53 protein-coding genes and 2 tRNA genes (1 of these 55 only partly in view) are annotated in these 56,781 nt (G+C 60.7%); 25 read left to right on the top strand and 30 right to left on the bottom strand.

Annotated elements, in window-relative coordinates:
* From rfbB to cooS, 7 genes are all read right to left on the bottom strand, one after another.
* On the bottom strand, window positions 1-876 hold the 5' portion of the coding sequence (gene rfbB, locus Q8O35_RS10780; RefSeq protein WP_305573120.1) for a dTDP-glucose 4,6-dehydratase. It extends 144 nt beyond the left edge of the window; only the first 876 of its 1,020 coding nucleotides appear in the window; the start codon lies at window positions 874-876; the stop codon falls past the left edge of the window.
* Window positions 877-952: 76 nt separating this feature from the next.
* Window positions 953-1,420 carry a tRNA (cytidine(34)-2'-O)-methyltransferase gene (locus tag Q8O35_RS10775; protein ID WP_305573118.1) on the bottom strand — a complete coding sequence of 156 codons (468 nt, stop codon included), beginning with the start codon at window positions 1,418-1,420 and terminating at the stop codon, window positions 953-955.
* Window positions 1,421-1,488: 68 nt separating this feature from the next.
* A tRNA-Val gene (locus Q8O35_RS10770) sits at window positions 1,489-1,564 on the bottom strand.
* Between the two features lie 120 nt (window positions 1,565-1,684).
* A tRNA-Sec gene (locus tag Q8O35_RS10765) sits at window positions 1,685-1,778 on the bottom strand.
* A gap of 75 nt (window positions 1,779-1,853) precedes the next feature.
* Window positions 1,854-2,492: a Crp/Fnr family transcriptional regulator gene (locus tag Q8O35_RS10760; RefSeq protein ID WP_305573115.1), complete on the bottom strand. Its 639-nt coding sequence runs from the start codon at window positions 2,490-2,492 to the stop codon at window positions 1,854-1,856.
* Window positions 2,493-2,526: 34 nt separating this feature from the next.
* A complete protein-coding gene (locus Q8O35_RS10755) occupies window positions 2,527-3,366 on the bottom strand; it encodes an ArsA-related P-loop ATPase (RefSeq protein ID WP_305573113.1) in 840 nt (279 codons plus the stop codon).
* Between the two features lie 101 nt (window positions 3,367-3,467).
* A complete protein-coding gene (cooS, locus tag Q8O35_RS10750) occupies window positions 3,468-5,363 on the bottom strand; it encodes an anaerobic carbon-monoxide dehydrogenase catalytic subunit (RefSeq protein WP_305573110.1) in 1,896 nt (631 codons plus the stop codon).
* Between the two features lie 376 nt (window positions 5,364-5,739).
* Between cooS and ftsH the strand changes: the two genes are divergently transcribed.
* From ftsH to Q8O35_RS10705, 9 genes are read left to right on the top strand one after another with little or no spacing between them, the layout of a single operon-like run.
* Window positions 5,740-7,761 carry an ATP-dependent zinc metalloprotease FtsH gene (ftsH, locus tag Q8O35_RS10745; protein WP_305573108.1) on the top strand — a complete coding sequence of 674 codons (2,022 nt, stop codon included), beginning with the start codon at window positions 5,740-5,742 and terminating at the stop codon, window positions 7,759-7,761.
* A gap of 26 nt (window positions 7,762-7,787) precedes the next feature.
* Window positions 7,788-8,633 carry a dihydropteroate synthase gene (gene folP, locus Q8O35_RS10740; protein ID WP_305573198.1) on the top strand — a complete coding sequence of 282 codons (846 nt, stop codon included), beginning with the start codon at window positions 7,788-7,790 and terminating at the stop codon, window positions 8,631-8,633.
* Window positions 8,634-8,642: 9 nt separating this feature from the next.
* Window positions 8,643-9,392: a diadenylate cyclase CdaA gene (gene cdaA / locus Q8O35_RS10735; protein WP_305573106.1), complete on the top strand. Its 750-nt coding sequence runs from the start codon at window positions 8,643-8,645 to the stop codon at window positions 9,390-9,392.
* 2 nt (window positions 9,393-9,394) lie between these two features.
* Complete coding sequence (locus tag Q8O35_RS10730) at window positions 9,395-10,303, top strand: CdaR family protein (protein ID WP_305573104.1); 909 nt, start codon at window positions 9,395-9,397, stop codon at window positions 10,301-10,303.
* 30 nt (window positions 10,304-10,333) lie between these two features.
* Complete coding sequence (gene glmM, locus Q8O35_RS10725; RefSeq protein WP_305573102.1) at window positions 10,334-11,689, top strand: phosphoglucosamine mutase; 1,356 nt, start codon at window positions 10,334-10,336, stop codon at window positions 11,687-11,689.
* A gap of 30 nt (window positions 11,690-11,719) precedes the next feature.
* A complete protein-coding gene (galU, locus tag Q8O35_RS10720; RefSeq protein ID WP_305573100.1) occupies window positions 11,720-12,595 on the top strand; it encodes a UTP--glucose-1-phosphate uridylyltransferase GalU in 876 nt (291 codons plus the stop codon).
* 17 nt (window positions 12,596-12,612) lie between these two features.
* Window positions 12,613-15,003 carry a primosomal protein N' gene (gene priA, locus Q8O35_RS10715; protein WP_305573098.1) on the top strand — a complete coding sequence of 797 codons (2,391 nt, stop codon included), beginning with the start codon at window positions 12,613-12,615 and terminating at the stop codon, window positions 15,001-15,003.
* A gap of 44 nt (window positions 15,004-15,047) precedes the next feature.
* On the top strand, window positions 15,048-15,575 hold the full coding sequence (locus tag Q8O35_RS10710; protein WP_305573096.1) for an OmpH family outer membrane protein: 528 nt from the start codon (window positions 15,048-15,050) through the stop codon (window positions 15,573-15,575).
* Between the two features lie 28 nt (window positions 15,576-15,603).
* Window positions 15,604-16,749, top strand: coding sequence for an SH3 domain-containing protein (locus Q8O35_RS10705; protein ID WP_305573094.1), 1,146 nt, complete (start codon window positions 15,604-15,606; stop codon window positions 16,747-16,749).
* 84 nt (window positions 16,750-16,833) lie between these two features.
* Here Q8O35_RS10705 and Q8O35_RS10700 read toward each other — a convergent pair whose 3' ends face one another.
* From Q8O35_RS10700 to Q8O35_RS10670, 7 genes are all read right to left on the bottom strand, one after another.
* Window positions 16,834-17,262 carry a hypothetical protein gene (locus Q8O35_RS10700; protein ID WP_305573092.1) on the bottom strand — a complete coding sequence of 143 codons (429 nt, stop codon included), beginning with the start codon at window positions 17,260-17,262 and terminating at the stop codon, window positions 16,834-16,836.
* 198 nt (window positions 17,263-17,460) lie between these two features.
* A complete protein-coding gene (locus Q8O35_RS10695) occupies window positions 17,461-18,327 on the bottom strand; it encodes a M48 family metalloprotease (RefSeq protein WP_305573090.1) in 867 nt (288 codons plus the stop codon).
* A gap of 9 nt (window positions 18,328-18,336) precedes the next feature.
* Complete coding sequence (locus Q8O35_RS10690) at window positions 18,337-18,855, bottom strand: SH3 domain-containing protein (RefSeq protein WP_305573088.1); 519 nt, start codon at window positions 18,853-18,855, stop codon at window positions 18,337-18,339.
* 98 nt (window positions 18,856-18,953) lie between these two features.
* A complete protein-coding gene (locus tag Q8O35_RS10685; protein WP_305573086.1) occupies window positions 18,954-19,508 on the bottom strand; it encodes an HD domain-containing protein in 555 nt (184 codons plus the stop codon).
* 23 nt (window positions 19,509-19,531) lie between these two features.
* Window positions 19,532-20,140 carry an NAD(P)H-dependent oxidoreductase gene (locus Q8O35_RS10680; RefSeq protein WP_305573084.1) on the bottom strand — a complete coding sequence of 203 codons (609 nt, stop codon included), beginning with the start codon at window positions 20,138-20,140 and terminating at the stop codon, window positions 19,532-19,534.
* A 9-nt stretch (window positions 20,141-20,149) separates the two neighbouring features.
* Window positions 20,150-21,133, bottom strand: a complete 984-nt coding sequence (locus Q8O35_RS10675; protein ID WP_305573082.1) for an ABC transporter ATP-binding protein — start codon at window positions 21,131-21,133, stop codon at window positions 20,150-20,152.
* The gene (locus Q8O35_RS10670; protein WP_305573079.1) at window positions 21,130-22,155 is read right to left on the bottom strand and encodes an ABC transporter ATP-binding protein; all 1,026 of its coding nucleotides are present in this window, start codon (window positions 22,153-22,155) and stop codon (window positions 21,130-21,132) included. The genes Q8O35_RS10675 and Q8O35_RS10670 overlap by 4 nt, the downstream gene beginning before the upstream one ends.
* 70 nt (window positions 22,156-22,225) lie before the next feature.
* Between Q8O35_RS10670 and trmFO the strand changes: the two genes are divergently transcribed.
* Window positions 22,226-23,590: a methylenetetrahydrofolate--tRNA-(uracil(54)-C(5))-methyltransferase (FADH(2)-oxidizing) TrmFO gene (trmFO, locus tag Q8O35_RS10665; protein WP_305573077.1), complete on the top strand. Its 1,365-nt coding sequence runs from the start codon at window positions 22,226-22,228 to the stop codon at window positions 23,588-23,590.
* Between the two features lie 231 nt (window positions 23,591-23,821).
* Window positions 23,822-24,091, top strand: coding sequence for an RNA-binding protein (locus tag Q8O35_RS10660; RefSeq protein ID WP_305573075.1), 270 nt, complete (start codon window positions 23,822-23,824; stop codon window positions 24,089-24,091).
* A 129-nt stretch (window positions 24,092-24,220) separates the two neighbouring features.
* Here the strand turns inward: Q8O35_RS10660 and Q8O35_RS10655 are convergent, their stop codons facing one another.
* From Q8O35_RS10655 to Q8O35_RS10620, 8 genes are all read right to left on the bottom strand, one after another.
* A complete protein-coding gene (locus tag Q8O35_RS10655) occupies window positions 24,221-25,243 on the bottom strand; it encodes a hypothetical protein (protein WP_305573073.1) in 1,023 nt (340 codons plus the stop codon).
* On the bottom strand, window positions 25,240-25,572 hold the full coding sequence (locus Q8O35_RS10650) for a ferredoxin-thioredoxin reductase catalytic domain-containing protein (protein ID WP_305573071.1): 333 nt from the start codon (window positions 25,570-25,572) through the stop codon (window positions 25,240-25,242). The genes Q8O35_RS10655 and Q8O35_RS10650 overlap by 4 nt, the downstream gene beginning before the upstream one ends.
* The gene (locus Q8O35_RS10645) at window positions 25,569-25,820 is read right to left on the bottom strand and encodes a glutaredoxin family protein (RefSeq protein ID WP_305573069.1); all 252 of its coding nucleotides are present in this window, start codon (window positions 25,818-25,820) and stop codon (window positions 25,569-25,571) included. Before Q8O35_RS10645 ends, Q8O35_RS10650 begins: the two co-directional genes overlap by 4 nt.
* A 123-nt stretch (window positions 25,821-25,943) precedes the next feature.
* Window positions 25,944-26,879 carry an amino acid ABC transporter permease gene (locus Q8O35_RS10640; protein ID WP_305573067.1) on the bottom strand — a complete coding sequence of 312 codons (936 nt, stop codon included), beginning with the start codon at window positions 26,877-26,879 and terminating at the stop codon, window positions 25,944-25,946.
* A 9-nt stretch (window positions 26,880-26,888) separates the two neighbouring features.
* Complete coding sequence (locus tag Q8O35_RS10635; protein WP_305573065.1) at window positions 26,889-27,719, bottom strand: transporter substrate-binding domain-containing protein; 831 nt, start codon at window positions 27,717-27,719, stop codon at window positions 26,889-26,891.
* 18 nt (window positions 27,720-27,737) lie between these two features.
* Window positions 27,738-28,538, bottom strand: coding sequence for an amino acid ABC transporter permease (locus Q8O35_RS10630; protein ID WP_305573063.1), 801 nt, complete (start codon window positions 28,536-28,538; stop codon window positions 27,738-27,740).
* Window positions 28,531-29,181 (bottom strand): dTMP kinase, encoded by a 651-nt coding sequence (tmk, locus tag Q8O35_RS10625; RefSeq protein WP_305573061.1) that lies wholly within the window; start codon window positions 29,179-29,181, stop codon window positions 28,531-28,533. The genes Q8O35_RS10630 and tmk overlap by 8 nt, the downstream gene beginning before the upstream one ends.
* A 3-nt stretch (window positions 29,182-29,184) precedes the next feature.
* Complete coding sequence (locus tag Q8O35_RS10620) at window positions 29,185-30,267, bottom strand: 3'-5' exoribonuclease YhaM family protein (RefSeq protein WP_305573060.1); 1,083 nt, start codon at window positions 30,265-30,267, stop codon at window positions 29,185-29,187.
* 190 nt (window positions 30,268-30,457) lie between these two features.
* Between Q8O35_RS10620 and surE the strand changes: the two genes are divergently transcribed.
* From surE to pgk, 6 genes are all read left to right on the top strand, one after another.
* Window positions 30,458-31,222 carry a 5'/3'-nucleotidase SurE gene (gene surE, locus Q8O35_RS10615; RefSeq protein WP_305573058.1) on the top strand — a complete coding sequence of 255 codons (765 nt, stop codon included), beginning with the start codon at window positions 30,458-30,460 and terminating at the stop codon, window positions 31,220-31,222.
* A gap of 82 nt (window positions 31,223-31,304) precedes the next feature.
* Entirely contained in the window at window positions 31,305-32,228 is a 924-nt protein-coding gene (gene fba / locus Q8O35_RS10610) for a class II fructose-1,6-bisphosphate aldolase (protein WP_305573056.1), read from the top strand.
* A 33-nt stretch (window positions 32,229-32,261) separates the two neighbouring features.
* Window positions 32,262-33,245 carry a type I glyceraldehyde-3-phosphate dehydrogenase gene (gene gap / locus Q8O35_RS10605; protein ID WP_305573054.1) on the top strand — a complete coding sequence of 328 codons (984 nt, stop codon included), beginning with the start codon at window positions 32,262-32,264 and terminating at the stop codon, window positions 33,243-33,245.
* Between the two features lie 172 nt (window positions 33,246-33,417).
* On the top strand, window positions 33,418-33,990 hold the full coding sequence (locus Q8O35_RS10600) for a GAF domain-containing protein (protein WP_305573052.1): 573 nt from the start codon (window positions 33,418-33,420) through the stop codon (window positions 33,988-33,990).
* Between the two features lie 12 nt (window positions 33,991-34,002).
* Entirely contained in the window at window positions 34,003-35,016 is a 1,014-nt protein-coding gene (gene gap, locus Q8O35_RS10595) for a type I glyceraldehyde-3-phosphate dehydrogenase (RefSeq protein ID WP_305573050.1), read from the top strand.
* A gap of 9 nt (window positions 35,017-35,025) precedes the next feature.
* Window positions 35,026-36,225, top strand: coding sequence for a phosphoglycerate kinase (pgk, locus tag Q8O35_RS10590; protein ID WP_305573048.1), 1,200 nt, complete (start codon window positions 35,026-35,028; stop codon window positions 36,223-36,225).
* A gap of 79 nt (window positions 36,226-36,304) precedes the next feature.
* Here pgk and Q8O35_RS10585 read toward each other — a convergent pair whose 3' ends face one another.
* From Q8O35_RS10585 to Q8O35_RS10565, 5 genes are all read right to left on the bottom strand, one after another.
* On the bottom strand, window positions 36,305-37,105 hold the full coding sequence (locus Q8O35_RS10585; protein WP_305573046.1) for an amidohydrolase family protein: 801 nt from the start codon (window positions 37,103-37,105) through the stop codon (window positions 36,305-36,307).
* 82 nt (window positions 37,106-37,187) lie between these two features.
* Window positions 37,188-37,649 carry a thioesterase family protein gene (locus Q8O35_RS10580; RefSeq protein ID WP_305573044.1) on the bottom strand — a complete coding sequence of 154 codons (462 nt, stop codon included), beginning with the start codon at window positions 37,647-37,649 and terminating at the stop codon, window positions 37,188-37,190.
* A gap of 9 nt (window positions 37,650-37,658) precedes the next feature.
* Window positions 37,659-38,846, bottom strand: coding sequence for a cofactor-independent phosphoglycerate mutase (locus tag Q8O35_RS10575; RefSeq protein ID WP_305573042.1), 1,188 nt, complete (start codon window positions 38,844-38,846; stop codon window positions 37,659-37,661).
* 11 nt (window positions 38,847-38,857) lie between these two features.
* Window positions 38,858-40,153, bottom strand: a complete 1,296-nt coding sequence (locus tag Q8O35_RS10570) for a homoserine dehydrogenase (RefSeq protein ID WP_305573040.1) — start codon at window positions 40,151-40,153, stop codon at window positions 38,858-38,860.
* 8 nt (window positions 40,154-40,161) lie between these two features.
* Window positions 40,162-41,334 carry an aminotransferase class I/II-fold pyridoxal phosphate-dependent enzyme gene (locus tag Q8O35_RS10565; protein ID WP_305573038.1) on the bottom strand — a complete coding sequence of 391 codons (1,173 nt, stop codon included), beginning with the start codon at window positions 41,332-41,334 and terminating at the stop codon, window positions 40,162-40,164.
* 177 nt (window positions 41,335-41,511) lie between these two features.
* On the opposite strand from Q8O35_RS10565, the gene Q8O35_RS10560 reads away from it, so the two are divergent.
* From Q8O35_RS10560 to Q8O35_RS10550, 3 genes are all read left to right on the top strand, one after another.
* The gene (locus Q8O35_RS10560; protein WP_305573036.1) at window positions 41,512-41,964 is read left to right on the top strand and encodes a nucleoside deaminase; all 453 of its coding nucleotides are present in this window, start codon (window positions 41,512-41,514) and stop codon (window positions 41,962-41,964) included.
* Between the two features lie 124 nt (window positions 41,965-42,088).
* Window positions 42,089-46,534 carry a PAS domain S-box protein gene (locus Q8O35_RS10555; protein ID WP_305573196.1) on the top strand — a complete coding sequence of 1,482 codons (4,446 nt, stop codon included), beginning with the start codon at window positions 42,089-42,091 and terminating at the stop codon, window positions 46,532-46,534.
* Window positions 46,527-46,913, top strand: coding sequence for a response regulator (locus Q8O35_RS10550; protein ID WP_305573034.1), 387 nt, complete (start codon window positions 46,527-46,529; stop codon window positions 46,911-46,913). Before Q8O35_RS10555 ends, Q8O35_RS10550 begins: the two co-directional genes overlap by 8 nt.
* 521 nt (window positions 46,914-47,434) lie before the next feature.
* On the opposite strand, the gene rsgA is transcribed toward Q8O35_RS10550, so the two are convergent.
* The 3 genes from rsgA to Q8O35_RS10535 all read right to left on the bottom strand — a co-directional run bounded on the left by rsgA (window position 47,435) and on the right by Q8O35_RS10535 (window position 51,037).
* Window positions 47,435-48,490: a ribosome small subunit-dependent GTPase A gene (gene rsgA, locus Q8O35_RS10545; protein ID WP_305573032.1), complete on the bottom strand. Its 1,056-nt coding sequence runs from the start codon at window positions 48,488-48,490 to the stop codon at window positions 47,435-47,437.
* Between the two features lie 111 nt (window positions 48,491-48,601).
* On the bottom strand, window positions 48,602-49,108 hold the full coding sequence (locus Q8O35_RS10540) for a GNAT family N-acetyltransferase (RefSeq protein WP_305573030.1): 507 nt from the start codon (window positions 49,106-49,108) through the stop codon (window positions 48,602-48,604).
* A 495-nt stretch (window positions 49,109-49,603) separates the two neighbouring features.
* Window positions 49,604-51,037 carry a hypothetical protein gene (locus Q8O35_RS10535; protein ID WP_305573028.1) on the bottom strand — a complete coding sequence of 478 codons (1,434 nt, stop codon included), beginning with the start codon at window positions 51,035-51,037 and terminating at the stop codon, window positions 49,604-49,606.
* A 591-nt stretch (window positions 51,038-51,628) separates the two neighbouring features.
* On the opposite strand from Q8O35_RS10535, the gene Q8O35_RS10530 reads away from it, so the two are divergent.
* The 5 genes from Q8O35_RS10530 to Q8O35_RS10510 form a co-directional block, all read left to right on the top strand.
* Entirely contained in the window at window positions 51,629-52,846 is a 1,218-nt protein-coding gene (locus Q8O35_RS10530) for a site-specific integrase (protein WP_305573026.1), read from the top strand.
* 138 nt (window positions 52,847-52,984) lie between these two features.
* The gene (locus tag Q8O35_RS10525) at window positions 52,985-54,160 is read left to right on the top strand and encodes a hypothetical protein (RefSeq protein WP_305573024.1); all 1,176 of its coding nucleotides are present in this window, start codon (window positions 52,985-52,987) and stop codon (window positions 54,158-54,160) included.
* A 147-nt stretch (window positions 54,161-54,307) separates the two neighbouring features.
* Window positions 54,308-54,541: a hypothetical protein gene (locus Q8O35_RS10520; protein WP_305573022.1), complete on the top strand. Its 234-nt coding sequence runs from the start codon at window positions 54,308-54,310 to the stop codon at window positions 54,539-54,541.
* A gap of 4 nt (window positions 54,542-54,545) precedes the next feature.
* Complete coding sequence (locus Q8O35_RS10515; RefSeq protein ID WP_305573019.1) at window positions 54,546-54,758, top strand: hypothetical protein; 213 nt, start codon at window positions 54,546-54,548, stop codon at window positions 54,756-54,758.
* Window positions 54,755-56,781, top strand: a 2,027-nt coding sequence (locus Q8O35_RS10510) for a DUF3987 domain-containing protein (RefSeq protein WP_305573017.1), incomplete at its 3' end; no start/stop codon positions are given. The genes Q8O35_RS10515 and Q8O35_RS10510, both read left to right, overlap by 4 nt.

The following is a 56,781-nucleotide window of genomic DNA, read 5'->3' as shown; positions in this document are numbered from 1 at the left end:
CTCACGCTCCGCCAGGTCGAAGTTCATGGCATAGCGGCGGTCATGGCCGGGGCGGTCGGTGACGAAGCGGATGAGGCTGTCGTTCTGCCCGGTGAGGCGCAGGATGGTGCGCACCACTTCGATGTTCGGCATCTCCGCCGCGCCGCCGAAGTTGTACACTGCCCCCGGACGTCCCTTTAACAACGCCAGTTCTACGCCCCGGCAGTGGTCATCCACGAAGATCCAGTCGCGTACATTCTGGCCGTCGCCGTATACGGGCAAAGGCTCGCCCTTGATGGCTTTGGTGTACATGAGGGGGATGAGCTTTTCCGGGAACTGGTAGGGGCCGTAGTTGTTGGAGCAGCGGGTGACGACCACGTCCTGGCCGTAGGTCTCGTGGTAGGCGCGGGCCAGCAGGTCGGCCCCGGCCTTGGAGGCCGAGTATGGGCTGTTGGGCGCCAGGGGCGTGTTTTCGTGGAACTGTCCTGTTTCGCCCAGGGAACCGTAAACTTCGTCCGTGGAGACATGCACCACGCGCTTGATTCCGGCGCGCCGGGCGCAATCCAAAACGTTCTGCGCACCCAGTACGTTGGTCACCACAAAGGGAGCGGGGTCGTCGATGGAGCGATCCACATGGCTTTCAGCCGCGAAATTCACCACTGCGTCGACGGCATGCTCCGCCAGCAGGGCGGAAACCAGGTCGCGGTCGCAGATGTCGCCATGGATGAAGACGTAGGCGCTGCCCGCCTCAGCCTCAAGGGCCCGCAGGCTGCCCAGGTTGCCCGCGTAGGTGAGCTTGTCCAGATTGACGAGCTGCCAGTCGGGGTGGCGCTGGCGCATGGCGTAGAGGAAATTGGCCCCGATGAATCCGCAGCCGCCGGTGACGAGAAGGCGCATGAGTCGCTCCTTATGCTTTATGGTTCAGCGTGTAGTACCCGCTGGTTGGCCCGTGTGCAAGGGCGTTGGGCAAACCTCAGGACAAGGCGCCCAGGCCGTTTGTCTGGCGCAGAGACTCGTACAGCAGGATTCCCGCCGCGGTGGAGAGATTCAGGCTGCGCACTGTGTCCAGGGTGGGGATGCGCACGCGAAGCGGGCAGAGGTCGAAAAGAAATTCCGGCAGACCGCGCGTTTCCGGCCCAAGTACTATGGCGTCGCCGGGCTCGAACCGGAAATCATGGTGCGGCACGCCGCCGCGCGCGCTGGTAAGCACCACGCGGCTCGGCCCCACCGATATGAGGGCGGATTCAAAGGCGGCCCAGTGTGGGTGCACGTAAAGGTTCACGTTTGGCCAGTAGTCCAGCCCGGCGCGTTTCAGATGCTTGTCGTCGATCTTGAAGCCCAGCGGCTCGATGAGATGAAGCGGGGTGGCAGTTGCCGCGCAGAGCCGGGCGATGTTCCCGGTGTTGGGCGGAATTTCCGGCTGGTAGAGCACGATGCGCATGATGTTTCCTGTGTAGAAGGCCGGGACTCAGAACGAAAAAAGCCCCGCGAGGCGGGGCTGATTTCTCCTGGTGGGCGATCCGGGATTTGAACTCGGGACTTCCACCGTGTGAAGGTGGCACTCTAACCGCTGAGTTAATCGCCCGTTGGGAAGGACTCTTTAAGGCAACCCCCGTCTCCTTGGCAAGCATTTTTTGCGGGAGCCCGCAAAATTTCCGCTTCGGCACCCTGCGCGCCAATGGCTCAACTGGCACAAAGCGCAAGATGGCGGAAGCGTATAGGAGTCGAACCTACCTGTGACCTCTCGACCACACACCAGATTTGAAGTCTGGGCGCCACACCGGTGACGATACGCTTCCGTGCCGGGTTCAAACGTGTAACCGCTTTGCCCGGGCTGCGCAAGGCCGCAAGCGCGCACGGGAGCGCCGTTTTCTCTAGCCCAGCAAGTCCAGGCTGGGGATGAAGATGCTGCCGCGCTTGCGAAGTTCGACGCGACCTTCCCGCTCCAAAATGTTCAACATGGTTGAGAGGGTTTGGCGCGTGGTGCCGAGCAGGCTGGCGAACTGCTCTGTGGTAAGACCCAGGTTCAGCAGCACGCCGCCGCCGGGCTGGGTTTCGCCGCTTTGGGAGGCCACGAAGCGCAGAAAACGCACCAGCCTGGTCTGCACGTCGCGGAAGGCCAGGTCGTCGATGATGCTGATGGAGTGTTTGAGCACCTCGCCCAGCACGCGCACCATGGCCCCGGTGAACTGCGGCAGGGACAGCATGTGGCGGCGCACCTGTGAGGTCTCTGCGCAGAGAAGCTGCGTGTCGTCAAGGGCGGAGACAAAGGCCCGCGTATGGGTGCTGTAGACATCGCCTCGCTCCAGGATGGCCAAGGTGAACTCCTTGTCCTCGTATGCCAGGTAGAGCCTCGCCCTGCCTTTACCCACGATGAAGATGATATCTTCGCTGTGCTGCGGCAGGAATATCTGCGATTTGCGGGTAAAGTTGCGTGTCTGGAAGCAGCCCGATAGCGCTTCCATCCCCGGCTGCTTCAGGGTCGTCAAGATGTCGATGCCGCTTTGCATCATGTCGCGGCCCTCCTGCTTTGTTTCAATGTTGTATTCAGGGGGATTGGTGCGCGGCAGGCACGGCGACCCCGGCGTTCTGGAGCAGGCTAGGCGCGTTTGAGTGACCGCACAGGCAGATCAGCAGTTCGTCACACAGGGCGCTCACCAGGGCCTCCTCCGGCAGGCCGAGCACGCTGCCCGTGGAAAGCTGACGCTGCTTGAGGCCCTTCAGCATGGGCACGCGCAGCATGTGTTTCGGCAGGTCCAGGTGCGCGGGCGGAGCCTCTTGCGCATCGCAGCGGTTGAGGGCCAGCATCTGCCTGGAAAGCCCCAGGCCCCGTGCCAGGCGCGAGATCTCGCTGGCGGTGGAGAGCGCACGCAGGCTGGGCTCGCTGACCACCACAAGGGCATCCACATCGGCCACGGTGCCCCGGCCAAGGTGCTCCACGCCAGCCTCCATGTCCACCAGCACCCACTCTCGGCGGTCAAGAATCAGGTGTGCCAGCACGGCCTTGAGCAGGGCGTTGGCGGCGCAGGCGCAACCGCCTTCTCCACCGATGGCGCCCATGACCAGCAGGCGCTTCTGGCCGGGCTGTACGCCAGGAAGCGCAGGCCCGCCCAGGGGCAGCTCCACGCTTAGCGTCTCAGGTAGGTGCGAAACATCCGGATTCAGGCTCATGTAGCCCTGGCCGATGTGGCTTCGAATGATGTCTTCGCGCTCAGCCAGTGGCGCGGGCAGGGCCGACGGGTCGAGACCCGAGGCCTGGCCGAGGGACAGTGCCGTGTCCGCGTCCACCAGCCAGACGCTTTCGCCGCGCCGGGCCAGGTGATCGCCCAGCCAGGCCGCCATGCTCGTTTTTCCCGCGCCGCCCTTTCCCGCGAATGCGATCTTCATACTGCCGCTCCTGGCCAACTCGCCGTCTGATGCCGTTTGTTGCTGGCTGGCCGGAGGAGTACACTCCGGCCAGCCCAAGGAGGAGGATCAAGAATCAGAAACTAAGCGGGCAGGCCAAGGCCCAGCCGCTTCATTCGGATGCGCGCATCGAAGAGTTCCGCCGCCTTCACCGGGTCGGGCTCGATGACGAAGCTGGCGCCAACCATGCCTTCAAGGCCGGACACGGCAAGGTTGGTGACCACGCTCGAACCCAGTATGTGCGGCGGGTGGCCCAGGTGGGTGTAGATGCCGCTGGCCACGGCGTAGAGGCCGATGGCCGCCGCCTTCTCGGAGTACCATTCGGGCGAACTTGCGCCAACGGGCAGGTCGCTGATGTCCACCCCAAGTTCGTTGGCCAGGGCGGCGCAGAGTTGAAGGATGCGCGAGTTGTCGACGCAGGAGCCGTAGTGCAGCACGGGCGGAATGCCCAAGGCTCCGCACACGGCCTGGAGGCCCGGCCCGGCCATGCCCGCGCCCTCGGGCACCAGCAGCCCGGCCTTGCCGGCCGCCGTGGTCACGCAGCCGGTGACGATGACCAGTATGTCCCTTTTGATGAGTTCTTTGGCCAGGCCCACGTTCATGGAATCCTGCTGGAACTTTGGGTTGTTGCAGCCGACGATGCCCACCGCGCCGCGGATCTTTCCCGCTTTGATGGCGTCGATGAGCGGCGTGAGGCTGCCGCCCAGGGCGGCTATGACAGCCTCGTTGCTGAAGCCGGTCATTATGTCCACGGGCTCGCCGGGAATATTCACGCGGGCCGGGTCGCGCCGGGCGAAGCCGTCCACCGCGATGCCTACCATCTCTTTGGCCTGACTCAGGGCGTTGTGCGGATGGATGTCGTAGTGGATGGCCCCGGTGAAGCGGGCCTTGTTCGCCGTATCAAAGAACTTTGTGTGGTAACAGTGGGAGATCTGCACCAGGCTCGGCATGATGCACTGGTAGTCCACCACGATGGCCTCCACCGCGCCGGTGATGATGGCCAGTTCAGTCATGAGGTGATTGCCCGCCATGGGAATGCCCTGGCGCATGAGCAGTTCGTTGCCGGTGCAGCACAGGCCGACGATGTTGATGCCAGCAGCGCCCAGCGCCTTGGCCTTGGCAATGAGCTCGGGGTCGCGCGCGGCGGCCAGGACCATCTCAGACACTACTGGGTTGTGCCCGTGCACCAGGATGTTCACCATGTTCTTCTTGATGGTGGCGAGATTGGTGGTTGAGCGGCGGGGCGTGGGCGTTCCGAATATCACATCGGAAAGCTCGGTGCCAATCATGGAGCCGCCCCAGCCGTCGGCCAGGGCCGTGCGCGCGGCGTGAAGCATGGTGTTGGGCGCGTCGTTGTCGCAGCCCATATGGGTGCGGTGCATCATCTCAGCAATTTCGCGGTCAATCCCGCGCGGGGTGATGCCGAGCCTGGCCCAGATGTCTTTTCGCTTCTGCGGCACGCGTGAAAGAAATGCCAGCTCCCGCTTGCGGCTGCCAAAGTCGGCGTAGCAGATGCCCATGAGGTCGCGGGCCACGTCATTGAGTTCGCGGCCCTCGCACTCAATGCCCAGCTCGACGGAGATACGCAGCAGTTTAGCTTCGTCGCGGATGGAGTAGTCGGCTGTTTGACCTTCCACGATGGCTTCCAGCACCTCGATCAAGTCGCGGCCATGATCCGAGTGCCCTGCGGCTCCGCCAGCCACAAAGCGGCCAAAGTTTCGGGCCACTATGACGTGCTCGTCAGCGCCGCAGACGCCGAGGCGCATTTTTGAGCCTGGTTTGCTGCTGATACGGCAGGGACCCATGGTGCAGTTGCGGCAGGTGGTGCCCAATTCGCAGAATTTGCAGTGCGGCGTCTGGGCCTGTAAGCGGTCCCAGGCCGTAGCTATGCCCTCGGCGCGAGCTTTGGCTATCATTTCCTTGGCGTCGTCCCAGATGGTCATGTCGTCGATGTTCAGTTCCTTGCGTTCCTTGAGCATGGGGGGCTTCCTCCGGGTGGGCTTGGCTGATGTGTGCATATGGTCGTTGCCGTGGACCGAGTATGATGTGGTTATTGCCCAGCGAGGTCGACAGGTCTGTCGTCTGGCTGACAGTGATGTCTCTGTTTTGCGTTCATTTGGAATTTTAATGATAGGATATTGGGCTTGAGCTGAAAGGAATGCTGAGGAGGAAGGAAGGGAATAATTAAGAGGTAGGTTTCGCGGGTCGGCTTGGATGTTGGCCCCTTGCTTTTTCGCACGTATGGCTTATCTTGCAGTCCATTGGCAGGTTCTTGAGCCGGGAAACAGCCCGTCTGCAACGGCTTACGATCCGATACCGACCCACAGCGCAAGCCCGTCATTGGAGGTTCTCCTCTTGAATAGCTTTACAAAGAATCTGCTCATCTGGGCGACCATCTCCCTGGTAATGGTCGTCCTTTTCAACCTTTTCAGCCAGTCACCCGCGCCGCAGCTCAAGCTGTCATACAGCGACTTCGTCACGCGGGTAAAGGACGGAGAGGTCGTATCTGTCAAGATTCAGGGCCAAAAGATCACCGGCGTCATGACCGGCGACAAAAAGTTCGTAACCTTTGCGCCCAACGACCCGAACCTGGTGCCCTCGCTTGTGAGCAGCAAGATCCAGGTGACTGCAGAACCCCCAGAGGATTCCCCCTGGTACATGACGCTTCTGGTGTCGTGGTTCCCCATGCTCTTGCTTATCGGCGTGTGGATTTTCTTCATGCGCCAAATGCAGGGAGGCGGGGCCGGCGGCAAGGGCGCCATGAACTTTGGCCGCTCCAAGGCCCGGCTCATCAGCGAGGACACTCAAAAGGTGACCTTCGAGGATGTTGCAGGCGTGGATGAGGCCAAGGAGGAGCTGTCGGAAATCGTCGACTTCCTGCGCGAGCCCAAGAAGTTTACTCGCCTTGGAGGGCGCATTCCAAAGGGCGTGCTGCTCGTCGGCCCTCCGGGCACAGGCAAAACGCTGCTTGCGCGAGCTGTTGCGGGCGAAGCCGGCGTGCCGTTCTTCTCCATCTCCGGCTCGGACTTTGTTGAAATGTTTGTCGGCGTTGGCGCTTCGCGCGTCCGCGATCTCTTCTTGCAGGGCAAAAAGAATGCGCCTTGCCTTATCTTCATCGACGAGATTGATGCCGTTGGCCGCCAGCGCGGCACCGGCATGGGCGGCGGTCACGATGAGCGCGAGCAGACCCTTAACCAGCTGCTCGTTGAAATGGACGGCTTCGAGTCCAATGACGGCGTCATCCTCATCGCCGCCACCAACCGCCCGGACGTGCTCGACCCTGCGCTGCTTCGTCCTGGCCGTTTCGACCGCCAGGTGGTGGTGCCCACCCCGGACGTGCGCGGACGCAAGCGCATTCTGGCCGTGCATACCAGGAAAAGCCCTCTCGCCGAGGAAGTCGATCTGGACATCCTCGCCCGCGGCACGCCAGGCTTCTCCGGCGCGGACCTGGAGAACCTGGTCAACGAGGCTGCGCTCCATGCCGCCAAAATGGGCAAGGACCGCGTGAACATGACGGACTTCGAGGAAGCCAAGGACAAGGTCCTCATGGGCAAGGAGCGCCGCAGCATCATCCTCTCCGACGAGGAGAAGAAGACCACGGCCTATCACGAGGCTGGACACGCCCTTGTGGCCAAGCTCATTCCCGGCACCGACCCTGTGCACAAGGTGACCATCATTCCGCGCGGCATGGCCCTGGGGCTTACTCAGCAACTGCCCGTGGATGACCGTCACAATTACTCTCGCACATACCTTGAGAACACGCTTGCCATGTTCTTCGGCGGTCGCGTGGCTGAGGAGCTTGTGCTGAACCAGCTCACGACGGGCGCCAGCAACGACATCATGCGCGCCACGAAGATGGCCCGCAACATGGTCTGCCAGTGGGGCATGAGCGACAAGTTCGGCCCCATGAGCTACGGCGACGATGGGCAGCAGGTGTTCCTTGGCCGCGACTTCATGCAGCACAAGGACTACTCCGACGATACCGCCCGGCTCATCGACGCGGAGATCCGCCGCTTTGTGGATGATGGTTACCAGCGCGCCAAGAAGCTGCTCTCCGAGAACATGGAACACTTGCACAAGATCGCCGAGGCCTTGCTTGAGCGCGAGAGCCTGAGCGGCGACGAGATCGACATGCTCATGCGCGGCGAGATTCTGCCGCCCCCGGTTGAGGAAGGCAGCGTGCGGCGTGCGGCCAAGGTTTACGAGGACATGAGCCGCAAGTTCGGCGACACGCCTCCGATCGAGGGCCAGGCGGCTGCGTCGACTGGTGCTCAGGCCGAGTCTGGCGCTGCCAAGGAGCCTGAAGCGGAATTCAAACTGGAAGAGGTCGCGCCGACCCCGCCCAGGAAGCCATTCAAGCCTGACCAGGAAGATTAGTGCTCGGCGCGGAAACGTGGACCGTGATGGGGGGCAGGGTGCTCGGCCCTGCCCCCTTTTTGTTGGCTGGCATCATTAATGCCACGCCAGATTCCTTTTATGACGGCGGGCGGCATGTTGCTCCCGCCGCCGCTGTTTTGCAGGGGCGCCGGCTCATTGATGACGGTGCGCACATCCTGGATGTTGGCGGTGAGAGCACCCGCCCTGGCGCTTTGGAGGTGTCCGAAGCCGAAGAGTTGGCGCGCGTGGTGCCGGTGATTCGCGAGCTTGCCGCCTTGCAGCTGCGAGACATGGACGGCCTGCCGGGTCTTTTTCCCGTGCTGGCGGTGGACACATATAAAGCCAAGGTTGCCGCTGCTGCTCTCGAAGCCGGGGCGCTTATCGTCAACGACGTGTCCGCCTGCCGCTTCGACCCCGTTCTGCTTGATGTTGTCGCCCAGTACAAGCCCGGCTATGTGCTCATGCACAGCCAGGGCGAACCACGCACCATGCAGAATGCCCCGCGCTACGGCGACGTGGTGGACGACATCTGCGCATTTTTTGAGGAGCGGCTGGACGTGCTTACTGCCGCAGGGCTCCCGGAGGCCAACATCGTGCTTGACCCCGGCATCGGTTTTGGCAAACTGCTTGAGCACAATCTGGCGATTCTTCGCAGTATAGAGCGTTTTAGAAAATTTGGCCGCCCGGTATATATGGGCTTGTCGAACAAGGCCCTCTGGGGCACACTCCTTGGGCTTGGCCCGCAGGAACGGCAGCAGGCTACGGCCACTGCCACGGCCCTGCTGGTGGCGCGCGGCGTGCTGGTGCATCGTGTGCATGAAGTGGCGCTCTCGCGCCAAGCCGCTTTGGTGGCAGCTGCAATATCGGCATAAGGCGAGTGGATGGAATATCTCATCGGGTTCAACGTGGCCTGGCGCGAGGCCCTGGACATCCTGCTTGTGGCGGCCATCTACGCCTACATCATCCACTTGGTGCGCGGAACGCGCGCCGTGGCGGTGATCTACGGCCTGGTGCTCGTCCTGCTCGTGTACTACCTGTCCAACGAGCTTGGCCTCTATTCCCTCAACTGGCTTCTGACCAATTTCCTCGGCTCCATAGTGCTCATTGTCATCATCTTGTTCCAGGGCGACCTGCGCCGGGCGCTGGCCCAGATGGGCGCAGGACGTTTCTGGAAAAAGCCGCAGCTCTCCGAGGCCATTGTGGAAGAGCTGTCCCAGGCGGTGATGGCTTTGGCCAAGGCCAAGGTGGGCGCGCTCATCGTCATTGAGCGCTATGAGCCCCTTGGCGATGTGGTTGAGCGCGGCGTTCCCCTGGACGCCGTCATAACCGCCTCGCTGCTGACGACGATCTTTCAGGTGGGCACCCCCCTGCACGATGGCGCGGTGATCATCCGACGTGGCCGCATTGCCGCTGCCGGATGCATTCTGCCCCTGTCCTCCAAGCTCAAGGCGCAGAGCCTCTTCGGCACCCGCCACCGCGCGGCGCTGGGCATCAGCGAGGAGTCCGACTCCTTGTCCATCGTTGTTTCCGAGGAGCGCGGCACGGTGTCCATCGCCATGGGCGGACGCCTCACAACCTCCTTGAATGATCTGCGCCTGCGCCGGGTCATCAAGAACGCCCTGGAGCGGTAGCCGTGCTCAAGAACTGGAAGGATATCGCCATCGCCCTGGCATTGGCCATCCTCACCTGGTACCTGCTTACCGGGCGGGAGAAGGTCGAGGCCTGGGTGGACATGAGCGTGGAGATGACCAATGCGCCCGAAGGACTCACCATCCGCAAAGGCCTGGTAAGCAAGATCGAGGTGCGCGTGCGTGGGCCCAAGGGCCTTGTGCGCTCGCTGGACCGCCGCAAGTGGACCTATTCCCTCGATGTTAGCCGCCTCAAGGTCGGCGAAAATCTGGTGGATATCGACCGTGAGCGCATCCCGCTCTCCATGGCGTATGAGGTGGTTGAGGTGAAGCCTTCGCGCTTGCTTTTAACCGTGGACCGCATCGCCAAGAAAGAGGTTCCGGTCATCGCCGAATGGCGCGGCTCGCTGCGGCCCGACTACCGCCTGATTGAGATCAAGACGCATCCCGAAGTTGTGGAGGTGCGCGGGGCCGAGCGCCAGGTGAAGCAGATGACTCAGGCCCGCGTGTCCGTGCAGCTCGATTTCGAAGACCCGCCGTCCCTGTGGTCCGAGGACGTGCCCATCAAGCTGGCCGAGGGCGTTGAAGCCAACCCCGGGCAGGTGAAGGTGAGCCTGCGCTTCGGCCCGGAGATCAAGACCGCATGGGTTCGCGTGCCTGTGATCCTGGAGGCTGGCCCCGGCCTGCAGGCCAAGAGCAGCCAGAGCTACGTGCGTGTTCAGGTGGAAGGGCCGGTGCCCCTGCTGCGCGAAGCCGAAGCCGGGCGCGACATCGAGGGCCTGACCGCCGTTGTGGTATTGCCAGGCGGACTCAAGCCCGGACGCCATCCTGTGCGGTATCAACTGACAACCCCTGACGGGTTCCGCGTGCTTTCCCGCGAAACGGAAACCGTCGGCGTGACCATTCGCAAATAGCGCCCCTTGGCGTGAGGAGATCCCCAGTTCATGCGTGAAAAGCTGTTTGGCACCGACGGCCTGCGCGGCCGCGTCAACGAATATCCCATGACCCCGGAAGTGGCCCTGCGCCTTGGCCTGGCCGCCGGGCAGAAATTCCGCAACGGCAAGCGCAGGCACAAAGTCATCATCGGCAAAGATACGCGCCTGTCCGGCTACGTGTTCGAAACCGCGCTCACCAGCGGGTTTTGCGCCATCGGAATGGATGTGTTCCTTGTGGGCCCCATGCCCACTCCGGCAATCAGCTTTCTTACGCGCAACATGCGCGCGGATCTGGGCGTGGTCATATCCGCCTCGCACAATCCTTTCAGCGACAACGGGATTAAGTTCTTCGACCATGAGGGCTTCAAGCTGCCCGACGAAGTGGAGAGCGAAATCGCCGCCATGGTGCTGGCCGAGAGCCCGGTCTGGGACTTCCCCGCACCGGACCGCGTGGGGCGCGCCAAGCGCATCGTGGACAGCTGGGGCCGCTACATCGTGTATCTGCAGCACACCTTCCCGCGGGAGATGACCCTTTCCGGCATGAAGATCGTGCTGGACTGCGCCCATGGCGCAGCCTACGGCGGTGCGCCCCAGGTCTTTGAGGAGCTGGGGGCCGAGGTCATCACCATGGGCGTTACGCCCAACGGCGTGAACATCAACGACGGCTGCGGCTCGCTGTTCCCTGACAAGCTCGCGGCCAAGGTGCGCGAGGTGGGCGCTGACATAGGCTTGGCGCTGGACGGCGACGCTGACCGGCTCATCGTGGTGGACGAGCAGGGCAAGGTGCTGGACGGCGACCAGATCATGGCCCTGTGCGCTCAGGACATGCTGGAGCAGGGCAAGCTGGCGGGCGGGTTGCTTGTGGCCACGGTCATGAGCAACATGGCGCTCGAAATGTTCATGCGCGACCAGGGGGGGAAACTTCTGCGGACCCCGGTGGGCGACCGCTACGTTGTGGAGGCCATGCGTCGCGAGGGCGCTGTGCTGGGCGGCGAGCAGTCCGGCCACCTCATCTTCATGGACCACTCCACCACCGGAGACGGGACCCTTGCCGCATTGCAGCTCCTGCGCATCATGTGCCAGAAGAATCTGCCCCTGTCGCTTCTGGCCCATCTCATCGAGCCCTTTCCTCAGGTTATGGTCAATCTGCGTGTTGAGAAAAAGGTGCCCTTCGAGGATCTTCCGGAAGTCGGCAAGGCCGTGGCCGCAGTGGAGGCCGAGATGCGTGGCCGAGGCCGCGTGCTCTTGCGCTATTCCGGCACAGAGCCCAAGGCTCGGGTCATGGTGGAGGGAGAGGACAAGGCCAAGGTTGAGCAGTACGCTGGCGATATCGCCCAGCTTCTAGAACGCAGCCTGCGTTCCTAGCTTCGCCGCAGCATCAGGAGGAGAAAGCCCATGGACGTGCGCAAGGTCGTGATCCCCGTTGCAGGTTGGGGCACCCGCTCGCTTCCCGCCACCAAGAACATCCCCAAGGAGATGCTTCCCATCTTCAAGAAGCCGGTGGTGCAGTACGTTGTGGAGGAGGCGCAGGCTTCTGGCATCAACACCGTGGTGCTGGTCACCAGCCAGAACAAGACCATCATCGAGGACCACTTCGACCACAACCTGACCCTGGAGAACCTGCTTGAGCGCAAGGGCAAGACCGAGCTGCTGAAGGAGGTCCGGGATGTGGCGAACATGGTGGAGATCATCGCCGTGCGCCAGAAGATCCAGCTGGGCCTTGGCCATGCCGTGCTTTGCGCGCGCGAGGTTTGCAAGAACGAGCCCTTTGCTGTCATGGTGGGCGATGATCTCATGTTTGGCATGAAGCCCGGCATTCAGCAGCTTCTCGATGTGGCCAAGAGCGAGAACATGGCCGTTGTGGGCGTCATCGAGGTGCCCGAGAACAAGGTTGACCGCTACGGCATCATCGATGGCGAGGAGTACCGCCCCGGCGTGTACCGCGTGCGCAGCCTGGTGGAGAAACCGGCCCTGGGCACCGCCCCTTCGCGCCTTGCCATAGTGGGCCGCTATGTGCTCACGCCAGACATTTTCGACTACCTGGAGAAGCTTGAACCCGGAGTGGGCGGCGAGTTACAGCTTACCGACGCCCTGCAAGGCCTGGCGAGCAAGAATCGCCTGCTGGCGGTGAAGCTGCGCGGACAGCGTTTCGACGCTGGCGACTGGGTGGAATACCTCACGGCCAACATCTACTTCGCCCTGCACGACGAGGATCTGCACGACGACCTTGTGCGGCGCATCCAGGAACTCGTGCCCTGCAAGGGCCGGTAGGGGCCGGGACCGGCAGCATGGCCGCCCCCAGGCAGGCCTCCGGGCCGGGCATTTGGCAGGTCTGGCTGGCCAGCCCGCCTTATGCCGCGCTCACGTACCTTTGGCCCCACTGGCTGCCCGAGCCCGTGCCCGGCCTGCGCGTCCTTGCTCCCTTGAGCCGGGGCCTGCGCGTGGGCGTGCTAGAGCGCCCCTGTGATAACCCGCCAGAGGGCGTGGAGCTCAAGCCGCTGCTCTGGCCGCTGGAGCAGACCCCGGTCCTCGACCCTGACACCCTTGAGCTTGTGCGCGACCTTGCCGCTAGGCACATGGCCCATCCAGGCCGCGTGCTGGAGCTCATCTTGCCGCGCGGCCTGCGCACGGCCCAGGTGCGCTTCGACGTTGATCACAAGGACTTTGCGCGCAGCCTGGCGCCCAAGGCTTTGGCCGCCATGACGCCGGAGCAGTTGACCGCCCTGGCCCACGCCTGGGCGGAAGGGCGCATGCGCGTGCGCATCAGTCTGCGCAGGCAGGCCCAGGAACTCTACGCCTGCCTGGCGGCAGATCCGCCTTGGCCCGTGCGGCCCAATGCCGTGAGCCAGTTGCGCCTGCTGGAGCGTCTGTTCGAGTCCGGCCCCATGAGTTTGGGCGCAGTGCGCGCGGTCTTCGGCGATTCTGGCCAGCAGGCATTGAAACGCCTGACCCTGTCCGGGCTGGTGCGTTTGGGCGATCCTGACGAGGCAGCTGAGTCCCTGGACGATGTTCCGGCCATAACGCCTGATCCTCCCGAGTGCGCGCCTGGCCCCTTGGCCTTGACCGCAACGGACGAACAGCGCGCCGCCCTGGACGAACTGCTGCCCGCCCTGGAAAGCCCGGAGGCGCGGATGTCCCTGGTGCACGGGGTCACTGGCAGCGGCAAAACGCACATTTATCTGGAACTCACCCGCCGAGCTCTGGCTCTGGGCCGCTCGGCGCTGCTCATGGCGCCGGAGGTGGCGCTCGCCAGCCAGTTGTGGCGGCAGGTTCGCGCGGCCTTTCCCGATGCCGAAGCTTACTTCTCACACGGCTACCAGACCCCTTCCCGCCGGGAGGAAACCTTTGCCCGCGTGGCCTCTGCGCGCGGGCCGGTGCTGGTGGTGGGCACGCGCTCAGCCTTGTTTCTGCCCTTGCGCAATCTGGGGCTGGTGGTGCTTGATGAGGAGCACGACGAATCCTACAAGCAGGAGGAGCGCCTGCCTTACCATGCCAAGGAGCTGGCCTTCACGCGCATCCGGCGGTCCGGCGGGCTGCTCGTGCTTGGCTCGGCCACGCCGGACGTGAAGACTTTTCATGCTGCGCAAAACGGCCAACTGCCGTTGCAGGCCCTGGCGCGTCGGGTGGGCTGCCGTCCCATGCCCGCTGTCCGTCTGGTGGATATTTCCGGGGCCAAGGCCGACGAGCCCTTTGCGCCGGAGTCTCTCGCGGCCATCCGTGGCGCGCTGGAAGGCGGGGAGCAGGTCATCGTCATGCTGAACCGCCGGGGCTATGCGCCGGTGATGTACTGCATGTCCTGTGAGGAAGTGCCCAAGTGCCCGGAATGCCAGGTTGGACTGACCTACCACAAGTTGCGTGAACGGCTGACCTGCCACTACTGTGGTTTTACCCATCCCTATCCCATGCCCTGCGCCAAGTGCGGCGGCACCATGTTCGTGCCCATGGGCGATGGCACTGAGCGCATCGAGGAATACTTCCAGCAGACACTGGGGCACAAGGTTTCAGTGCTGCGCATGGACCGCGACAGCGCGCGAAGGCAAGAGCGTCTGGACGAGATTCTGCGTCGCTTTGCCGCGGGCGAGGCCCAGGTGTTGGTGGGCACGCAGATGCTCTCCAAGGGGCACCACTTTCCAGGCGTGACGCTGGTTGTGGTCGCCAACGCCGACATGGGCCTCAATTTGCCGGATTACCGGGCGGCCGAACGCACCTTTCAACTGCTGGTGCAGGTGTCGGGGCGTGCGGGCCGGGGTGAGAAGTCCGGCCAGGTGCTCATCCAAACGCGTAATCCGGCGCATCCGTTTTGGCATTTTGTGCTAGGCGCAGATTACGCCGGGTTCTACGAACGCGAGATTGCCCAGCGCCAGCGCTTCCGTTATCCACCCTTCACCCGCTTGGCGCTTCTGCGCCTCAGCTGTCCGGTTGACGCCGAGCATTTGCAGCAATGTCTTCAGGCTTTCGGCAAGACTCTGCGGGAGACGGCGAAGCCCCTGGGCGTGGATGTCCTCGGCCCGGCTCCGGCCCCACTGGCCCAGTTGAAAGGGCGTAAGCGCTTCAACTGTCTGCTGAAATGTTCGGACTGGCAGTCCATACGCAGCCTGTACAGCGCCCTTTCCCGCGCAGGGGCTGTGCCGAAAGCCTTCCGCCTGGAACTTGATCTCGATCCCGTGAACATGCTGTGAGTCAAAGCCTCGACAAGATGTGTAGCCGGATGTATCACAACCACATGCGCCATCTCATTTTTCGCCAACATGTCCTTGCAGCTTGCGTGCTCGTCGGGCTTGGGCTTGCGCCCGGTCTGGCTCATGCTCAGCAGAAAATCGGCTTTGTGAACCCGCAGCGCGTGGTGAACGAGACGCGCCTGGGCCAGATGGCCAAGGCCGATCTTGCCCGCTATGTAGCGGAGAAGGACCGCCTGGCCAAGGAGAGCGCCGCCCAGGTGGCGCTGCTGCGCAAGGAGGCCGAAGGCACTGCGCTTTCTGCAACGGAGCGCACTCGGCGTGAGGAAGCCTACCGGCGTAAGAGCCATCTGCACGAGACCATGCTCCAGGAAAATGCTCGCGACATCAAGTCCGAGGAGGCCAAGCTGCTGCAGTACGTCATGCGCCGGGCCGACACCGTGCTTGAGGATATCGGCAAGAAGGGCGGCTATGCCATTATCATCACTGATCCCGCAGCCGTGGGCTACGTGGACAAGGCCACCGTGGATCTGACGGACCGCGTGGCCCGCGAACTCGATTCACGAGGCAAATAGTATGTTTCGGGCACCTTCATTATTTCGCTTGCTCAGCCTCAGCCTGCTTGCTGTGTTGCTCGTCTGCGGGGTGGCCCTGGCTGAGGATCCCCACTGGGGCAGATTGTATGTGGTCGCGTCCAACGTCTCCGTGCGCGAAAACCCGTCTGATTCCGCCCTCAAAGTGCGCGTTCTCAAGGCCGGGCAGAAGGTGCGCGTGGATTTTCAGGACGGCGTGTGGGTCGCGGTGTTTGACCCCAAGGAGTCCGTGCGTTCGGAACTCAAGGCCATGGGATATGCTCGGCTGTCGGAACTCAAGGCCAACGGCGCAGTTGAGCTTGCCCAGGCGAACTCCATCGAGGTTCGCAAGCCAGCACCCAGCGTGAAGCCAGAAGTGCTCGTTGACGGCAGGTTGGAGAAATCCGGGAAACCTGCCGAGAAGCCGGACGCCAAATCCGCAACAAGGTCTGAAGGAAAGCCAGGCGGCAAAGCAGATGCGAAGCCTGCCAAGGGCTTTGGCGAGATTCGTCTGGCGGACCGCCCCCTCACCGTGCGCGTCAAGCGTGACAAGGACTCAGATTTCAAGCGCCTGCTCAAGCCTGGGCAGCGCGTACGTGTGGATTATCTTGAAGACGGCTGGTATGCCGTTTTTGATCCCGAAGAGAAGACCCGCGATCTGTCCAAGGCTTGGGGCTTCAGCCGCGACAAATACCTGGTGCCGGAGGGCTCCTATTCCGGTCCACCGTTTGAGGCCGCGCCTGCCCCGGCCTCTTTGCCCGCACCCGCAACGCCCGCACCCTCGCTCGCTCCGTCAAAGCCCGCTGCTCCGTCAAAGCCCGCTGCTCCGGCTAAGGTCGTCGTCGCGCCGGCCAAGGCGCAGACGGCCAAGGCCGACGAGGACCCTGATGTTGGCTACGCCGTTCTGGAGCGCAAGGAAGACCGCCTCACTCCACCCATTGTGACCCTGCGCGTGCGCCTGGATCTTTCCCAGCCCCCGGCATCGGAGGCTCTGCGCAAGGTGGTGCGCGAGATTTGGAAGGCCGAGCGCAAGAAGAACGAGAATCTTCAGCTAGAGGTTTTCTTGACCGGCATGGACACCAACGGTCTGGCTTACGCCACGGCACGCTTCCACGAGGACGGTCGCCTTCGCGAGTTCTGGTGGCGCGATGTGGTGTTGGGCAAGCCAAAGAAGTAGCCGCCACTTCATCAAATGAAGAAGGGCCGGAGCGTGTTGCGCTTCGGCCCTTTGTCGTTGTGCGGCGTGTTGTGCCGTGTGCTGCTATTTAACGAACAGCGGAATGGGAGGACGGGGCACGGCAGTGGGGAAGTTGCGCCGGGCGGCGGCTTCCTTTACGATCTTGGCGTCTACAAAAATATTGCCGCAGCTCTGGCACTTCCAGTGGCGCTGCTGCTTCTGCAAGCGCATAAGCAGGCCATCGCGGTCATAGCACAGTTGGCAGTACGGGCCCTTGTGCCGCAGTTCGTCGGTGAGCCAATACTTCTGGCCGTCGAACTCCATGCACTCCGCCATGTCGAGGACCTGCGCCACTTCAATTATCTGGTTCTTGAGGGCCTCATTTTCCTCCACCAGGGCGATGTACTCGTGCTGGAGGGCCTTGAGCAACGCTCTGGCCTCCTCCGGCCTGTTCTCGCAGATGAGCTGGTGGATTCTGCCGAATCCTGTTGCATGCAGCAGCTTCTTGGACATGAGGCACTCCGTTGTGGCGTTCAAGCGTTCTGGCGTATGGCCTTCAAGTGTCTAGTGTTGATGCCCTCTTATCGGCTGCGTGCCGGTGCGACTTTAGGGATGCGCGCATTTGCAGGCGCAGGGTGGTGGCAAGAAAAAGGGCGGAAGCTGGTGTCAGCCTCCGCCCTGCGGATGGTAATGATGCGAATCTGGAGCGCGCTACTTGGATTGGGCCTTGAAGCGGTCGGCCAGCACGGCTAGGGTCGTGGCGTCCGGATACTTCTTCATGCTTGTCTGGTTCTTGGCGATGCGCGAAGGCAGCGGCGGGTGGGTGGAGAACCACGAACCTCGTTTTGTGGACCCGGCCTCCAGCTTTTGCAGGGCGTGCAGGGTTTCGGTGATGCCTGCCGGGTTGTAGCCGGTGCGGTAGGCCGTCTCCATGGCGCTGGCGTCTGCCTCGTACTCCATGTTTTGGTCCAGGCCCTTATCGAAGAGCACGTTCTGCAAATCGCCGATCATGCTCTCGAACTGCGCGCCCTTGTCGCCCTTCATGGTGGCGGCGGTGATCTGTCCTACGCCGGTGAAGAACTGCGCGCGTTGGATGCTCTTGAGCGCATGGCGCAGGGCCACATGGCCCACCTCATGCGAAAGGATGCCCGCCAGTTGCGCCTCGGTGTGCATGACGCCAAGGAGCGCCGAAGTTACGAATATGATGCCGCCGGGGCAGGCGAAAGCGTTCTGGACGTCGCTGTCGACCACCACGAAGCGGTAGGGGATGTTGGGCCGCGGCGAGTTGGTGGCTACGGCCATGCCGACGAGGTTCACGTAATGCTGGAGGTTCTTGTTCTGCACGGGCATGCCGTATCGGCGCAGGCCCTCCACGGCCAGGCGCTCGCCGATGGTGCGTTCGCTCTGGTAGTCCATCTGCTGCGAACTGGCGAGCACGCTTTGGGCGCCTGAGAGGATCTTGCTCTCCTTGGAGTTGGGATCCATTATGGCGTCCAGGAAGCCTGCCATGACCGTACCTGGCAGGGCCAGGGGGATGGCGGTGGCGGCAATGCCTAAGATGAATTTTCTTCTGTCCATTTCCGCCTCCTACTTCGCGTATTCGCCGATGCGGCCGGCCTTGAGGAAATTCTCCAACTCCTTCTTGTCCACCTTTTCCGCCAGAACCCGGTCAAGGGCCTGCTTGTAGTCGGACAATGGCCGCACTGGCCTTCCTGCGGCCTTGGCCGCCTCCTGCTCGCTTGCATTCAGGCCGCGCATGCTGCGCGCGCTGTCGGCTTCGCTGACCATGATGGTGCTGGAGCCTGCGCCGCCGAAGAGATTGTCGCCGCCCTGCTTTGAGGCTTCGGGCGGGGTGGCGGCCACCTTGCCGCGATAAATCCAGCCGGTTTTGCCCCCGGTCGAGACTTTGTACCAGCTCTCCTCCTGCCCCTGGACCGAAAGCGCGGTGCCCACGGGCAACTCGGCCACAGTGTCGGAGGAGGCGGATTTGTCGGCCTTGAGCTTGGCCCCTTCAGAGGCGACGTAAAGCTTTTCTTGAGCCAGGGCTGGAGCGGCCAGGAGCAGAGTTCCGGCCACGGCAGCGATGATTGGTGCGCTTTTGTTCATGCATAGCCCCCATCTTTTTGGGTTGTTCCTAACACTGAGCATTCTGCGACATCCGGCTTGCGAAAGCAAGGGCGCGCAATGCTGTGGACGTTGTGGGCTCAGGCCAGGCCAACCTGCGGAGCAATGCCCGCCACGGCGGCGATGGCAATGGTGAAGAACTCCGACGGTTCAAGGCCAAGCTTCTGGCATTCGCCGATGGTCTCGCGGTTCACGCTGGCGGCAAAGGCCTTGTCCTTCATCTTTTTCTTGAGGCTCTTGGCGTCCATGCCGTCCATGCGCGCCGGGCGCACCAGGGCGTTGGTGTGGATGAGCCCGGTGACAGTTTCGCCACAGCGCAGGGCGAAATCAAGCGGTGTGGACGGCGCGAAGCCCGTGTGCTCGAAATTGTGCGCGCGGATGGCGTCCAGAGCCTGAACCGGCAGCTTGCCATCAAGGAATTCCGCTGAATCCAGGCCGTGTCGGGCAGGGTTGTCTTTTGTGGTGGCGTAGTCCAGGTCGTGCAAGAGCCCGGTGATGCCCCAGAGGTTCTGGTCCTGGCCCAGGCGCGCGGCAAGGGCGCGCAGCACGGCTTCGGATTCAAGACAGTGGGCTTGCAATGCGGGTTCGGCCACATGCGCGGTCATCAGGGCGTAGGCTTCGTTGCGGTCTATCATTGTTTAGAACTCCGTGAGTTATCTCATGCAGTTGCGGCTTTGGCGGCATACTCTCTTCGGACTGTGGCGGCGACCTCGGCCAGCCAGTTGGAGCGCTCTTCCGGGTTGCTGGTGCACACCACTCCGAACATGCGGCGTTCAATCCTGCGCACGCCGCAGAAGGAGAGCACGCAGTCGCGCCAAGTGCGCTCCAGGGGATCGCCGAAAACGGATAGCTCGCGTTCCGGCGGAGTGTTGGTAGTATTGAACACCAGCGCCGTCATTGGTTTCAGCAGCCCCACAGGCACGCCTTCGCCGTTGTCGCCAGGGAGAAATTCATAGGCCACACCGGGCCGCAGCACCCGGTCAATCCAGCCTTTCATCACCGCAGGGGGCATGCCCCACCAGTTGGGATGCACCAGGATCAGGCCGTCAGCCTCGCGAAGCTCCTGACAGTGGCGCTCCACAAGGGGGGGCAGCGTTGCGCCGCGGGCGATCTCGGCTGCGGGCAGCACAGGGTCGAAGCCTTCGGAGCAAAGGTCGTGCAAATGCACCTGGCAGCCCATGTCCATGAGAGTCTGTTGGGCTGTGGACGCTATGGCGTGATTGAAGCTCAACGGGTCTGGGTGCGCCAGTATGATGGATATCTGCATTGGTGGTCCTTACGGTCTTTCTTGAGGCTCGTGGAGCCAGCAGTGCGCGAAACTCGGGGCTTCTCCGCTGGCGGATGTGTCGAAGCGCGGCGGGAACTCCTGCTTGCAGCGGTCCATGACCTTTGGGCAGCGCGGATGGAACGGGCATCCGCTGGGCGGGTTCAACGGGCTGGGCAATTCGCCCGTCAGGTGCTGCCGGGTGCGCTGGTTGGCTGGGTCCGGCACTGGCACGGCAGAGAGCAGGGCTCTGGTGTAGGGATGTTTGGGGTCGCGCACCAGCACATCCGCCGGGGCGCTTTCGATCACCTTGCCCAGGTACATCACTGCGATGCGGTCGCACACCTGGCCCACAACGGCTAGGTCGTGGGAAATGAACAGGTACGTCAGGCCCAGGCGTTCGCGCAGATCCTGCAAGAGCAGCAGCACCTGGGCTTGAATGGACACGTCCAGCGCGCTCACGGGCTCGTCGCAGACCACCAGGGCCGGGTTGAGGGCCAGGGCGCGCGCAACGGCAACGCGCTGGCGCTGCCCGCCGGAAAGCTGGTGCGGGTAGCGGTTGGCCATTGATTCCGGCAGGCCCACAAGACGCAGCAGGTCTGATGTCCTGGCCTTGCGTTCTGCACTGGCGCCCACGGAGTGGATGACCAGGGGCTCGGCCACGATTGAGCCCACGCGCATGCGCGGATTGAGGGACGAGTAGGGGTCCTGAAAGATCATCTGCATCTGGCGGCGCAGATCTTTTTCCGGCCAGTGGGAGATGTCGCGGCCCTGGAATTCCACGCGGCCAGCCGCCAAGGGTTCAAGGCCAAGGACGCACCGGGCCAGGGTGGATTTGCCGCAGCCGCTTTCGCCCACCAGGCCAAGGCTTTCCCCCTGCTCGATGCTCAGGCTCACGCCATCCACGGCGCGGGCGACGCCTTTTTTCAGGTTCAGCAGGCCGCCGGAAACCGCATAGTGCCGGGCAACGTCGAAGAGTTCCAGCAAGGCGCTCATGCGGAGCCTCCCTGCGAAGTTTCGCACAGCCAGCAGCGGGCGCTGTGTCCTGGCGCTGCCTGGAACAGCGGCGGAGCCTCGGCGCAACGGGCAAAGGCTCGGACGCACCGTGGTTGGAACCGGCACCCGTCAGGCAGATCGAATATGCCCGGCACCATTCCCGCAATGGGCGCAAGCACGCGCTTCACGCCTAGGCGCGGCACCGAAGCCAGCAACCCTTGCGTGTACGGGTGGGCCGCCGCGCTGAACAGTTCGGCCACAGGGGCTTCCTCCACAACTTGTCCGGCGTACATGACGGCCACGCGCTGCGCAGTCTCGGCCACAACGCCCAGGTCGTGGGTGATGAGGAGGATGCCCGACCCCTTTTCGGTCTGCAAACGCCGCATCAGATCCAGAATCTGCGCCTGGATGGTGACGTCCAGCGCGGTTGTGGGCTCGTCGGCGAAAAGCAGGTCCGGGTCGCAGCACAGGGCCATGGCGATCATGACCCGCTGGCGCATGCCCCCGGAAAGCTCGTGCGGATAGCTTTGCGCCCGCGCAGCGGGGTTGGGGATGCCCACCAGCCCGAGCATCTCCACGGCGCGCTCCGCCGCTTCAACCCGGCTCGCCTTTCTGTGCAGGCGATAGCCCTCGGCAATTTGTTCGCCTACGCGGAACACCGGGTTCAGCGAGGTCATGGGCTCTTGGAAAATCATGGCGATGTGGTTGCCGCGCACGGTTTGCAGCTCGGCCTCGCTCATGGTCAGCAGGTCGCGGCCATGGTAGAAGGCCTCGCCCTCTATGACCCGGCCCGGAGGGTCCGGGATGAGGCCCAACACCGAGAGCGCCAGCACGGTCTTGCCGCAGCCGGATTCCCCGACAACGGCCAGGGTTTCGCCTTGCCGAACGGTCAGGCTCACGGTATCAACCGCCCTGGCGATGGGTGAGCCGCCGCGGCCTCCGGACTGCCGTGCAAAGGCGGTGGTGAGGCCCCGGATTTCAAGCAGGGCGTCGGGAAGGGCTTCGCTTGTGTCGTTGTTCATGGACCGCGCCGGGTTTTGGGTGCGTGGCAAAATATTGCTTACATAATCTTTCGCGAGGATAACGGAAATCATGCCGGATAACAACGAGGCTCAGGTGTCGGGAAAGCGGGTGGCCATAGTCGGAGGCGGACTGGCCGGGTGTGAATGCGCCTTGGCCCTGGCCAGGGCTGGCGTTGTTGTGCGCTTGTTCGAGATGCGCCCGGAGAAATCGTCGCCGGCGCACACCACCGGGCACCTGGCCGAGCTTGTGTGCTCCAACTCCCTGCGCTCCGATGAGCTGACCACGGCCATCGGCATCCTCAAGGTTGAGATGCGCGAACTGGGCAGCATGGTCATGCAGGCTGCGGACGCTACCCGCATTCCCGCAGGCAAGGCCTTGGCCGTGGACCGCGACCGCTTTGCCGAATACATCACCGCGCAGATCGAGGCCGATCCGAACATAGAGGTTGTGCGCCAAGAGGTTGAGAGCCTGGATGCGCCGGAGATTCAAGGCTTCGACGCCGTGGTCGTCGCCGCAGGTCCGCTTGCAAGCGACGCCCTTGCCGTCAGCCTGGCCAAGGCGACGGAGATTGAGGGCGGCAAGCGCCTATATTTTTACGACGCCATTGCGCCCATCATCAGCCGCGACAGTGTGGACCTGGACATCGCCTTCTGGGGCAGCCGCTATCGGCCAGAGGAGGACGATTACCTCAATTGCCCCATGACCGAGGCCCAATACGACGCCTTTCTGGAAGCACTCATGGCGGCGGAAAAGGTCGCTCCGCACGATTTCGAGAAGGAGATCCACTTCGAGGGCTGCCTGCCTGTGGAGGAAATGGCGGAGCGCGGACGGCTCACGCTCTGCTTCGGGCCGCTCAAGCCCGTGGGGTTGCCCAATCCGCGCACGGGTGAGGAAGCCTTTGCCGTGGTTCAGTTGCGAGCAGAGAACGCCGAGAAGACGGCCTTCAACCTCGTGGGCTTTCAGACCAAGCTCAAGTACCCGGAGCAGCAGCGCGTGTTTCGCATGATTCCGGGCCTGGAGAATGCCGAGTTTTTGCGTCTGGGCAGCATCCACCGCAATACCTTTGTCGACGCGCCCACCGTGCTGAACGAGGAACTGGCGCTCAAGACGCGTCCGAACGTGCACCTGGCTGGGCAGATCACCGGGGTGGAGGGCTATCTTGAGTCCGCCGCGTGCGGTTTGTGGGTGGGGCTATCGCTGGCTGCGAAGCTGGCAGGGAAGCCCCTTGCGCCGCCGCCGAACATCACGGCCCTGGGCGCGCTTTTGAGCCACCTGCGCACCCCGCCGGTGAAACGCTTTCAGCCGTCCAACGCGCACTTCGGCCTCATGCCTGATTTGAACCGTCGGGCGGGTAAAAAGGTTCGCAAGGAACTCTACGGGCAGCGCGCCCGCGACGCCTTTGCCGAGTGGCTGAAGAACCGCTTCGGCGTATAAAGCCTTTTTCTGGTCAGTCGCCCAATTTTTTTGCGGAATGAGTCTTTGCTTGGCAGCGTAGAAAAAGAAATATGGCCTCCGTAGTGTTTTTTTTTAGATTTTGTGGTTTCAGGGCTTTACTTCTGCCAGGTACGGGGTTAGTTAGCTCCATCTGGACACGCTACCCGGATGCTATTTGCTCAGGCGGGAATGGGCGACAATTTTTACTGTTTTTTTTAGGAGTTTTATCGCATGCCTAAGTCTATCTATGTCGGAAACATCGCCTTCAGCACCTCTGAGGATGACCTGCGCAACGTGTTCGCCCAGTACGGCGAAGTCCTGTCCGTTAAGTTCATCAACGACCGTGAGACCGGCCGCTTCCGCGGTTTCGGCTTCGTCGAGATGAACGACGCTGACGCCCTCGAGGCCGTGCAGGCCCTGAACGGCAAAGAGCTCGGCGGCCGCGCCCTGAAGGTCAACGAGGCTCAGGAGCGCGAAGCTCGTCCGCCCCGTCGCTACTAAATCATACCCGAAGCACATTTAAAGCCCCGGTCTGTGAAAGCAGGCCGGGGCTTTTTATATTTGTTGTCGGTCTGCTTGCGGGCGTTCCGTGTTTCTAGTGTTTAACTTGTGCTAAGCGAATTCTTTCGCTCATGTTACATTAAACGCCGCATATACAATTGCTCTGAGTTTTTCATCGCATGCGTTGTATTCGTCCATGTGGGATATTATGGCATCAACTTGTTCTTTTGATTTATGAGGTAATTTTCTCACGCCCTCAAGCTCTTCTAGAGTGAGGTACATGTGTAGGTGGTCATATACATTTATTTTGTTTGGAATAACTATTTGAGTAAGAACCATGTTCCAGTGAGATTTTGTTCCCAAGGCTTTAAGGTAGTGACTGTATCTTAGGTAATCTGATCTGCATTCTAGGGTATGTTTGTTGAGCCATAAGAGGAATGAATTTTGGTGACGAAAGAATTGAGTGATATGGCCTCGGATTGTTTGCACAACATCTATACCCTCTTTGTGCCTCTCAATGTATGCTAAAGCAAATGGCGTCCAGTTCTCAAAAGATGAAAGATGGCGATGGTCTAGGAGGAAACGTATCTTGTTGTCTTCTCCAATGGAATGCGTAATCTGCCAATTGGGCTTAATTAGCCGAACATGTTCAAGACAATTTCTTAAATCTTGAATGAATCTATGCCTTTCATCTGTAGAGAATTGGGTTGTCTGTTTGCTGAAGCTTGTTGTGTCATATCTTTGCGCTATTCTACGTACATGACAAACAACAGACATTAATGTTGATGAATAAACATACAAAGATTTAACGATATTAAATTCAAGTGTTGCAAATCGTGTGTCGTTTTTCTTGAAGAATAGTTCACCGGCCCGTTCTTCTTTTTTGAAATCTCGTACTGCTTGAAAAAAGTCATAAGCAGCTCTTTTGAATAGCCTTAACGAAAATCCAAGTGAGTCGAGGTCATCTTGAATAATAAAGCCAGGATGCTCTTCAACCGCAGACGTTGCTTTAGTAAACTCGTTAAAATATGCTGTAATTAGAAGCTCTTCGTCCCATGGCAATGGGCCCAGTGAAAACCCCGTATGGCTACCAATAGTGACTTTATGCCTGGGGCATGGCATTGTTTTTCGTGAGGATTTGGTTTTGCTCACCACAAAATCTTCTCCACCGGCCTTCTCTCCGGCACCACAACCTTCTCAATCGTCCCTGCAAGCCACTCTTTGCTCACGTACAGGCCGCAGAAGCACGCCCCATACTCCTTCACGTCCTGCTCCCGATACTCGCACGGGCACACGATGTCGCGGTCGGCGTCGAAGGTGCCGTTGGCAAGGCGGCAGGGGCACGCCATGTACCCCATCCGGTCCTTGTTGATGAGCAGGCTCTCCATGAGCGGCATGGTCATGCTCATGTCGGGGTTAAAGAAATAGCCCTTAGGTTCCTGAATTGTTTTCAGGGATTCATAGAGTTTTTCCGCGTTCATTTTTTGAGCGCCTCGTCGATCTTCTCCTGGTTGAACCCAATCAGGGCCTCGCCATTGATGATGATGGTGGGGAACGACACCGAGGGGTTGAACTTCTTCACTTCCTCAACGGTCATCTTGCGCTCCTCGCCGGTGAGCTGGTCCACGTGCACGCAGTCGTACTTAACACCGCACAGGTCCAGATATTCCTTGGCCTTCTTGCAATGAATGCAGGTGGACAGCGCATAAACTTTCACTATCGGGGCCATTTGGTCGCTCCTACTGTTTTTGACATCCTGCGAGCATGCAGGAACTTTATGCATTTTACTGAACATGCGCGAAAACCAGTTGCCTGTCAAAGCCATTGGCTTGTCCTCAACGTGGGTTGCGGGTTAATTGGGCGCGCTACGGTCGCTTCTGGCCAGCCGCCTTTCCAGGGCGCGCGCGGCGATGGAGCAGGGCAGCCCAAGGCCGAGGTACAGCAGGAACACCAGGGTCCAGACCTCGAAGGAAAGATACGTGGCGCTGACAAGCTCCTGGGCCTGGAAGGTCAGCTCCGGTATGGAGATGACGGACACGATGGCCGAGTCCTTGAGGGTGGACACGAACTGTCCGGTGAGGGGCGGCACCATGCGCTGGAAGGCCTGCGGCAGCACCACATGCAGCAGCGTGCGCCAGCGCGGCAGCCCAAGAGCCGATGCCGCGTCCCACTGGCCAGACTCGATGGACTCCACGCCAGCGCGCACGATCTCGGCCACATACGCGCCCTCGATGAGCCCCAGGGTGACGATGGCGGTGAGGAATCCCGGCATCTGGCCCAGGGGGCCGAATAATAATTGCGCAGGGCCGTGAAGCAGTTCCGGCATGTGCGCCATGGCTGCATCGAGCCCAAGGGCGTGAATGAGTTGGCCTGACAGGAAATACGAGAACAGGAAGATGAGCACCAAGGGGGGCGTGTTGCGCACGGCCAGCACGTAGGCTCCGCCGCAGAGCCGCCAGAACAGCCGGGAGCTGACGCGCATGAGTCCGGCCATTGTGCCCAGCACAAGGGCCAGCGCCCCGGCCCAGAGGCTCAGGCGGATGGTGGCGAACAGGCCGGAGAGGAGACGCCCGGTTCGAAGTTCGCCAGTGGCGGCGTCGGTGTAGGCCAGAAACTGCGGGATGGCCGCCCAGTTCCAGTGGTAGTTGAGCCGTGTCGACGCGCTGTGTCCCAGCCAGAAAAGCCCTGCGCCAAGCAGCAGCAGCACCAGCGCGTCCACAAGACGTCCGGAGTCGGGCGCGGCCAGCGGCACGTGGAGTGGGGCCGGGTTGTCAGCGCGATCGGCCATCTGTAGCGGCTACTCCACCTGGTCCTTCCAGTCGTTGGTGCGGAACCAGTAGTGGTGCCGCTCGGCCAGCCAGCCTTCGTCGCCCACCATGCGGATCCAGGCGTCCAGGAAGTTCAGGAAGTCCGGGTCTCCCTTGCGTACGGCAAAGGCGATGGGCTCCTTGGTGAAGGGATCAGTCAGGGGAAGCACCAGCTTGTCCGGGTACTTGAGGGCCTGGAAGGCTGGGAACGGGTCAGAAGCCACAACGGCGTGCGCGCGCCCGCTCAGCACTTCTTGGATGGTCTGGGCCTCCTGGTCGAACAGGCGCAGCTGCGCTCGTGGCATGTGCTTCTTGGCGGCATCCGCCGCTGTGGTGCCCTGGCGGATGGCCAGAACGACGTCTGGCCGGTCGAAGTCCGCCAGGTTCGTGAACTTCCCGGCCTTGAGTTTGTCGGCCACGATGGACATGCCGGAATACTCGTAGGGAATGCTGAAGTTGACCTTCATGGCGCGTTGGGGCTGTATGCCCATGCCGCCGATGATGATGTCGAACTTGCCGGAGAGAAGCGCAGGAATGATGCCTGACCACTGCGTGGGTTCGAATTGTACGGTCACGCCCATATCTTTGGCCAGGCGGCGCGCCACGTCTATCTCGAATCCGATGAACTCGCCCTTCTTGTCCTGCATGGCCCAGGGCACGAAGGTGGAGAAGCCGACGCGCAGCACCCCGCGCTGGAGGATCTGCTCCACGGCGCCGGAGTTGGCGGCACCCTGCTTCGGAGCCTGCTCGGCCTTGGAGCAGCCCAGAGCGGCCAGGGCAACGAGGCCTATGATGAACATGGTCATGCGTTTCGTGAACATGGTGCAACCTCCATTGGTTTAGGTCGGGTAGGCGAGCCTACGCTCCAGGGTCGCGGCCAAGCCGGAAAGGACGGTGGTGACGATCCAGTACAGCGCCGCAACAGTAAACCAGATTTCAAAACTCAGAAAGGTGTCGGACACAATGGTGCTGCCGCGCAAGGTGAGTTCGCTGATTGCGATGACGCTTGCCAGTGACGTATCCTTCACGAGCGAAACGCTTTGGCTGGCCAGGGGCGGCATCACGCGGCGCACGGCCTGGGGCAAGATCACCAGACGGTAGCTTGCCAGACGGCTCATGCCCAGGCTGCGCGCCGCGTCCCACTGGCCTTGGTCCTGGGAAACGATACCTGCGCGAAGTATCTCTGACACGTAGGCGCCTTCAAAGAGCGAGAGACCCAGCACCGCGCTGGTCAGGGCGTCCATGCCCAGGGCAGGCGCAAGCACGAAGTAGAGGAATAAAAGCTGGATCAAGAGCGGGGTGTTGCGCACGCTTTCAAGGTAGATTTGCGCGAGCCAGCGCCCGGCCGTGGAGCCGGACAGGCGAAGCAGTGCGGTGACGACTCCGGCCGCAAGTGCGCCCAGGCCGGAAAGGGCGAAGAGCTTGAGGGTGATCAGAAGCCCTAGAATGAGCGGGCCTGGTCCGCCCTCGCTCGTGACCAGAAAGGCGGGAACGCGGTACCACTGCCAATTGTAGCCCAGGCCGTCAGCCCCGCGAGCCACCAGCCACATCAAGCCCGCAAGCCCCAGCAGGAAAAGCAGCCAGTCTCGCAGGACGGGCCAGCATCTCCCAATGGTGCGTGCGGGCTTGGGGTCAGTCATTCAGAGGCGTCTCCGATAGTCTCACGGTCACCAGTTGCTGCACTTCAGCGGCGATGTCGGCTGGCGAACCCGAAGCGTTCACGGTTTTGATGCGCTGCGGGAACCGCTTTGCCCAGGCTTGGTAGCCTGCGCGCACGCGTCCGTGGAAGGCTAGGCTTTCAGCCTCGAAGCGGCCCTCGGCAACAGTTTTGTTTTCGGCGTGGTTGCGGGCCACAGCGCGGGTCAGCCCAATCTCCGGCTCCAGGTCCAGCAGGATTGTCAGGTCCGGCCAGAGCCCATCCACGGCCAGGGTGTTCAGGCTGTGCAGCAGTTCGGCGTCCAGTCCGCGGCCAAATGCCTGGTACGCGACAGTGGAATCGGCGAAACGGTCGCAGAGCACGATCTGCCCCGACTCAAGCGCGGGGCGCACCACCTGGGCCACGTGCTGCGCGCGGTCGGCCAGATACAGGAACAGCTCGGCCCGGGCGCACAGGTCGCGGTTCTCAAGAGACAGCAGCACGCGCCGCAGCTCTGCCCCGATGCGGCTGCCGCCGGGTTCGCAGGTGACGATGACCCTGTGCCCCTGTTTTTCCAGGTGGGTCTTCAGGAGCGCGATCTGCGTGGACTTGCCCGTGCCCTCTATGCCCTCAAAGGTGATGAACATGGGCTAGTCCGAGCCCAGCGGCAGGAGCAGGAAGCGGTCATCGATCTTGTCCGGGTCGGACTTTCTGGCGTCAGGCTTGTGGCTGTCCCTGCCCCCCAGGAGGCTGAAGACCGGGGCAGGGGGCGCCGGGGTCCGTTGCGCGCGGTACAGATAGCGGTCCAGATAGCGCTGGAAGGGCGTCCAGGATTGTTCAGTGCCTTCAAGCTCGGCGTAGGCCCCGGCCAGGGTGTTCATCTTGGCGTCGATGTTGTCTGCGAAGTGCAGGATGAAGGCCTCCGGCGTCTTGGGGCGTTTGGGCGCGCCGAACTCGTATTCGCCGTGGTGGCTGATGATGAGGTGCTTGAGGTGCAGGGCCAGCGTTTCGTCCAGGTCCTTGGTTTTTGCAAGGAACGGCTCAATGCGGGCGAGGCCCAGCTGGATATGGCCAAGCAGGCGGCCTTCGTCTGTGTATTCGCAGGACAGCCCGCTGGTGAGCTCCCAGGCCTTGCCCAGGTCGTGCAGGATGGCTGCCACCAGAAGAATCTGGCGGTCCAGGTGCGGGTACAGGGTCGACAGCGCCAGACAGGTTCGGGCCACGGCCAGTGTGTGCTCAAGCAATCCTCCTGCATAGGCGTGGTGCACGGCTTTGGCTCCGGTGGCTGGCAGCAGGCGGCCACGAATCTCCGGATCGTTCAGAATCTTTTTCATGAGCGAGCGCCAGGGCTTGTGCGTCAGCTCGCGCCTGCACAGCTCTTCAACTTCGGTGAGCAGCACCTCTGGCTCCACCGGGCTGGGGGGCAGGAACTCGGACAGATCAGCCTCGGCGATGTCCGCCTCGGCGAGCTGGTCGATGGTGAGCTGGCACTTGTCGCGGTAATTGGCGGCCTGGGCGCGCACCTGCACCAACTGCCCGGCGGACAGGTTCGGATGCGCCTGGGAAAGCGGGCTCCAGATCTTGGCCTCCATCTGGCCGCTCACGTCTTGCAACACCAGGCTCCAGTACGGGCCGTTGCGCGATTGTCCTGTTCTGGCCTCTGCCAGGAGAAAGTAATCCTGTATCGTCTGTCCGGGGCTAATGTCCCGTATGTACACAGCTTTCGCTATCACGGCCTTGCCAACTCCCTCATGTTGGGGTACTGCGCCTGTACCGCGCCGCGCGGCGGGCAGAAAATCCCTTGTGCCGCATCATTTGCCCTCAAGGGACGCGGCTTGTCAAACCGAAGTATGGCCCGTAATTGGCGCGAGAACGTTAACGAAGGCACCAACTGGCCCAATCGCCCACACAAGGGGACTGTACATGCGCATCCTCCTCACCAACGACGACGGCATTCAGGCCGTGGGCCTGCGCGCCATGCACAAGGCGCTCGTCCATGCAGGGCACGAGGTCTTTGTCGTGGCCCCGGTGACGGAACAGTCCGCAGTGGGGCACGCCATCACCCTTTCCGCGCCCCTGCGCGTGAAGGAGTTTCGCGACGAGGGCTTCTTCGGCCTTGGCGTCACTGGTACGCCAGCGGACTGCGTGAAGCTGGCTCTTTCAACGCTCATCAAGGACAGGCCGGACATGGTGGTTTCGGGCATCAACTCCGGGGCCAACGTCGGCGTCGATCTCTTGTACTCCGGCACGGTTTCTGCCGCCACCGAGGGCGCTTTCATGGGGTTTCCGGCGCTGGCCGTGTCCATGGACGACTTCAACCCCACCGATCTCTCGGGCCAGGCCGCCTATGCCGCCGCGCTGCTGCCGCGCCTGCCTTTCTCTCGACTTCCAGCCAAGTGCGTGCTGAATTTGAATTTTCCGGCACGGCCCATTGCCGAAGTCCTGGGCCTCAAGCTCTGCCCGCACACCCGCGTGGCCTACGAGGACTGGTTCGAGGAGCGTCTCGACCCGCGTGGCCGTCCCTATTATTGGATGTGCGGTGAACTGAAGGCCGAGCGCATCAGCGAGGGGCGAGACCGCAGGCTGCTCTCCGAGGGGTATGTGACCCTGACGCCGCTTAAGTTTGATTTTACGGATCACGAGACTCTGAGCCTCTTGGAACCCATGCTTTCCGCGAAGCTCTGTTGACAGAAAGTTTAGAGCGTGACATGACCTAGACTGTTTGCAGTTGTCACTTTTTAGCCCTTTCATGATCGCCAAGGAGGATTCCATGCCCCTCGTTTCACCCAAAGAAATGTTTGCCAAGGCCTATTCCGGTGGCTATGCCATAGGCGCGTTCAACGTGAACAACATGGAGATCGTCCAGGGCATCATGGAGGCGGGGAAAGCGGAAAACGCCCCTCTGATCCTCCAGGTTTCAGCTGGGGCGCGCAAGTACGCCGGTCAGAACTACATCATCAAGCTCATGGAGGCCGCTCTGCAAGGCGCGGATCTTCCCGTGGTGCTGCATTTGGACCATGGTCCTAATTTCGAGCTTTGCAAGGAAGTCATCGACGGCGGTTTTACCTCCGTCATGTACGATGGCTCGCACCTGCCCTACGAAGAAAACATCGCGGAGACCAAACGCGTTGTGGAGTATGCCCACGCTCGCGGCGTCTGGGTCGAGGCCGAGCTGGGCCGCCTGGCCGGCGTCGAGGAAGACGTGAGTTCCGATGAACACATCTACACTGATCCCGAGCAGGCCAAGGACTTCGTGACCCGCACTGGTTGCGACTCCCTGGCCATCGCCATAGGCACGAGCCACGGCGCCTATAAGTTCAAGGGCGAGGCCAAGCTCGACTTCGACCGCCTGGAGAAGGTCAGCAAGCTGCTGCCCGGACTGCCCATCGTGCTCCACGGCGCATCCAGCGTGCCCCAGGAGTTCGTGGACATGGCCAACAAGTATGGCGGTCATGTTCCCGGCGCCCGCGGCGTGCCTGAGGATCTGCTGCGCAAGGCCGCCAGCATGGCCGTGTGCAAGATCAACATCGACACCGACATCCGACTGGCCATGACCGCCACCATCCGCAAACACATGGCCGAGAACCCGGCGGACTTCGATCCCCGCCAGTACCTTACTCCGGCGCGCACCGCAGTGAAGGAAATGGTCCAGCGCAAGATCAAGAACGTCCTGGGCTGCTCCGGCAAAGCCTAGGCCGAGAGAAATACCCGCAAGGAGCGAGACGAAATGGCGACGAGAATTGGCATCAACGGCTTTGGCCGCATTGGCCGCTATCTGACCAGGCTTCTGGCCGACCAGTCCGACCTGGAGCTTGTGGCCATCAACGCCCGCGCAACCAACAAGGACCTGGCGCACCTGCTCAAGTACGACTCCGTGCACGGGAAGTTCCCCCGCGTTGAGGGCAACGACAAGGGCTTCCTGCTTGACGGCAAGCAGGTCAACGTGACCCGTTTCGCCACCGGCGAGTGGAGTTGGAAGGACATGGGCTGCGACATCGTGGTCGAGTCCACCGGCAAGCTGAACGACCGCGTTGGGTGCTCCACGCACCTGAACTGCGGCGCCCATAAGGTGATCCTTTCCGCCCCCGGCAAGGAGATGGACTCCACCATCGTGGTTGGCGTCAATGACGCGGACCTGAAGCCCGAACACAAGATCGTCTCCAGTGCCAGCTGCACCACCAACTGCCTGGCCCCGGCCGCCAAAGCCCTGAATGACGCCTTCGGCATCAAGCACGGCCTAATGACCACCATCCATTCCTATACCATGGACCAGCGCCTGCACGACGGCTCCCACAAGGACATCCGCCGCGCTCGCGCCGCAGCGCTCAATATGGTGCCCACCACCACTGGCGCTGCCCGCGCCTTGTCGCTGGTCATCCCGGCCCTCAAGGGCAAGCTCGACGGCTTCGCCATTCGCGTGCCCACCCCGGACGTATCCATTGTGGATCTGACCTGCGAGCTTGACCGCGCCACCACCAAGGAAGAGGTCAATGCAGTGATGAAGGCCGCAGCCAACGAGAGCTTCGGTTATTGTGACGAGCCCCTGGTGTCCTCGGACTTCGTGGGCAGCACCTTTGGCGGCGTGCTCGACTCCGGCCTCACCACCGTAATGGACGGCACCCAGGTGAAGCTTATCGTTTGGTACGACAACGAGGCTGGATTCACTCATCAACTGGTGCGCCTCATCCGGCAGGTGTCCCAGTTCGGGTAGGCTACTTCCGGTACCGTTTTTTTGGGGGCTTCGGCCCCCTTTTTTTCGTGCAGGGTGGGGATTGTTGCGGAAGCGATTCACGAAAAGCATAACGTACATGCGTCCGAGCATATTTTTGCTGACATTTCTATCTCTCGTGGGTAGATATTGTTCGTAACCCGAGGAGGATGCCATGACGAAAACGCCTGATCGTTTTGAAAGGTATTTCCGCACTTTGGCCGATGTGGCCAGGGTGGTGAATTCGAGTCTTGAGACCGGACATGTCCTCGCAGCCGTTGCAGAGCAGACCACGAAGGCCGTGCGTGCGAAGGGCTGCACCCTGCGTCTCATGGACCGCACCGGCAAGCGTCTGCTCCCCAGTGCCGCGTTCGGGCTTTCCAAAGAGTACTTTCGCAAGGGATCCGTTGACCTCGACCACAGCGAGGTGGATCGCGAGGTCATTGCGGGAAAGACCATTCATATCCTGAACGCCCAGAACGATCCGCGCTTTCAGTACGGCGAGGCCGCCAAGAAAGAGGGCATCGTCACCGTGCTGGTGACGCCGCTCATGGTTGATGGTAGGGCCATCGGCGTTTTGCGCATTTATACCCAGACGGAACGCACCTTCGATCAGCCGTCCTTGGACTTTCTGCACGCCGTTGCGGATATCTCCGCTATGGCCATTGAAAACGCACGATTGCACCAGGCCCTGAAAACCGATTACGAGATGTTGGCCTCCTACGAGCACCGCATCTTCGAAGACTAGGGGGGGGCGGACATGCTGCGCATCGGAATCAACGGCTTTGGCCGCATCGGCAGACAGGTTCTCAAGGCCATCTACGACAACCACAAGAGCGTCGCCACGGTTGTGGCCTTGAACGACCTCTACGACGTTAATACGAGCGCCCACCTGCTGGAGTTCGACTCCACCTATGGCCGATCGCCGCATCCCGTGGCCGTGACCGAGGACGGGGGCATCTGCTACGGCGATTGGAAGGTGGCCTGCTACGCTGAACGCGACCCGCGCAATCTGCCCTGGGGCGACCTGGGCGTTGATATCGTCATCGAATCCACGGGCCTGTTCACCACAGGACCCAAGGCGCAGGCCCACCGCGACGCTGGAGCAAAGAAGGTCATCATCAGCGCGCCCGCCAAAGAGGAGGACATCACCATCGTCCTCGGCGTCAACGAGCACCTCTACGACCCGATCAAGCACAACATCGTGTCCAACGCCAGCTGCACCACCAATTGTCTGGCTCCGGCCGTGAAGGTAGTCAACGACGCATTCGGCGTGGTCAACGGGCTCATGTGCACCATCCACAGCTACACCAACGACCAGCGCATCCTTGACCTGCCGCACAAGGATCTGCGCCGCGCGCGCGCCGCTGCTCTGAACATCGTGCCCACATCGACCGGTGCGGCCAAGGCCGTGGCCCTGGTCATCCCCGAACTCAAGGGCAAGGTGGACGGCTACTCCCTGCGCGTGCCCACTCCAACGGTCTCCATCGTGGACTTTGCTTGCACCCTGGCCACGCCCACGGACACTGCCTCCTTGCGCGCCGTGCTCAAGGCCGCCAGTGAAGGCCCGCTCAAGGGCATCCTGGGCTTTTCCAGCCGGCCCCTGGTCTCCACGGACTTCCGCGGCGACCCGCGCTCCAGCATCATTGATGAGGAATACACGGTGGTTTCGGGTTCCGGTCTGGCGAAGATCGTCACCTGGTACGACAACGAATGGGGTTACTCCTGCCGCGTGGCGGACCTCATCAAGCTCATGGCCGATAAGGGCCTCTAGGAACAAGTTATGCTTTATCTCAAGGATATTGATGCTTCTGGCAAAAAAGTGCTCATCCGAGTGGACTACAACGTGCCCCTGGACGGCACCCGCGTTACCGACGACACGCGCATCCGCGAAAGCCTTCCCACCCTGCGCCATATCCTGGCTTCCGGCGGGGCTGCTGTCATATGCTGCCATCTTGGCCAGCCCAAGGGTGAGGTGAAGCCTGAGTTCTCGCTGGCTCCTGTGGCCGCACATTTGGCCGGACTGTTGGGGGTGAGCGTGCCCTTGGCCGGCGATTGCGTAGGCGCTGACGTCAAGGCAAAGATCTCGGCCCTGGCTTCCGGCGAGGTGTTGATGCTTGAGAATCTGCGCTTCCATAAGGCCGAAACCTCCAAGGATGCGGCTGAGCGCATGGCCTTTGCCAAGGAACTTGTGGCCGGGCTGGACCTCTACGTCAGCGATGCCTTTGGTGTGTCCCACCGGCCCAACGCCTCGGTCACCGAGGCCCCGCTGGCAGCGCCAAAAGCCTGCGCCGGGTTCCTCATGGAAAAGGAGTGGCGGTACCTGAACGGTGCGTTCTCCGACCCCAAACGCCCCTTTGTGGCCATCTCCGGCGGCAGCAAGGTGTCGAGCAAGCTCGGCATTCTTAAGAACCTGCTTGGCAAGGTGGACCATCTGATCATCGGCGGAGCCATGGCCAATACGTTCCGGCTCGCCCAGGGGATCGAAATGGGCGACTCCCTGGTGGAGCGCGAGCTCCTGGATGATGCCCGGAGCATCATGGCGGCTGCGGCCGATGCCGGCACGCATATCCACCTGCCAGTGGATTTCGTGCTGGCTGGAAGCTTCAAAGACAGCGCCGCCGCAGTGCCCTCGCATACCGGCGCGGTTCCCGCCGGGCTCATGGCTCTTGATGTCGGTCCCAAGAGCGTTGAGGTTTTCGCCCAGGTGCTTAAGGGCGCTGGCACTGTAGTATGGAACGGCCCCATGGGGGCTTTCGAGAACCCGGCTTTTGCCGCTGGCTCCATCGGCGTGGCCAAGGCCATTGTAGCATCCGGGGCGTTGAGCATCGTGGGCGGCGGGGATACCGACGCCGTGGTTCATGCCGCGCATCTGGGCGAGAAGTTCAGTTTCATCTCCACGGGCGGCGGATCGTTCCTGGAATTCCTTGAAGGAAAGGAGCTGCCTGGGTTCAAGGCTCTGGAAGACGCAGCGAAGCAGTAAGGCGCATTCGGGCACATTAAACCGAAAAGCCCCCGCCAGGCGATCCTGACGGGGGCTTTCTTGCGCTTGGTGGCAGGCGCTACACGACCAGGCGTTCAGGGAACAGCTTCGTTCCGGCGGTGAGGAGTTCTTCCAGCTTTAAGCCCAGGGGCACGATGCGGCGCTCCACAAGGGCGACCTCATCGGCGGGGTCGAAGAGCGGGTAGTCGCTGCCGAAGAGCAGGCGGTCCGACGGATGCTTGGCGATCAACTGGCGCAGAGTGTCGTCGTCGATAAAGGACAGGGAGCTTGAAGTGTCGAAGTACACGTCGAGCCCTGCGAGATGTTCTATGGCGTATTGCCAGTGGCTGAACCCGCCCAAGTGCGCGGCGATGAGCCGGGGACCTGGAAAGGCGCGGCGGAGGTTGGCCATCTTCAGCGGGCAGGAGGGGTTCTTCTCCGGCGGCAAGGTGTCGCCCACGTGAATCATCAAGGTGAACTCGTCGCCGATGATCTCCATGAGCTTGTAAAATTTGGGATCATCCAGAAAGAACCCCTGGAAGTCCGGGTGAAACTTCAGGCCTTTGATGCCCGCCTTGCGGAGACGCCCCAACTCTTTTTCTGGTTCTTGGTGGTCCGGGTGCAGGGTGCCGAAGGCCGTGACGCGCTTCGACTGTCGTTCCATGTCAATTGCCCAGTTGTTTGCCGGGATCACCTGTGAGGGGTCGGTGGCGGCGGTGTGCACGACAACGCGGGCGATGCCGGCGCGGTCGGCGCGGGCAAGCAGATCATCCAGCACCCCTGTCCCCTGCGGGTGAATCCCGTAGTGCGAGTGCAGCTGATTGATGGCTTTTTCTGTAATTTTAGGATGGAAAACATGGGTATGCGTGTCTGTAAACACTGTTGAGCTCCCTACTTTGCGTCGGAGTGTTCACTTATACTTGCTCAGGAAGCGGGGCAAGAAAAATGAGGCGAGGGAGTGCTTACTGTTGATGGGTTGCGTCAGCTTCTCGTGTTGCGGGAATACTGTCGCAGACTTCCTTGAACCAGCCTGGGACGGCCACGGGCTTGCCCTGAGGATTCACCGTGGGGTGCTCGGTGGCGCCCTGGGCGGTTATCTTGGTTTTGTCCTCGTTCCAGAACTCATACACGATGAGCATGCTGGCGCGCCGCCATTCAGACACGCCGCAGTGAACATGCAGCAGGTCGTCGTAGCGGGCCGGGATGCGGTAGCGGCACCATGCCTCGCGCACGGGCAAGAGGATGCCGCGCTGCTCCACGAGGTTGTAGCCCATGCCGCGCTCACGCAGGAAGAGACTCCGGGCTCGTTCGAAGATGTGCAGGTACTCGGCGTAGTAAAGAACGCCCATGGCGTCTGTTTCGCCATAGGACACGCGGTGCGCGTACCAGGAGTCGGACGCTGGGAAGACTTTCGGAAAATCCATGCCGCCTGCCTAACGCGCCTGGTGAAGAACCCAGGACAAAAAGTCGTGGCCAGACTCCACAACCAGGCCGGTGCTGCGCGCCTGGGCCTCGGAAAAGGCTGAAAGCCCGCTTTGCTCGCCGCCCTCGCGCCAGAGCAGGAAGGGCACCGGGTCCGGGGTGTGGGTTTTTTCGGCAATGGGCGTAAAGTGGTCGCAGGTAACCACAAAGGCCACGTCCTGCCCGGCCAGCGCGGCCTTGAGCGGGGCCACGATGCGCGCGTCGAAGCGGCTGATGGCCTCGGCTTTTTCCGCCGCATCGCCAGCATGGCCGCATTCGTCCGGGCCTTCCAGGTGCACAAAGGCGAAGTCGCCGCGCTCCAGGTACTTCAGCGCCGCGTCAACCTTGCCCTGGTAGTTGGTATCGATGAGACCGGTTGCGCCGGGCACCTGGATGACCTCCATGCCCGCCGCGCGCCCCAGGCCGCGCACCAGGTCCACGGCGGAGATCACCGCGCCGGTGAGGCCGGAGGCTTCCTTGAACTTCGGCAATAGAAGCGGCCTGCCCTGGCCCCACGGCCAGATGGACTTGGCCTTGGTGTGCCCGGCGGTGCGCTCCAGGCGCTCCGCTGCAAGGAACAGCAGGTCCCACATGCGGGCCGAGCGCGAGAACTGGCGCATGTCCAGGTGCAGGGACTTGCCCGTGATGTCATGGGGCGGGCTGATGCGCAGGTCAGCCTCGTCCTCAACCGCTCCGCCCTTGTGCACCAGCAGGTGTCGGTACTGCACGCCGGGGATGAACTGGAATGTCTCGTCGCCAAGGCTGGCCTGCAGATCCTCCACCAGCGGCGTGGAGTCCTCGGTGGTGATGTGCCCGGAGGAGTAGTCGAGCATGGTGCCCTGGGGCGAAAGCTCGGTGAGGTTCACCAGATTCATGCGCCAGACCAGATCGTCGGCGCCGAGTTCAATTCCTTGAGCTGCGGCTTCGATGGGGCCACGCCCTGTGTGGTGCTTGGCCGGGTTGAAGCCCAGCAGCGACATGTTGGCCACGTCGGAGCCCGGGGGCATGCCTTCAGGCACTGTGCGGCACACGCCCACAGTTCCGGTGCGGGCCATCTCGTCCATGTGGGGAGTGACAGCGGCCTCCATGCAGGTCTTGCCGCCAGGATGCTCGTCGGCCCAGCCACCCATGCCGTCGGCGATGAGGAAAAGAAGCTTCATGTGCTTTCCGCCTACAGGATGGGGAAGTGTACGGTGGGCCGCAGGGTGAAGGGCATGGCGTCGATGATGCGGATCGTGTCGGCCACGGCGCTTGCGCGCGCGTTGTGCGTCAAGAAGACTATGGGCACGTCGCTGGCCTGGTGGTCGCCCTTCTGCACCGCCTGGGCGATGGAGATGTCGTGCTCTGCCATGGTCTTGGCGATGGACGCCAGGACGCCGGGGCGGTCGGTGACGGTGAAGCGGAAGTAGTGCATGGCCACGCCCTCGGAAGCGGGCAGGATCTCGGCCTGGGGCAGAGGCTTGTTGCCGAAGCCGGTGTTGTCGAAACTCGCGCACGGAGCGTTCAGGCCCCGGCACAGGGCCATGATGTCGGCCATGACCGCGCTGCCGGTTGGCAGCGCGCCTGCGCCCTGGCCGTGGAGCATGATGGGCCCCACCGCGTTGCCTTCCACGCGCACAGCGTTGTAGTTGCCGCCCACCCGCGCAAGCAGGAAGGTGTGCTTTACAAGAGTTGGCTCCACGCTGGCCTCGATCTTGCCGTCCACCTCGCGCGCCTGGGCCAGAAGCTTGATGCGGTAGCCGAACTCGCGGGCGAACTCGATATCCAGCCCGGTAACCTGGGTGATGCCGCGCACCGGAAGGCGGGAGAGCGGGAAGTCCCGGCCATAGGCCAGCCGAATAAGGACCACCAGTTTGTGTGCGGTGTCGAAACCCTCAATGTCGAAGGTGGGGTCGGCTTCGGCGTAGCCCAGGTCCTGAGCTTGCTTGAGGGCTGTGGCGAACTCCAGATGATTTGTGGTCATCTCGGAGAGGATATAGTTGGCAGTGCCGTTCATGATGCCTGTGAGCCGCTCGATGCGGTTGGCCCCCAGGCTTTCTCGCAGGGCCTGCACGATGGGCACGCCCCCGGCCACGCTGGCTTCATAGAAAAGGCCAAGCCCCTTGGACGCCGCAAGGGCCGAGAGTTCCGGCCCGTGCAGCGCCAGCAGGTGCTTGTTTGCCGTGACCACATGCTTGCCCGCCTGAAGCGCGCGGGTGATGAGGTCGCGGGCCAGATCAACGCCGCCCATGAGCTCCACCACAACGTCCACCTCGTTTGAGAGCAGGTCGTCGGGATTGTTGGTGAAGCGAACCTCGGGTCCGGTGGCCGCAGCGCGCTTTTTGGACAGATCACGCACGAGCACGGTGGTGATGGCGATGTCGCGCCCCGTGCGCGCGAGGATGATCTCGCGATTCTCGTGCAGAATCTGGGCGAGCCCTGAGCCGACCGTGCCGAATCCGGCGATTCCGAGGCGCAACGTGTTCATTGAGTCTCCTATTTGCCGAAGAACTTTTTCAGGTTGCGCGTGGCCTGATTGATGCGGTGGCGGTTTTCCACCAGGGCGAAACGCACATGGTCATCGCCGTAGTTGCCGAAGCCAAGGCCCGGCGAAACGGCTACTTCGGCCTCGCGCAGCAGCAGCTTTGAGAATTCAACGCTGCCCATGTGTTTGAATTCGTCAGGGATTTCCGCCCAGACGAACATTGTGGCCTTGGGCGGCTCCACCATCCAGCCTGCGCGGTGCAGACCTTCGATGAGGGCGTCGCGGCGGTCCTGGTGCACATCCATGATTTCGCGCACGCAATCCTGGGGGCCGTTCAACGCTGTGCACGCAGCGATCTGGATGGGCTGGAATATGCCGTAGTCCAGATAGCTCTTGATGCGGGTGAGGGCCTGGACCATGTCGCGGTTGCCCACGCAGAAGCCCACGCGCCAGCCAGCCATTGAATAGCTTTTGGTGAGGGAGAAGAACTCCACCGCCACGTCTTTGGCGCCCTTGGCCTGCATGAAGCTCGGGGCCACATAGCCGTCATAGGTGAAGTCCGCGTAGGCCAGGTCGTGGATGATGTACATCCCGTGCTCTTTGGCGAAGTCCACAAGCTTTTGAAAATAGGCCACATCCGCACAAATGGTTGTGGGGTTGTGGGGGTAGTTGATGACCAGCAGCTTGGGCTTTGGCCAAGTCTGCTTCACTGCGGTCTGCAAGTCCTCCAGAAAGTCGCGTCCCTTGCCCATGGGAATGCGGCGCACGTCGGCGCCGGCGATGATGGCGGCATAGGGATGGATGGGGTAGGCCGGATCAGGGGCGAAGACCACGTCGCCGGGGGAGAGCATGACCAGCGCAAGGTGCGCCAAGCCTTCCTTGGCTCCCATGGTGACCACCACCTCCTGGTCGTGATCAAGCTCGACACCGAAGCGGCGCAGGTACCAGTTGGCGATGGCGAGCCGGAGGCCCTTGATCCCCTTGGATGCGCTGTAGCGGTGGTTGGTAGACTTCTGGGAAGCCTCCATGAGCTTTTCAACAATATGTTGCGGGGTGGGCAGGTCGGGGTTGCCCATGCCGAGGTCGACGATGTCTGCGCCCTGGTGGCGCATCTTCATTTTGAGTTCGTTGACCTGAGCAAACACATACGGCGGCAGTCTATGGACTCTGGGAAATTGCTCCACGGTGCGCTCCTTAACTCCCCCATGAAAGGCCGGAGGTGATTATTCTGTAGTCCGGGACCATATATGCGGCGGGCGGTGTCTGTCAAAAGCAATGATGCCTGAATTCAACGGGTCGTGTTGCCAGTTCTCATGCTGGGTGGTAGGTTAAAAGCTACGTTTCGTTGTGAGGAGGTTTACGTGACTAAAAGCGAGTATGCGCGCATGCTTGAGGTTGCCATTGAAGAGGCGCGCCAGGGACTGGCCGAGGGCGGCGTACCTATCGGCGCGGCGTTGTTCGACTCCACTGGGAAGTTGCTGGGCCGGGGGCATAACCGGCGTGTACAGGATTCTGACCCGGCCATCCATGCGGAGACTGCGGCTTTTCGCGCGGCCGGAAGGCGTACAAGTTACCGTGACACAATCATGGTCACAACCTTGGCTCCGTGCTGGTATTGTTCCGGCCTGGTTCGTCAGTTCGGCATCGGCACCGTTGTGGTGGGCGAAAGCGAAACCTTTCAGGGGGGAGTTGCGTGGCTCCGGCGCAACGGAGTGAAGGTGGTGGATCTCAAGAGCGCGACCTGTCGTGATCTTTTGGGGGCATTCATCAAGGCCAAGCCCGAGGTGTGGAATGAGGATATAGGGGTTGATTAGATCTAGGTCGGCAACAAGGTGTCCCTTCGTCTCTTGTCCCGCTTAGTATCTTCGGATAATGTTGCGAGGCTCATCTACACGAATTGGTTGTTAGGAGGCTCGGTTGCGCGCAACTGCACTCGTGATGTTTCTGGCGGCGCTGCTGCTCGGCGTATTTTGCGCCGACGCTCCTCTCGCGCAACAATCGCCCAACAGTCTTGTGCCGCTCACGGCGGCGGAACGCCAGTGGCTTGACGACAACAGAAATTCCATCATCCTGACCTATGACGCAGCCTTTCCGCCTCTGGAGTATCAGGACCAGTCAGGCAATTACGCGGGCATGGGAGCGGACATGGTCGCCAAGGTCGAGGCTCTGCTCGGCGTGACCTTTCAAAAGGTTCCGACCCGCGACTGGAAGGCCTTTCTGGCTGACCTTGAAAGCGGCAAGGTCCACCTCAATGCGAGCATGGTCAAAACAAAAGAACGGGATGCCTACGCGATCTGCTCCTCGCCCTATGTCGACCTTCCTCTGGCCATAATCACCACCCCGAAGGGTTTTTCCGGCAACATCTCCTGGTCCGAACTGAAGGGGCGCAGGGTGGCCGTGGTTTCTGGCTATATGACTGAGGGTTATGTGCTTGAGCACTCCCAGGGCCAGTTCACCGTGGTGCCCGTAAACAATGTTCTGGAAGGCCTGCGCGGAGTCTCATTTGGCGTTGTTGACGCCTTTGTGGATAATCTTGCCACGTCCTCATACTTTATTGAACGCGATTCCCTGACAAATTTGCGTGTTGCCGGGACGCTGGACATCTCGTTTCCCATAAGCATCTGCGTGAGCCGCAAGTACCCGCTGCTTGCGAGCGCGGTGGAAAAAGCCTTGTCCTTGATACCGCCTGAAGAAATTGAGGCCTCGCACAAACGCTGGGTCCCCATTACCGGGGAGGGTTTGCTGAGCCAGGAGACCCTGCGGATGCTTAAGCTCGGGGGTGGTTTTGCCGCCACGCTGCTCATCTGTCTTGCTGGCGTCAGCTATCTCCTCAAGCGCCGCCTCAACGAAAAGGTCCGCAGCCTCCGAGTGGCGCAACAGGAACTCATGGAGCAGACGAAACGTCTGGCTCTGGCTACGGAGGCCACCAACGCAGGCATTTGGGACTACTACCCTGTTTCGGGGAAGACGTATTTCAGCGACCAGTGGTTCGGCATGTTGGGGCTTGCCCCAGGCGCTGTACCGGGAACTTTTGCCGGTTGGATGAGTCTTCTGCATCCCGATGATCGCGCGCGCGTTGGGCAAGCCTTGGTCGAGTATTCCAATGTCGGCGGTCAGGAGCTGTACGAGGCCGAGTACCGCATGAAAAGGGGCGATGGCTCTTGGTGTTGGGTTTTGGGGAAAGGCCGCGCCATAGCCTGGGACGAGCGGGGCAAGCCGACGCGCATCATCGGCCTGAACCTGGACATACAGGCAATGAAGACCGTTCAGGAGGAACTGGCCCGTAGCGAAGCTCTATCCAGGGCCGCCTTTGACCAGACATACCAGCTTTGCGCCTTGCTGGACACCAGCGGTCTTGTGATCAAGTTTAATAAGAGCGCTGCGGCTTTCACCGGAGTTTCAGCGCAGGACGCTGTCGGCCATCCTTTCTGGGAGTGCCCTTGCTGGCAGGACAGCAAGGCGGCGGAGGTAATGCTGCGCCAAGCCATAGCCTCGGTCCTGGCCGGTGGCCTGGAGCGTCACGAGGTTGTCAATCTTGACTCCAATGGCAATCTGGCCATCATTGATTTTTCCCTTTCACCGCTCATCGAAGCAGATGGCACCGTGAATTTCCTCATTGCAGAGGGGCGCGACATTACAGAAAGCAGACGTTTTGAAGCACAGTTGAAGGAAAACGTCGAAACACTTGAAAAGCTCTTCAACGATTCGCCTGATCCGGTGCTCCTCATTCACAATGCCCGCTTCATTGATTGCAATAAGGCGGCTGTGTCTATTCTCGGCTATGACAAAAAGGAAGAGTTACTTGATTCGCACCCTGGTGTTCTTTCCCCGGAACGGCAGGAGGACGATGAGCTTTCTATGACGAAGGCCGATCGGATGATGTCGATCGCCCTGGAGAAAGGGATTCATCGGTTTGAATGGATTCACATGAGGGCTGACGGTGGCCTGTTTCCTGTGGAAGTCACGCTCTCCCTCGTGCACATTCGGGGAAAGCAAGTCTTTTATACCAGTTGGCGCGACATAACGGAGCAGAGGGCGGTGCTCAAGGCGCTCCGGGCGAGCGAAGAAAAGTATCGGGCGATTTTCAGCAACTCTCCCGTTGGCATTTTTCGCTCCACCTTTGAGGGAGGGGTGCAGGAGGTAAATTCTGCTCTGGCGAAGATGCACGGCTTCAGCAGTCCAGCGGAAATGCTCTCCCGTATTCATGACCTCGCCTTCGAGGCGTATGTCGCTCCAGAGGAACGCCAGGAAATGCTGCGCGCTTTGCTGGCCTCTCCCAAGGGGCTGCGCATGGAAATTCGGCTCAAGCGCATTAATGGCGAGATCTTTCCAGCTATTATTAACGCCTCGCTTACATGCGACGTTGAAGCTACTCCTTGCTACATTGACGGCGTAATTGAGGACATCACGGAACGCAAGCGTTCCGACGAAGCTCTGCGCGCGAAAACGGCTTTGCTTGAAGCGCAGGTGAACGCTACCCTTGATGGCATTCTGGTGGTGGATGAACAACGTCGGCGGGTGCTGATGAATCGCCGGGTCGGTGAATTGTTCAATGTTCCAGAAGAGGTAATGAACAGTGACGATGACTCCGCGTTGCTCGGCTACGTGCTCGGCCTGACTCGCCACCCCGAGCGTTTTTTGTCGCAAGTCGAGCACCTGTATCGCAATCCGCTTGAGATAGGCCGCGACGAGATAGAGTTTAAAAGCGGCATGCAGATTGATCGCTATTCTGGGCCGGTGTTGGGCGCGGATGGGCAGCTCTATGGCCGGATATGGACCTTCCGCGACATAACCGACCGCAAGTCGCTGGAGTTGCGCCTCGCCAATCAGCTGGCCTTTCAGCAGGCGCTTCTGGACACCATCCCCTACTCGGTGTTTTACAAGGGGCCAGATTCCCGATTCGTCGGTTTTAACCGTGCGTATGAAGAGTGCTTCGGCGTGCGACGCGAGACTCTCATCGGCAAACGCGTGTTGGATCTGGAGTACCTACCGGAGCAAGACCGTCTAGCCTATCAGGCGGAGGACGAGGCGACCATCGCCAACGTGGGGCAGGTGCAAAGGGAAACGTCCATCCCCTTCGCCGACGGCGCCCTCCATCAAACTCTTTACTCGGTGACCGGGTTCCGGCTGCCGGACGGGAGTTCAGGCGGACTCATCGGCATCATTGTGGACATCACCGAACGCAAGCTGTCCGAAGAGCGTTTGCGTCAGAGCGAGGAGAAGTTTTCGCGTATTTTCGAGATGGCGCCGGAGAGCATTAACTTTGTGCGGCTCAGGGATCTTGTCGTCATTGACGCTAACGCAGCCTTTGAAACAATCACAGGACATATGCGTGAAGAGGCCATTGGACGCACCATGAACGACCTGGGGCTTTGGGGCGACTCCGTCATGCGCGAGGATTTTCTTCGTCAGCTTGGAGCAGACGGGAATGTCCACAATTTTGAGTTTATGCTTCGCCGCAAGGACGGCGAACTCCGCCGGGTGGTCAACTCTGCGCAGTTGGTGAGCATCGCGGGCGAAGAATGCTACATCAGCGTCATCCACGACATCACCGACGAACGCAGGATGCAGGAGGTCCTTATCCAGTCGGAGAAGATGATGTCTGTGGGCAGCCTGGCCGCAGGCATCGCCCACGAAATCAACAATCCTTTGGGTATTGTGCATCAGGCCGTGCAGAACCTTATCCAGCGCACCAACCCGGACCAGAAGAAGAACCTGGAAACCGCCGCCAGCATCGGGCTTGAGATGGGCCTGCTTCAGCAATATTTGAAAGCCCGAAAGCTTGATGTCTTTCTGCAGGACATCCAGGCGGCCGCCATGCGCGCTTCCGGCATCATCCGGAACATGCTGAACTTCAGCCGCCGCAGCGAGTCCAAACGCAATACTTGCGACTTGCACCAGATCATCGAGCAGTCGGTGTTCCTGGCATCGTCCGATTATGACCTTAAGAAATCATATGATTTCAAGAGAGTCGAGATCGTTTTGGATCTGGCCGAGAACCTTCCCGCTTGTAATTGCACAGAAACCGAGATTGAACAGGTTATTCTGAATCTCTTGCGTAACGCGGCCCAGGCCATGGCCACGGCCATCCCGCCGACTCCGAAGCCAAGGATCGAAATCCGGCTGCGGACGGTGGACGGCAACGTGCGCCTCGAAGTGTCGGATAACGGTCCAGGCATGGAGCCGGATACCATGCGCAAGGTCTTTGAGCCCTTCTTCACGACCAAACCGCCTGGGGTTGGCACCGGGTTGGGCTTGTCCGTGTCCTATTTCATCATCACCAAGGGGCACATGGGGCGCATGTGGGTCGCCTCCAGTCCGGGGAAGGGTGCGACTTTCTACATCGAACTCCCTGCAGAACTTCAGGAGGCTTCTAATGTCTGAGGCAGCAAAATCCATTCTCGTCATCGACGACGAGGAGCGGGTCCGCGAGTTGCTCCTTGAATATCTAAGTGAATTTGATGAGTTTGAGTTGCACGGATCGGGCAGCGGGGAGGAAGCCCTTGAGGTTATCAGGAGCAGGCCCATGTCTCTTTGCGTCGTTGATTTGCGCCTTCCCGGCATGGATGGCGCCTGCTTCATAGAGAAGGCCGCGGCGCTGGGGTTGTGCGCGCGGTTCATTGTGCACACGGGGTCTGTGGATTTTAGCCTGAGCCGCTCACTCCAGCAGCTTGGCATGATGCCGGAAGATGTTTTCTACAAGCCTGTGAACGCAGCGGATGTGGTTGCGCGCATCCGGCAGCGCCTGCAGATGGCAGAATAAGACCGCCTCCAACGCCGAGGGGTGCTGTTGTCGGTGCATGGCAGAGGCGTGTCCTCATAAATGAGGCGATGCCCTTTGCGACACCGGTCGAAGTCGCTTTGGTGCTCTACGCGTGTGTCTCCTGCAAAATCCTTCAAAACCTGGTTCGACGACACCTCAAGCATAGTTTTACAGCGCCTTCGCTGACGCTAAATTCGTTTCCCCCTCGAATGCATCTCGCGATCGAACCCCGGTCTTGTGAAGATGATGCCCACTTGATCTGGGAACAGGTGGACATTGAGGGCAGAGGGTGGACGGCATCAACGTTTGGGCGAAGAAGCATGGCAAGATTGATTTCTGATGAGACGTTGGACGTTGGGTTTTGCTGCCGCCGATGACCCAAGGCGTTTTCTTGCGTCATGGACAATTGAAAAGGGGCCACTGTTTCCAGTGACCCCTTGAGACTTTGTGGTCGGGCTGCGAGGAGCTGAGCCTTCGCACCCTGAGCCGCTTTATGAGAATGTTGGCGTGGGATGAATCCTTCAGCCCTTCATCTGTTTTTTGACCGATTTGATGAATTTGCCGAAGGCCTTGTCTTTCTTTCGTTTCTCCAGGTACGACATCTCGTAGAACTCTGACTCCTTCTTGAGTTTGACGTAGTTGGAGTACCGCTCCTCTGGCAATTCTCCCTTTTTGATTGCGGCTCTGACTGCACAGCCTGGTTCGTGTTCGTGGCTGCAATTTGCAAAGCGACATTGAGCCGAAAGCTCGACAAGCTGCTTGAATTCCACGTTGAGCCCATCGCTTGCACCCACAACGCCTAATTCCCGCATGCCGGGCGTATCAATAAGCATTGCACCGTTGGCAAGAACGATGAGTTGTCGGCGTGTGGTCGTATGAGTGCCTTCTCCTGTGTTGCTGACAGTTCTTGTCGCAAAGGCTTCTTGTCCTGCGAGACGGTTGACGAGGGTTGTTTTCCCTACGCCAGATGAACCAAGCAGGCAGTAGGTTTTGCCTGAAGAAAGCGTCTCTTGAACCTCATCAAACCCGCATCCAGTGATATTGCTGAGGGCAATGACTTCGCCCCTGGTTACAGTGTTGATTGCTTCTAGCTGTTGCCGCAATTCATCTTGCGTGATCAAATCGGTCTTCGTCAGTATCACAACCGGTTCGACATGTCCGTCAGCCGCGATTGTCAGATAACGCTCCAATCGACTCAGATTAAAGTCAAAGTGACAGGATTGAACGATGAATGCCGTATCTATGTTGGCTGCAATCATCTGATGATCGACTTTCTCTCCAGGTTTTTTGCGCCTCAAGAACGTCTTTCGCGGCAGCACCTTGTGGATGATCGCTGCGGTGTCATTGTTGTGACAGCTCGCTGTCACCCAGTCTCCAACGCATGGCAGGTCGACTGAGCTCTCAATTTGGAAGGCTAGCTTTCCTGCCAAATCAGCAGAAACTTCGCTCGTTCCAATCAGTATGCGGTACGAGCCGCGGTCTACTGTGGATATGCGGGCAAAAGCGCATTCTGCAAGTCCCAGCTCTGTGGCATGTGACTCAAACCATTGGTCGAAACCGAACTCCCTTAATTTCATGGCTGTACTCGTGTGAGGCGTCCTGCTTGCGCAGGCGCCCGTGTTTGGCTGTTGTGCATAAGGTGGCGCATCAAACGCCGCCTGCCGTAATGCGCTATGGTGCTCTGCGCCCTACAGGGTGAACGCCTCGTGTGCGATTATTTCGCCTAGCGGCGGCTTGCAGCCGAAGCATATCGCCAGAACATATTGATCTGGAACTCCGCTGTAGGTGAGGCCCTGCACGTTTCCAAATCCAAATCGAGCGTAGAAGCCTGGATTGCCCACCAGCACGACGCCGACGGCCCCAATGCTTCGTATTCGCTGAAGCGACTCGCGGACGAGGGCGGAGCCGATGCCCAGGTTCTGGTGGCGCGGTAGCACGCCGATAGGCCCAAGCAGAAACCATCCGCTGCGATCTGCGCCCACGACGGCGCGCGAGAGGGCGATATGGCCCACGGCTTCCCCTCCGACCTCCGCCAGCAGGGATAGGGTCAGTTCGTTGGCGACTCGCAGGTGTTCCACGACGAGATGTTCGGTGGGTTCGGCTCCGGGCGCATGGACTGGATGCCCCTTGAAGGCGGCGTAGTGTATTTGCGAAATGAGTCTCTTGTCATTGGGGCGTTCGTCTCTGATCAGCATTGCTGAACTCCTTGTGCGCGTTGGTGCTTCGTCGCCATGGGGTGAGACGAGCGTAAGCCCTGCCCATGCGACACGTATGGCCTGAGATGGCCTAGGGAAACACTAAGGAGGAGGTTGCCAGACAAAAACTATAGATGACCGGCCCGAGGATGTCGGGCTGGATGGGCATGGGCGGAAAATATCGCTCCGCAGCGATAGACGCCCCCTCTAAGTGAGGAGGCTCAGGCCTTGGAAGCGTTTACCGGCCGCAGCTTTCGCCAGCAACCAGCGCTACAAGGTCCATTGTTTTCGTTTTCAAAAAAAATCCCCTTCTGGAAAAGTCGTTTAGTAGAGTGTTTATATCCGCCGGACTGTGTACCGTCAATAATGCTGGGGCGGTTTTGGGTTTGCAACGATGGCAAGTGTCGGTTTTGTCGACACCAGCTCCAGCGCGATGCGAGCGGCGACCTCCGTGCGGGGACGTCCACCGCATTGAGAGCCTTCTGCTGTGTCGGCTTACTCCGATTGTTCTGCTACCAGCTCTTGGAAAAGTTGTTCGCAATGATCTTTGAGGGCTACGGCAAGGGTGTCGCTGAGCTTGATAAGCGAAAAGTCCACCGGGCCAGATACTGCGCAGTATACAAGGTAACATTCTTGGGCGGATACTGGCTTTATGCCAGTGAAGATTGCATGCATGCTCGCCATAACGAGGTCAAGGTTCGGAGGAATGGGGCGCCATGCCGGAATGAGAATGACGATGGTCTGAATTCCCTTTGCTTTTAGCATGAAAACACGCTTTTGCAGTCGTAGTGATATGTCCTGCCCCAGTTGTGTCATCGTGATAAAGGCGCTGCCGTCGTTAAGCTCTTCCTTTGAAGTGAATGCAGAATGCATTGCCAGGGGAGCTTCCTGCTCACCAGAGATGCTGCAATTCAGTCCACTTTGAGCAAGCAATGGAGCCATGACTGCATGGTGCCGTTCTGGAATGTATAGTATCGGATTTTGAGGCGTGGCAGTAAGACGAATGACAAGCAGTAGGCTCTCGCGATCGACGCTTGCAGTTGTCATGCCCCGGAAATCAACGATGGGCGTCTGTGATAGAAGAATCGCAACGGGCATGAAGCCAAGCTTAGTCCCGGCCTTTTGTGATCCGGTATGGGTGGTGACCATGCCAGCATGGCAGAGGTCCACATCCATGCTGCTGGCCGCAATGAATCTGTCCACTTCATTAAGCAGATGGATGATCGCCCGGGACTGACGAAAGGCTCGCTTGATCATCAGAGAACACAAATAGGCGCATCGAGGAGTATGCTGCGAGAGAACGAAGGACGAATTGCCGATGATGACGCCGTCTGCTTCCACGACGATGGAGAGTATTCCTCTCTCTTCAATTACCTGTCGAAGCTTGGGTTCATGGTAGAAGTGTTCGGCTGGATAGCTGTAGCGATATGTGTCGTAGGTGAGATCCACAAGCTCAGCCGCGTCATTGGGAGTGGCAACGCGTGTCGTAAAAGACATTTTCCGATCAGGTTTTGCGTCCTGGGTCTTGTCTGCATGCTTATGTTTAAAGGATGTACGCGCCAGTCGTTTTTGAATGACAGCTTGCCACCCGGCCCAGCCGAGATTTTTGAATGTGAGGTCGTCCACAACGCTTCGAGCCAGAAAATACCACAATCCATCAATCTCTGATTCAGAGGGATTTTGCGGATTGTAGAGAGGGATTCTGCTCAGGTGCACGGGGGGGCCTGCGTTAGCAATGGTGATTTGGGTCAGGCCCTTTGGCAGAAGCACATACTCGATGCGGATCTGCTCCCAAGTCTCAGCTTCAGGGTATGCGTTGATCAAGAAGCTCAGCGTTTCCTCTATGGCCAAACTAAGGGCGTCTGATTCGTTTTGGTCGCATCCAGCCAGCACAGAGTTCCCGCCCATCCAGACCAAAACAATGTCCATGAACCGTACATCGTATGGGATGTCCATGCTTACAGAAAACAGTGGAGTTGTGTCCTCCGTCGTATTTGTTGCCTCCATCTCGACTACTCCCGCAGTTTGTTTTCACCAACGCTGCGTGGCCTCGGTGAGTCTTGACGAATAGCCTAGAAATGGCCTTAGCATCAAGGACGTTATGTGAGGCCATGATCTGGTGACCATGCATTAATAGGCATTATGCAGATGATCTTTGATTTGGTGCCGTTGCCTAGCCCCTTGCGCGACTAAATTTTAAGTCGCAGGGCATTTATCGGGCGGGAGTAATACGAGGCCTGAAAAGTAGACTGAGCAAATGCAAGAATGGGTCTGCTAACTTGCTCAGTTAACAGACCCATTCTAGTGGGGAAAAGTGGTCGGGATGAGAGGAGTTGAACCTCCGGCCCCCTGAACCCCATTCAGTTCTAGCGCCCTTCACGCACTTTCACTGAATGCCACAAACACGTTGACAGTATAGAATCTGATCGCTAGTGTACTTCACAAGGGGTCACGGAAAAACGCTCAATTTCACCGAAAAATCCGGCACAAATCCGGCACAAACTTTCCTGGGGGCGCGCAATGGCCGAAAAATGGGTCCGCGTTGAGAAGGGTATCCGCTACAGGGAACACCCCACGCGCAAGCATGGCGTCACCCCAGACAGGTATTTTGTGCTGCGCTACACGGTAGACGGGAAAGAGCGGCAGGAGCCTTTGGGCTGGGCATCCGAGGGCTGGACGCTGGACAAAGCCCGTATTGAGCTTTCCAGGCTGCGTGAAGCCAAGCGCACGGGGGCAGGAGAGCGCACCTTGTCTGAGCGCCGGGCCAAGCATGAAGCCGAGCGTCAGGCGAAAGAAGCCGCCAAGTTGGAAGCCGAGCGGGCAGCCATGACCGTGGGGCAGTTCTGGCATGAACGCTACTGGCCCGCTCAGGACTACAAGGCCAAGGGCAGCCGCGTAACGGAGCAAGGGCTTTGGCGCTTGTGGATTGCCCCGGCCATGCAGGACAAGCCTCTGGCGCAGTTGAGCGCCTTTGACGTTGAGCGCGTGAAGTCCGCCATGCTCAAGGCTGGCCGGGCCGCTGCCTCCGTTAAGTATGCGCTGGCCGTGGTGGGGCAAATCTGGACCCTGGCCGTACGTGACGGCTTCGCATCCGGCCCGTGCCCGGCCAAGCTGGTGACGCTGCCCAAGAAAGACAACCGCCGCCAACGCTACCTGTCTGCCGAGGAATCGCACCTGCTGTTGGCGGAACTCAAGAAACGCACCCCCACTTCTCACGATATGGCCCTGTGCGCCCTGGACATGGGGCTGCGCTTCGGAGAAATCGCCGGGCTCACGTGGCAGGATGTTGACCTTGAGCGCAAGCAAGTGCTTATCCGCGACCCCAAGGCCCGGACCAACCGCGTGGCCTTCCTAACGGCCCGCACCCTGCGCATGTTGAAAAAGCGCAAGGCAGAGGCTACAGGACAGTTTGTGTTCCCTGGCCGTGGTGGCGTTCTCATGGACCGCATTTCCCACGTGTTTCGGTATGTGGCGGATGAGCTTTTCAACGTGGGCGTGGAAGACCCCAGGCAGCGCGTGTGCTTCCATACGCTGCGCCACACCTTCGCAAGCTGGCTGGTGGAGGCGGGAACAAGCCTGTACGCCGTGAAGGAACTCATGGGCCATGCAGACTTTGACATGACGCAACGCTACTCGCACCTTTCGCCTGAAGGTCTGCGGGCGGCAATCGGAGTGCTTGAGCAACACGCCAAGCCTGTGGAGCCCGCCAAGGTGGTGCATCTGCGGGGAGCGGAATAGACGCAACACTCTGGCCGCAGTAGGCCGGGGCAGCCAACTTTCCAGGGCCTAGGGACGGCCTAATTACCCGCCCCGAAAATCCGCTACCCTGGCGGCCTGGCCCTGGACTCCACCAGGGACAAGCAAAGGGGGCTTGTAATGCAAACCGTGGATTCCCTTGAGCGAGATTATGTTTCTGCGCTTACCAACATATTTGAGCGCATCCCCCAGGCTGAATACTCCCGCCCCGTACAGCTTGGCGAAGAATACACTCTGACCGAAGAGAAGAGGCTGGTATTCAGACCCCTCATTCTTGTTGAAAAAAGGGCCGTATCTTATCGCGACACACTGCGATGCCTTGACCCAAAAACCATAACAGAGGCGGGCGTTAAAGATTTATCGCTTCGCAGAATTGAAAACATTTTCAAGGTTGAGGCCAATCGCAACACGAACCAAGACTTGCTTGCTGGTGTTGATTTGGAAATCAGCCCCGACCTCAAGGCGCTTGAGGCTTACAGGTACCGAGTGGGCGGGCTTGATATCCGCCATGTGCCGCTTACGCCTAGCCAAGACTGGCTTGGGAACCCAGACCCCCTGCTGAATCAAAGGCAGATAGACCGCCCCATTTCTGTCTTTGCTCTGCTTTCCAGGTGGTCGGGCGCTTCCGGCGAGAGCATGGGCGCACTCTCTGAAAGGCTTGTGCGATTCCTCAAACATGGCGCTCTGCATCTCTTTGAGCCCCGGCAAGCGGGGCCACGCATTCTGTACACCCCTTCAACAAAAGACGCGGCGGCAATCGAGATTGATTGTGCGGCGGCTTCGCTTAACGGATGGACGGAAGGAAGCCAGGTCGCCAACGATCTGTCCCGCCTTTTTGCGGACATGGCCGAAGTGGAGGCCCTAGAGGCTCAATACGATTCCTTGAAGCCTATCGCTTCCGACAACAGCGGCCAGGAATCCGAACAGGTTGTGCCGCTGGCTAGGGGTGAAGCCAAGACCGAGGCGAAACCCGCCGAGGTTAGGCAAAAGCGCCTTCGGGTGACACAGAAAGTGGCAGCGGTACTTTGTGACGTGACCGAAAGGCAAGTAGGCAAGTGGGACAAAGGTGTACAAAGACCGGAGAGGTACCCAGGCCGCCATGACTTAGCTGTGCTGACTGCATGGGCTGAAACCTACAAACAGGGGAAACTTGTAGCCAGTGCGGCCAGAGCTGCGAACCATCCAAGTACGGCGGAAGGCTGGATGCTTGAAAATCTATCTGACGATGGTAGCGGCGACCCTGCGGCAGTGTTGGAGGAACACGAACAAAACCAGAACCGCAAAAGAAAGTTGTAATTATTTTTTCTCGTTAGATTTGTGGCCCTTGGGGTTGCTTGGGCCTTTGCGCTTTGTCTCAAGTTCCGGAACTATTTCAGAACATCCGGCGGATTGGTAGGGACAACGGGATTTCCCCCGTGAGCCCAAACCAACGGATGTGAAAGAATGATTACGCCAGACTCTTACACCGAACTCGAAAGAACCCTACCTCCCATTCTCTCCCGAACCGAAGTCCCGAAACTCACAGGCGGCCTGATTTCCGCCGGACGCCTCGCCAATCTGGACTGCCTGGGCCAAGGCCCGCGCCGCATTACCTTGGGCCGCAAGGTGGGCTACACCCGCGCCGATTTCATAGCGTGGATGCGCTCACGTGGCGGGCAGTCCGAGGCGGAAGGGTAGCGCCATGCAGAAAACAGAAAACCCCGGATTTGTGGTCCGGGGCTCTGTGCTGGTGCTGAAAGTCTGCGTTGCTTGTGAGACTTTCTTACACCGGGCGGGCCTCGCCGTCAAACTGTGGACCCTGCGCTGGCTGCGTACCTTCACCTCTGAAATGGGCATGGCCTGTAGTCGCTGGACGGACAGGCTCACCATTGCCATTGAAGGGGGGAGCCGATGACAGACGCAGCGAATGCTTTCCGCGCCCGGCTGGAAGAGGCCGGGCTTGTACCTGGGGAGATCATCGCAGACGGCCAGCTTCACCGCTGCGCCACGGTGGAAAAGCCCCGGTCCGTGAACGCCGCCTATATCGCGCACTTGGACGAACCGCCTTCCCTCTGGTGGCTGGATTGGGCCACGGGTCAGGGGGGCACCTGGACCGCCAAGGAAGAACGCGCCCTGAGCCCAGCCGAGCGCCAGGCGCTACAGGCCCGTATCGAGGCGGACCGCCGCGCCCGGCAAGAGGAAGAGGCCAAGCGCCATGCAGAGGCCGCAGACAAGGCCCGGCGCATCCTGGCCGCTGCCACGGATTGCAAGGCGCACCCCTACCTTGAGCGCAAGGGCGTAAAGCCCTGCCCCGGCCTCGAGATCGGCATTGACGGGCGGCTAGTGGTGCCTGTGTTGGGAGAGGACGGCAAGCCTGTGTCGCTACAATTCATCGCAGAGGACGGCGGCAAGCTGTTCCTGTCTGGCGGGCGCACCAAGGGCGGATACTTTGCTATCAAGGGGGCCGCTGGCCCGCTCTACATTGCCGAGGGCTTGGCAACGGGCCTGAGCATCCACGAAGCCACGGGGCAAACGGTCCTCTGCGCCTTCAACGCCGGGAACCTTGAAACCGTGGCGGCCCATGCTCGGCAGAAGTACCCGGACCGGGAGCTGGTGCTTTGCGCGGATGACGACAGGTTAACCAAAGCTAACCCTGGCGTAAGCAAGGCGACTGCGGCGGCCCTGGCCGTGGGCGCATCCTTGGCCGTGCCGAGCTTCAAGGAACCTGCCGGGCGTACTGACTTCAACGATCTGCATCAAGCCGAGGGCCTGGACATGGTGCGGGCGCAACTGGCCGGAGCATCCAAGCCCGTGGCCGTGGCAGAGGCCCCCATAGAGCCTGTGAGCTTCGATGCGCTGAATATGCCGGACGTGGACCCGGCCTTGCTGCCCCCGATCTTGGGGGAGTTCTGCGGGGCTGTTGCCGAGGGCCTGCAAGTGCCCTTTGAGTTGGTGCTCATCAATGCCCTTTCCTGCGTGGCCGTGGCCGGGCAACGCAAGTTCAAGGTCCAGGTGCGCCCGGACTACACGGAGCCCGTCAACATCTATGCCCTGGCGGCCTTGCCCCCTGGCGAACGCAAGAGCGCCACGGCAGAAGCCTGCAAGCGCCCGCTCATTGATTGGGAAACTGAGGCTCAGGAAGAGGCGCGGGAGAGCATCCGCAACACCCTGAGCGAACGCAAGACGCTGGAAAAGGCCATTGAAGCCAAGCGGGCAAAAGCGGGCAACGCCAAGACGGCAGAGGATCGCCGCGCCCTCATTGACGAGATCAAGGCGCTTGAAGCGGAACTGCCCGAAGTGCCCGCCGCCCCTCGGCTACTGATTGATGACGTGACGCCGGAAGCAATCCCGGCATTCATGGAACGCCAGCAAGAACGGGCCGGAATCATAGAGGCAGAGGGCGGCCTGTTTGACATTCTGGCGGGGCGCTATTCCAAGGGGGTGCCGAACCTGGACGCCGTGCTGAAACTCTGGTCCGGGGAAGCCGTTCACGTTGACCGCCGGAGCGGGCAAAACATTGTGCTCCATGACCCGGCCTTGACCATCTGCCTCTCCCCTCAGCCGGACATTGTGCGGGGCCTGGCGGACAAGCCGGGCTTCCGGGGCCGTGGCCTCTTGGGGCGCTTCCTGTTCCTGTTGCCCAAAAGCCGCGTTGGCAGCCGGGAGGTGGAGCCAAGGGCCATTCCCCAGGCCGTGCAAGCCCGATATGCGGCCAAGGTGCGCGGCCTTCTGGCCCTGCCGTGGGCGCTGGGCTCTGACGGCAAGCCCGTGCCCTACCTTTTGCAGATTGCGCCGGATGCGTACCGGGAATGGGCGGACTTCCACCGCGACGTTGAAGCGGAGCTGCGCCCCGGTGGAGAGCTTGAGCTGATAGCCGATTGGGGCGGCAAGTTGCACGGGGCCGCTGCCCGGCTGGCTGGGCTTCTGCATCTGGTGGA

Source organism: Humidesulfovibrio sp., from assembly GCF_030689645.1.
GTDB lineage: Bacteria > Desulfobacterota > Desulfovibrionia > Desulfovibrionales > Desulfovibrionaceae > Humidesulfovibrio.
Note: the sequence above shows the minus strand (reverse complement) of the source record. Positions and strands in the feature narration are given on the sequence as shown.

Coding starts and splice junctions, on each gene's coding strand:
- Q8O35_RS10775 (WP_305573118.1), bottom strand. CDS start 1,420: ATGCGCATCGTGCTCTACCAGCCGGAAATTCCGCCCAACACCGGGAAC.
- Q8O35_RS10760 (WP_305573115.1), bottom strand. CDS start 2,492: ATGATGCAAAGCGGCATCGACATCTTGACGACCCTGAAGCAGCCGGGG.
- Q8O35_RS10755 (WP_305573113.1), bottom strand. CDS start 3,366: ATGAAGATCGCATTCGCGGGAAAGGGCGGCGCGGGAAAAACGAGCATG.
- cooS (WP_305573110.1), bottom strand. CDS start 5,363: ATGCTCAAGGAACGCAAGGAACTGAACATCGACGACATGACCATCTGG.
- folP (WP_305573198.1), top strand. CDS start 7,788: ATGGGGGGCAGGGTGCTCGGCCCTGCCCCCTTTTTGTTGGCTGGCATC.
- cdaA (WP_305573106.1), top strand. CDS start 8,643: ATGGAATATCTCATCGGGTTCAACGTGGCCTGGCGCGAGGCCCTGGAC.
- glmM (WP_305573102.1), top strand. CDS start 10,334: ATGCGTGAAAAGCTGTTTGGCACCGACGGCCTGCGCGGCCGCGTCAAC.
- galU (WP_305573100.1), top strand. CDS start 11,720: ATGGACGTGCGCAAGGTCGTGATCCCCGTTGCAGGTTGGGGCACCCGC.
- priA (WP_305573098.1), top strand. CDS start 12,613: ATGGCCGCCCCCAGGCAGGCCTCCGGGCCGGGCATTTGGCAGGTCTGG.
- Q8O35_RS10710 (WP_305573096.1), top strand. CDS start 15,048: ATGCGCCATCTCATTTTTCGCCAACATGTCCTTGCAGCTTGCGTGCTC.
- Q8O35_RS10700 (WP_305573092.1), bottom strand. CDS start 17,262: ATGTCCAAGAAGCTGCTGCATGCAACAGGATTCGGCAGAATCCACCAG.
- Q8O35_RS10695 (WP_305573090.1), bottom strand. CDS start 18,327: ATGGACAGAAGAAAATTCATCTTAGGCATTGCCGCCACCGCCATCCCC.
- Q8O35_RS10690 (WP_305573088.1), bottom strand. CDS start 18,855: ATGAACAAAAGCGCACCAATCATCGCTGCCGTGGCCGGAACTCTGCTC.
- Q8O35_RS10685 (WP_305573086.1), bottom strand. CDS start 19,508: ATGATAGACCGCAACGAAGCCTACGCCCTGATGACCGCGCATGTGGCC.
- Q8O35_RS10680 (WP_305573084.1), bottom strand. CDS start 20,140: ATGCAGATATCCATCATACTGGCGCACCCAGACCCGTTGAGCTTCAAT.
- Q8O35_RS10675 (WP_305573082.1), bottom strand. CDS start 21,133: ATGAGCGCCTTGCTGGAACTCTTCGACGTTGCCCGGCACTATGCGGTT.
- Q8O35_RS10670 (WP_305573079.1), bottom strand. CDS start 22,155: ATGAACAACGACACAAGCGAAGCCCTTCCCGACGCCCTGCTTGAAATC.
- trmFO (WP_305573077.1), top strand. CDS start 22,226: ATGCCGGATAACAACGAGGCTCAGGTGTCGGGAAAGCGGGTGGCCATA.
- Q8O35_RS10660 (WP_305573075.1), top strand. CDS start 23,822: ATGCCTAAGTCTATCTATGTCGGAAACATCGCCTTCAGCACCTCTGAG.
- Q8O35_RS10650 (WP_305573071.1), bottom strand. CDS start 25,572: ATGAACGCGGAAAAACTCTATGAATCCCTGAAAACAATTCAGGAACCT.
- Q8O35_RS10645 (WP_305573069.1), bottom strand. CDS start 25,820: ATGGCCCCGATAGTGAAAGTTTATGCGCTGTCCACCTGCATTCATTGC.
- Q8O35_RS10640 (WP_305573067.1), bottom strand. CDS start 26,879: ATGGCCGATCGCGCTGACAACCCGGCCCCACTCCACGTGCCGCTGGCC.
- Q8O35_RS10635 (WP_305573065.1), bottom strand. CDS start 27,719: ATGTTCACGAAACGCATGACCATGTTCATCATAGGCCTCGTTGCCCTG.
- Q8O35_RS10630 (WP_305573063.1), bottom strand. CDS start 28,538: ATGACTGACCCCAAGCCCGCACGCACCATTGGGAGATGCTGGCCCGTC.
- tmk (WP_305573061.1), bottom strand. CDS start 29,181: ATGTTCATCACCTTTGAGGGCATAGAGGGCACGGGCAAGTCCACGCAG.
- surE (WP_305573058.1), top strand. CDS start 30,458: ATGCGCATCCTCCTCACCAACGACGACGGCATTCAGGCCGTGGGCCTG.
- fba (WP_305573056.1), top strand. CDS start 31,305: ATGCCCCTCGTTTCACCCAAAGAAATGTTTGCCAAGGCCTATTCCGGT.
- gap (WP_305573054.1), top strand. CDS start 32,262: ATGGCGACGAGAATTGGCATCAACGGCTTTGGCCGCATTGGCCGCTAT.
- Q8O35_RS10600 (WP_305573052.1), top strand. CDS start 33,418: ATGACGAAAACGCCTGATCGTTTTGAAAGGTATTTCCGCACTTTGGCC.
- gap (WP_305573050.1), top strand. CDS start 34,003: ATGCTGCGCATCGGAATCAACGGCTTTGGCCGCATCGGCAGACAGGTT.
- pgk (WP_305573048.1), top strand. CDS start 35,026: ATGCTTTATCTCAAGGATATTGATGCTTCTGGCAAAAAAGTGCTCATC.
- Q8O35_RS10580 (WP_305573044.1), bottom strand. CDS start 37,649: ATGGATTTTCCGAAAGTCTTCCCAGCGTCCGACTCCTGGTACGCGCAC.
- Q8O35_RS10575 (WP_305573042.1), bottom strand. CDS start 38,846: ATGAAGCTTCTTTTCCTCATCGCCGACGGCATGGGTGGCTGGGCCGAC.
- Q8O35_RS10570 (WP_305573040.1), bottom strand. CDS start 40,153: ATGAACACGTTGCGCCTCGGAATCGCCGGATTCGGCACGGTCGGCTCA.
- Q8O35_RS10555 (WP_305573196.1), top strand. CDS start 42,089: ATGTTTCTGGCGGCGCTGCTGCTCGGCGTATTTTGCGCCGACGCTCCT.
- Q8O35_RS10550 (WP_305573034.1), top strand. CDS start 46,527: ATGTCTGAGGCAGCAAAATCCATTCTCGTCATCGACGACGAGGAGCGG.
- rsgA (WP_305573032.1), bottom strand. CDS start 48,490: ATGAAATTAAGGGAGTTCGGTTTCGACCAATGGTTTGAGTCACATGCC.
- Q8O35_RS10540 (WP_305573030.1), bottom strand. CDS start 49,108: ATGCTGATCAGAGACGAACGCCCCAATGACAAGAGACTCATTTCGCAA.
- Q8O35_RS10535 (WP_305573028.1), bottom strand. CDS start 51,037: ATGGACATTGTTTTGGTCTGGATGGGCGGGAACTCTGTGCTGGCTGGA.
- Q8O35_RS10530 (WP_305573026.1), top strand. CDS start 51,629: ATGGCCGAAAAATGGGTCCGCGTTGAGAAGGGTATCCGCTACAGGGAA.
- Q8O35_RS10525 (WP_305573024.1), top strand. CDS start 52,985: ATGCAAACCGTGGATTCCCTTGAGCGAGATTATGTTTCTGCGCTTACC.
- Q8O35_RS10520 (WP_305573022.1), top strand. CDS start 54,308: ATGATTACGCCAGACTCTTACACCGAACTCGAAAGAACCCTACCTCCC.
- Q8O35_RS10515 (WP_305573019.1), top strand. CDS start 54,546: ATGCAGAAAACAGAAAACCCCGGATTTGTGGTCCGGGGCTCTGTGCTG.